This is a genomic window from Alphaproteobacteria bacterium (assembly GCA_017308135.1).
Lineage (GTDB): Bacteria > Pseudomonadota > Alphaproteobacteria > CACIAM-22H2 > CACIAM-22H2 > Tagaea.
Genome location: JAFKFM010000009.1, coordinates 614,561 through 671,106, shown reverse-complemented (window position 1 = coordinate 671,106; position 56,546 = coordinate 614,561). Strand labels below are relative to the sequence as shown.

Sequence of the window (56,546 nt, the reverse complement as noted above, 5' to 3'; positions counted from 1 at the left end):
GATGGCGGGGATCGCGGACGTGCCGCCGCCCGATCTCTCCTGGCTCGACGCCGATGTCGCCAAGTTCAAACTGCCCGATCCTTTCGTGCTGCTCGTCCCCGGCGGGGCGCCGACCCGGCCCAAGAAGCGCTGGCCGATCGCCAAATACGCGGCGCTGGCCCAGGAATTGGCCGCGCATAACGCCAATCCGGTGGTGATCGGCGGCAAGGGCGAGGCCGCGTTGGGCAAGGCGATCCGCACCGCGAGTTCCCGCGTGCGCGACCTGACCGGCCAAACCAGCTTCGCCGAAATCGTCGCCATCGCCCGCAAGGCCGGGGCGGCGATCGGCAACGATACCGGGCCCATGCACCTGATCGCCGGGGCGGGCTGCCCGTCGATCGTGCTGTTCGGGTCGGATTCCGACCCCGCTTTGTGCGCGCCAAGGGGGCGGGAGGTCGCGATTCTGCGCCGGGACAGCCTGGAAGGGCTGGGCGTGGACGAAGTGATGCGCCTTCTGTTCAAGCGCGCGGCTTGACAGGACCGCCTCAAACCTTACATTCGCCCCGATTTCACAGGCCCGGCGGACGCGAGTCCCAAAACGACGTTTTCGCGCCGCCCTAACGAACGAGGATACCCATCGCACGTCCCGCCCAGGATGCCCCGCCTGCCAAAGAGGGCCCGCGCGTCAACGACGAGATCATGTCCCCCGAAATCCGTCTGATCGACGGCGAGGGCGAGATGCTCGGAGTCCTCAACATATTCGACGCGCTGCAAGCCGGGTGGGATGCGGGTCTCGACGTGGTCGAGGTGAGCCCCAACGCCGAACCGCCGGTGTGCAAGCTGCTCGATTTCGGCAAGTTCAAATACGAGCAGCAGAAGAAGGCCAACGAGGCCCGCAAGAAGCAGAAGGTCATCGAGATCAAAGAGATCAAGATGCGCCCGGGCATCGACGATCACGATTACGACGTCAAGAAGCGCGCGATGGTGCGGTTCCTCGAGGAAGGCGACAAGGTCAAGGTCACGCTGCGCTTCCGCGGCCGCGAAATGGTGCACCAGGAACTCGGCTACAAGCTGCTCGAGCGCCTGAAGGCCGATCTGGGCGAACTCGCCAAGGTCGAAGCCCATCCGCGCATGGAAGGCCGCCAGATGACGATGGTCGTGGCACCGAAGTAAGCGGCCAAATACAAGGCCCAAACGAAAACGGGGTCCCGCGAGGGACCCCGTTTCCACGTTTACGGCATAAGCCGGAAACGAAGTCGGATCAGACGACCTTCAGGTTGCCCGCCGCGGTCTTGCCGCGCTCGGTCAACATTTCGAAGGACACCGACTGGCCTTCGTTGAGGCCACGCAGACCGGCCTTCTCGACCGCGGTGACGTGAACGAACACGTCCTTCCCGCCGCCATCCGGCGCGATGAAACCGTAGCCCTTCGTCGCGTTGAACCACTTCACTTTACCCGTAGCCATTCCGGCCTCCATTGGGTTTGACGCGCGGCACACGGGCACCTTGCCCATAGCAAGCGCGTCGACGACCGGATTTCTTGGGGAAGCTAGTAAGGGTAGGGACGGGACCCCTTTTCGGGGGCCGCGCCAGCCGCTTGCGAAGCAGGCCAAAATCTCGGGTTCGTGTATAAAGCAAACCACGCGCCCCCCTCGGGCCGCAAGTGGATTCTGAATACCCCTTGCGGAACAGCGCCTTGCGGCACGCTTGCCAGGGCGGATGCGGCCTTGTATAACCCCCGGCCTTAACAGCGGCCACGGCTGTGGCGCCTCCCGTCGGAGTGCGCCCGGGCATGCCCAACCGCTTCCGATTAGGAGACAAAAATGCCCAAGATGAAGACCAAGTCGGCCGCTAAGAAGCGGTTCAAAGTCACTGGCAGCGGCAAGGTGCTCGCCGCCGTTTCGTTCAAGCGCCACAACTTGCGCAAGCGCCCGCAGAAGATGAAGCGGTCCGCGCGCGGCACGTTCGTGCTGACCCATGGCGAAGAAGTGCGCGTGAAGCGCTTCTTCCTGCCCTACGCTTGATCGACGGATAGAGGAGAGCAACCATGGCTCGCGTCAAACGTGGCGTCACCCAGCGTGCGCGTCACCAAAAAGTTCTGAAGGCCGCGAAGGGTTATGTCGGCCGCAGCTCCACGTCCTTCCGTCCCGCGCTCGAGCGCGTCGAGAAGGGCCTGCAATACGCCTATCGCGATCGCCGCAACAAGAAGCGCGAATTCCGCGCGTTGTGGATCCAGCGCATCAACGCCGGTGCGCGCGAACACGGCCTCACCTATTCGAAGCTCGTCGCCGGCCTGAAGAAGGCGGCGATCGAGGTCGATCGCAAGGTGCTGGCGAATATCGCGATGACGGATCCCGCGGGTTTTGGCGCCTTGGTCGAAAAGGCCAAGGCCGCCCTCTAAGCCGCGTTCAGCGTCTTCAGCGACCCGAAGAGGGGGTCTGGCCTAACCGGCCGGACCCCCTTTTTGCTTGATGGAACCGACATGACCGATCTCGCCGCTCTCGAAACCGAACTTTCCGCGCGCATCGACGCCGCCGCGAATCTCGAAGCCCTGGAAGCCTTGCGCGTCGAAACGCTGGGCAAGAAGGGCCGCGTGACCGAGCTGATGAAAACGCTCGGCACGATCGCGCCGGAGGAGCGCAAAGCCCGCGGCGCGGCCTTCAACGTGTTGAAGGACGCGATCGCCGCGAAGCTCGACGCGCGTAAGGCCGCGCTGGAAGGCTCGGCGCTGGACGCGCGGTTGGCGCAAGAAACGGTCGACGTGACGCTGCCGCCGCGCGCGCGCGAGGAAGGCCGCATCCATCCGATCAGCCAGACGATCGACGAACTCGTCGCGATCTTCGGCGAGATGGGCTTCGCCGTCGCCGAAGGGCCGGATATCGAGAGCGACGACTACAACTTCACGCGCCTCAATATTCCGCCCGAGCATCCCGCACGCCAGGCGCACGACACGTTCTATCTCGCCGGCAAGCCGGGCGAGTCGCATGTCGTGCTGCGCACGCATACGAGCCCCGTGCAGGTGCGCACTATGCTGGGCCAGAAGCCGCCGATCCGTATCATCGCGCCGGGGCGCACGTATCGGTCTGACTCGGACGCCACTCACTCGCCGAATTTCCATCAGATCGAAGGTCTGATCGTCGACAAGTCGACGCATATGGGCCACCTGAAAGGTTGCCTCGTCGATTTCGTGCGCGCCTTCTTCGAGATTCCCGATCTGCGCTATCGTTTCCGCCCGAGCTACTTCCCGTTCACCGAACCGTCGGCGGAAATGGATATCGCCTGCACGCGCGGCAACGGCGAATTGAAGCTCGGCGTCGGCGACGATTGGCTGGAAATCCTGGGCTGCGGCATGGTGAACCCGAAGGTTCTGGCCATGTGCGGCATCGATCCCGAGGAATACCAAGGCTTCGCCTTCGGCATGGGGATCGAGCGCGTGGCGATGCTGAAATACGGCATTCCGGATCTGCGCACCTTCTACGAAGCCGATATGCGCTGGCTGCGCCATTACGGTTTCGCGCCCGCCGATGTGCCCACGCTGGCCGGAGGGTTGGCCCGATGAAATTCACGCTGTCTTGGCTCAAGACCCATCTCGACACGAACCTGACGGCGGCACAGCTCGCCGAGAAGGTGACGGCGATCGGGCTCGAGCTTGAAAGCCTCACCAATCCGGCCGAAACGCTCGCCCCGTTCAAGGTCGTCCACGTGATCGAGGCGAAGCCGCATCCCGACGCCGATCGCTTGCGCGTCTGCCTTGTCGATACCGGCAAAGAAAAGGTGCAAGTCGTGTGCGGCGCCCCCAATGCGCGCACCGGCATGAAGGGCGTGTTCGCGCCCGCCGGCGTCACCGTACCGGGCACGGGCTTGCTGTTGAAAGCGGGCGCCATTCGCGGCCAAGCGTCGAACGGCATGCTCGTCTCGATGCGCGAAATGGGCCTGGGCGACGATCACACCGGCATTATCGACATGCCGGAAGACGCGCCCGTCGGCGTGCCCTTCGCGACGCTGCTCGGCCTCGACGATCCGCTGTTCGACGTGGCGATCACGCCCAACCGTGCCGATTGCCTGGGTATCCGTGGTATTGCGCGCGATCTCGCCGCCGCCGGGGCCGGCACGCTGAAGCCGTGGACCGCCCCCAAGGTCGATGGCAAATACGAATCGCCGATCAAGGTCGATTTGTCGGCGCTGGAAGCGGGCGCTTGCCCGGCTTTCGTCGGCCGTCATTTCAAGGGCGTCAAAAACGGCCCGTCGCCGAAATGGCTGCAGGATCGTTTGACGTCGATCGGCCTGCGCCCGATTTCGATCCTGGTCGACATCACCAATTTCTTCACCTTCGATCTGAACCGGCCGCTGCACGTGTTCGACGCGAAGAAGGTGAAGGGCCAGATCGCGCTGAAGCCCGCCAAGGGCGGCGAGCAATTCGCGGCGCTGGACAACAAGACCTACACGATGGCGGGCGGCGAAACGCTGATCTGCGACGAGAGCGGCGTCATCTCGCTCGCCGGCGTGATGGGCGGCTCGGGCACGGGCTGCGAATTCGACACGACCGAGGTCTATCTCGAAACCGCGTTGTTCGATCCGATCCGCACCGCGATGACCGGGCGCCATCATCAGATCCTGTCCGACGCGCGCTATCGTTTCGAACGCGGTCTCGATCCGGCATTCGTGCTCGACGGCATGGAAGCCGCGACGAAGATGATCCTCGATCTTTGCGGCGGCGAAGCCTCCGCGCCGGTGATCGCAGGCGCGATCCCCGATACGACGCGCAGCTACACGCTGCGCAGCACGCGCGTGGCGACGCTCGGCGGGCTGGAAGTCGCCCCGGCGCGTCAGAAGGAAATCCTTGAAAATCTCGGCTTCAAGGTTGCGGCCAAGGGCAACGATTTCGAGGTGATTCCGCCGCCGTGGCGAGCCGACGTTGTCGGCGAAGCCGATCTGGTCGAGGAAGTGTGCCGCATCGTCGGCTACGACGCGATCCCGGCGGTGACGCTGCCGCGCGACGGCGCCATGCCGCCGCTCGCCTGGACGCCCGCGCAACGTCGCGTGCGCGACGCCAAGCGCATCCTCGCCGGGCTCGGCCTCAACGAAGCGGTGACGTTCTCCTTCATGCGCAAGGATCAGGCGATTCATTTCGCCCCGCGCAAGGCGGAGCTGGAAGTCGCCAATCCGATCTCGGCCGATCTGGATTACATGCGTCCGTCGATCGTGCCGAATCTCGCCAGCGCGTCGGGCCGCAATGCGGCGCGAGGGGTTCCCGACAACGCGTTGTTCGAAGTCGGTCCGATTTTCGACGGCATCGGCGAGAAGGATCAGCGCATCGTCGCCAGCATCGTGCGCACGGGCGACGCCAGCCCGCGCCATTGGGCGGGCGGGGCGCGCAAGGTCGACGCGTTCGACGCGAAGGCCGACGCGCTCGATCTGTTGAAGGGGCTCGGCCTGTCGGTCGAGAACGTGGCGGTGGCGCGCGAAGCGCCCGCTTGGTTCCATCCCGGCCGTTCGGGTGCCCTCAAGCTCGGGCCCAAGACCGTGCTTGGCTGGTTCGGCGAATTGCATCCGAATGTGATCAAGGCGCTCGACCTCGAAGCGCCGGTCGTCGCGGCCGAGATTTTCCTCGACGCGATTCCCGCGCCGAAGGCGAAGGGCGGGCGCCAGCGTCCGCCGCTGAAGCTCTCGGCCTTCCAGCCGGTCGAGCGCGATTTCGCGTTCGTCGTGGACGCGAACGTCGCGGCCGATGCGATCCTGCGCAGCGCCAAATCGGCGGACAAAACGCTGATCCAAGCGGCCAGCGTGTTCGACGTCTATCAAGGCAAGGGCGTGCCCGAGGGCAAGAAATCCGTCGCCATCGCCGTGCGTCTGCAGCCGCAGGAGCGCACGCTGACCGAACAGGATCTCGACGCCGTCGCGCAGAAAATCGTCGCCGCCGTCGCCAAGGCGACGGGCGCCTCGCTCCGGAGCTAAGCCATGCTGTATCTCGTCGCGTTGATCGTGCCGCCGCTCGCACTGTTCCTGGTCGGCAAGCCGTTCCAGGGGATCTTCAATCTGATCCTCTGGATCGCCTCGATCGTGTTCGCGCTGACCATCCTGGGCTTCACCATCGGCTTCGTGCTGTGGCTGATCGCGGCGCTGCACGCGGCCTTCGTGGTCAACGGCGCCAAGGCCGACAAGCGCAACCAAGCCTTGATCGACGCGATCAAGGGGCGGGACGGCCAGGGCGGCTAAACCGCCCCGCCGGGCGGCGAATTTCCCCTGTTTGACCGTGCTTTAGGGGGCGTTGCCACAAGGCGATTCGCCCCCTATGTTGCACGCGCGAATGGCGCCCCGCGCCGTCCTTTTCAGGCATTGCATATCCGGCACATGGCGACCGACCTTTCCCGTATCCGTAATTTCTCGATCGTCGCGCATATCGATCACGGCAAATCGACGCTCGCCGACCGTTTGATCCAATTCTGTGGTGCTGTCGAACTGCGCGACATGCAGGAGCAGATGCTCGACTCGATGGATATCGAGCGCGAGCGCGGCATCACCATTAAGGCGCAGACCGTGCGCCTCGATTACAAGGCAAAGGACGGCACCGATTACGTCCTCAACCTGATGGACACGCCCGGCCATGTGGACTTCGCCTACGAGGTGAGCCGCAGCCTCGCCGCGTGCGAAGGCTCGATCCTGGTCGTCGACGCGAGCCAGGGTGTCGAAGCGCAAACGCTCGCCAACGTCTATCAAGCGCTGGATGCGGGCCACGAGATCGTGCCCGTGCTCAACAAGATCGATCTGCCCGCCGCCGATCCCGAGCGCATCAAGAAGCAGATTGAAGACGTGATCGGCCTCGACGCATCGGAGGCCGTGCCCATCTCGGCCAAGACCGGGCTCAATATCGACCTCGTGCTCGAAGCGTTGGTGCAGCGTCTGCCTGCACCCAAGGGCGAGATCGCGTCGCCCTTGAAGGCGCTGCTGGTCGACGCGTGGTACGATCTTTATCTCGGCGTCGTGCTGCTGGTGCGCATCAAGGACGGGCGCATCGCCAAGGGCATGAAGATCCGCATGATGAATGCGGCCGCCACCTACGACGTCGAGCGCGTGGGCGTGTTCACGCCCAAGCTCAAGGAAGTGGCCGAGCTGGGGCCGGGCGAAGTCGGCTACATCACCGCGGGCATCAAGGCGGTCGCCGATGTCGGCGTGGGCGACACGATCACCGAGGAAAAGCGCCAGGCGGCGGAACCGCTGCCGGGCTTCAAGCCGTCGCTGCCGGTGGTGTGGTGCGGGCTCTTCCCGGTCGATCCGGCCGAGTTCGAACATTTGCGCGAGAGCCTGGGCAAGCTGCGGCTCAACGACGCCTCGTTCCATTACGAGCCGGAAAGCTCGGCGGCGCTGGGCTTCGGCTTCCGCTGCGGATTTTTGGGTTTGCTGCATCTCGAGATCATTCAGGAGCGCTTGTCGCGCGAATTCGATCTCGATCTGATCGCGACGGCGCCGTCGGTCGTCTACCGCATCCATATGAAGGACGGGTCGGTGCAGGAAATGCACAACCCCGCCGACATGCCGGACGCCGTCTATATCGACCATATCGAGGAGCCGCGCATCAAGGCGACGATCCTCGTGCCCGACGAGCATCTCGGCTCGGTGTTGAAGCTGTGCCAGGACCGGCGCGGCATTCAGCAGAACCTGACCTATGTCGGGAACCGCGCGATGATCGTCTACGATCTGCCGCTCAACGAAGTCGTGTTCGATTTCTACGACCGCTTGAAAAGCGTGTCGCGCGGCTACGCGTCGTTCGACTACGTGATGACCGCCTATCGCGAGGACGACCTCGTGCGCTTGTCGATCCTGGTGAACGCGGAGCCGGTGGATGCGCTCTCGGTCATCGTGCATCGCACGCAGGCCGAAAGCCGGGGCCGCGCCTTGTGCGTGAAGCTCAAGGATCTCATTCCGCGCCAGCTGTTCCAGATCCCGATCCAGGCCGCGATCGGCGGCAAGATCGTGGCGCGCGAAACGATTTCGGCCATGCGCAAGGACGTGCTCGCCAAATGCTATGGCGGCGACGTGTCGCGCAAGAAGAAGCTCCTCGAGAAGCAGAAAGAGGGCAAGAAGCGCATGCGGCAATTCGGCCAGGTCGAAATTCCGCAAAGCGCGTTCCTCGCGGCCCTCAAGGCGCGCGACGACTGAGCCTCACGCGCGCGTCAGCGCCACTCGGCCGAGCGCCGGCGGCGTTTGGGCGGCGGTGTGAGCACGGCGATGGCGATGCCTGCGAGTGCGGCGACACCGGCGGCCGAGCTTTGCAGCAGCGGGAACACGATCCACTCCCACAAGGCGGGATGGACGTGGCGCACCAAGGCGGGCTCGACCAGCAGCAGCGAATCGCGATGCAGGCTCGCCCAGACTTGGCCCAGCGGAATCGGGTTCAGCGCGCCGGTCTCGTACCACAATAGACCGTCGCGACCGGCCGCCACGGCGGCCAGGACGAGCAGCAGCCAGCCGAGGGCCCGCAGCGCGATCATGGTTGAAAGATAACCGTTTTTCCGGACGGATGCGACGCTTGGCGGGGGCGGGGTGCCCTGCTATGTTCCCGGCCCCGAAAGCGACCCGACCCCGGCGGAGGGGTGGCCGAGTGGTTTAAGGCGCTCGCTTGGAAAGCGTGTATGGGGGAAACCCCATCGTGAGTTCGAATCTCATCCCCTCCGCCAGCTTTCTGCGACCCGCCGAACGGCGGGTGGCGGAAAGCTGCCGGTGCGGGGTGCAGTGAACGAAGTCTTGTTCGATCGAACGCCGAAGGCGTTCGAGGCGGAGCGCCAGCGAAGTCCGAGCGAAGCCTCGGAAAAATCCGTGCGCCAGCGCGCGGATTTTCAATCTCATCCCCTCCGCCAGCTTTCCGCAACCCGCTGCAGAGCGAGCGGATTTTGACCTCATCCCTTTCGGCGCACTCACGAAAATGGCGCTTAGATACGAGAAACGCAGACATTGCAATGCGTTGTTTAAACGCTAAAGCGATAGCAGTAGAAATCTGCTGGTTGGGTATGGGATTGAACGTATTTGCAAAAAGTTCATTGTCTCACTTAGTGTACTAAAAGCAGCTTATTCACTCCAATGGCAAAGAATAATCTGCATAGCAGCGTGAGTAAGCTACCCGTAGGGTTTAACGCTCGTAACACGAAGAATTACAAATCAGGGGGCGTCAAATGAGGCTCAAGCAATTCCGGGTTACAAACTTTCGATCTGTCGATGATAGCGGCTGGTTAGAAGCTGAGAGTGTGACGGCGCTAATTGGCGTGAATGAATCGGGAAAAACGAATTTACTACTGCCGCTCTGGAAGCTTAAGCCCGCGCTGGATGGTGAAATTCAACCAACTTCGGACTTTCCGAAGACGAAGTTCGGTGAAATTAGAAAAAATCCTGGGGAATATCGCTTTATCCAAGCCGATTTTCTCTCCGACGAACATGCCTCTACGATTTCAACAAAGGCGGGCATCAGCAAGGCAGATGTGGAGATTGTTCGCGTATCGCGATTTTTTGACGGACGTTATGAATTTGAGTTCCCAAATTATAAAGTTGAGAAAAGCATCGGCGGAAATCAGACCGTCGGTTGGATCGCTGCATGCAATAAAAGCATTTTGGCGGCTCCTGCATTGAAGCAAGAAGCTACAATTCAAAAAGAACTGATTTCCAGATTGAGTTCTCTCGAAGCGGAATATTCTAAAGTTGATGCGTTAGAGGCAGCGGCGATCAAGAAATTGAAGGATGCCATTGATGGCTTGATTCCTAAGGATCCTCCAAAATCAAGTGCCATTGTCCCAATCATTAAGCAGCTCTCTGACACAGTTAATGAGTCTTTGGAGCGCATTTCTTCGCCACCTCCTGGATCTAGAGAAGACGTTCAAAAATTAGTCTTAAGTCTCATCCCATCGTTCGTCTATTACTCTAATTATGGAAATCTAGACTCTGAGATCTATCTTCCCCACGTCGTTCACAATATGGAGCGCGACGACTTAGGCGCGAAAGAAGCCGCCAAAGTTCGAACGCTTCGTGTTTTGTTTAGTTTTGTCGATTTGCAGCCTGAAGAGATTCTTGAGCTTGGTCGAGATTTTAAAGAACCTAATGGACAAAATCGCTCGCCAAGAGACGCAGAAATTGCGGAAATTGCTGAGAAAAAACGTACACGCTCTATCCTTCTGCAATCTGCTGGCGCCACCCTAACAACGAAGTTCCGCGAATGGTGGAAGCAGGGTGACTATAGATTTCGGTTTGAGGCGGACGGCAACCACTTTCGCATCTGGGTTGCCGATGATCGTAGGCCAACTGAAGTTGAGCTAGAGAATCGTAGTACTGGCCTCCAATGGTTCTTGAGCTTCTATTTGGTCTTTCTCGTTGAAAGTGAAGGAGAGCACAAACGTTCAATTCTATTGCTGGATGAGCCAGGCATGTCCCTGCATCCTCTGGCGCAACGAGATTTGTCAGCCTTCTTCGAGAACCTGACTAGAACAAATCAGATTATTTACACATCTCATTCTCCATTTCTTGTGGACGCAGATCGACTTGATCGCGCGAGAAAGGTCTATGTCGCGGCAGATGGCACGACAAAAGCGACATCGAACCTACGGCATAGCGACGGAAAGGGTGAGCAATCCGGTGCGGCGTATGCGGTTCATAGTGCATTGAACATGAGTGTCGCTGAGAGCTTGCTAGTCGGATGCCAGCCAATCCTTGTTGAGGGGGCATCCGATCAACACTATCTGACAGCAATAAAATCGCTGCTCCTTTCCCTGGGAAGAATTAAGCCAAAAAGAGAACTTGTATTCCCACCTTGCGGAGGTGGAAAAACTGCGAAAGTTGTGGCTGCGATATTGACCGGTCGTGACGATATGATGCCAAAAATTCTCTTGGATGACGATGTCCCCGGCAAGAAAGTTGCGGCAAGTCTAACCCAAGGTCTTTATGCAAACTGCCCGGAAAGAATTATTTCCGTCTCAAAGTTTGTTGGATTTGAAGGCGCTGAGATTGAGGATCTATTCCCAGTTAAATTTCTCTCGGATGAAATAGACAGAATAGCAAGAGACTCAGAAAGTCGCCTGTCTGATGAGGTAAAAGACGCGGTTCCGTTTGTCCAACAAGTTGAGAGTTGGGCTCTCAGGCAAAAAGTCGACTTAGGGAAACATTGGAAAGTTGAGCTTGCGATTAGGGCAAAGCAACGCGCTCTCGCTCGTGGTGCTGCTGAATTCCCTGAGGATACACTCGCTAAATGGGTGGCAATGTTTGAGGATTTTCAATGATTCCAGCAGAGCGGTTGTAGCCGCGAACCCAAAGTTCTCTGATGATCGTGCCGCCAACATATGTATCGTGTCGGGCCTATGGAGAGCTGTCGGCGGCGGGGCGCCGCCGCGCCATCCACTTACTTCGCGAAGAGCTGCCCCATATCCTTGAACGCCAGTGCATTGCCGCACGGGTCGAGCGGGAACATCGCCGTTTGCGCGTTCGCCCTCTTCCAGAAAACAAGGGCCCCGGCTTTCGCCGGGCCCCTTTTTTACATGCGCGCGGGTCAGAGATTGCTCATCCCGCCGTCGATGACCAGCTCGCTGCCGGTTGTGAAGCGCGATTCGTTCGACGCGAAATGGACGAACGCGCCGGCGATCTCGCGCGGCTCGCCGAAGCGGCCGGCCGGCGGCTGCGCGAGGATCGCCTTCTGTCTGCCCGAAAGCTGCGTTTCGTCGGGCCGAGCTTGCCGTAGAGCGGTGTGGCGACCGGGCCGGGGCTGACGACGTTGGCGCGGATGCCGCGCCCGATCAATTCGCCCGACACGGTGCGCGCGAGCGAGATCGCGGTCGCGTTAACGCTCGACGGCGTCGAACGTGAAACGGCGGCGATTGGGAAAGCGCCGCCGCACATTGATGCATATCGATGTGGCGGAAAAAATTCTCGCTGCGCTGCGGCGCCGTTGAATCGGCTCGCAAGCAGGCAAGGGTGGCGCCGCACTAAATGAACTTAATCAAGCGGATGGGATCGGCGCGAGCCGACGACAAATCGCTCTCATCTTTCCGACAAGCGTTCGAAAATCCATCGAGCGATTAGTCTGAGAGAAGCAATAGAAAATGGACATCCATAATAATTGGGCCTTAGATAATCGAGAAGACATCGCCCGTACTGGCATTCGGTGATCGGCATGAATAGTCCACCCGGGGATCCAAGGGCCATCGATAGCAGTGGCGGGTCATCGCGCGACGGGCCGCTGGCAATGGGCCGGTTGTTGCGCGCGGTCGTCGAGACGGCGGTCGACGGCGTGATTCTGATCGGCTCGCGTGGCGTGATCCAGATGTTCAATCCGGCATGCGAGAAGCTCTTCGGCTACAAGGCCGAAGAGGTGATCGGCTTGAACGTCAAAGTATTGATGCCCGAGCCGTTTCATAGCGAACATGACGGCTATCTGGGAAACTACCATCGGACAAGCGAACGAAAGATCATCGGTATCGGGCGGGAAGTCGTCGGCAAGCGAAAGGACGGCAGCACCTTCCCCATGGATTTGTCGGTTGGGGAATCGAAGAACGACGGCGAGTCGATTTTTGTCGGCATTATTCACGACGCGACCGAGCGCAAGCGAAACGAGCAAGTCGTGCGTGAGACGGCGGCCCGGCTAAGGGCGGTCGTGGACACCGCCGTCGACGGCGTCATCCTGATCAATTCACGCGGAATTATTCAAATGTTCAATCCGGCGTGCGAAAGGCTTTTCGGCTATCAAGCTGAAGAGGCGATCGGATCGAACGTCAAAATGCTGATGCCCGAACCGTTTCACGGCGAGCATGACGGATACCTGAAGAATTTTCACCAAACCGGGGAACGCAAGATCATCGGCATCGGCCGCGAGGTCACGGGGCGCCGCAAGGATGGCAGCACGTTTCCCATGGATCTTTCGGTCGGCGAGGCGAAGCAAGAAGGCGAGTCGATCTTTGTGGGCATCATTCACGATGTCACCGATCGAAAAAATACGGCCGAACAGCTTGTTCAGGCCCAGAAGATGGAGACCGTGGGACAGCTCTCCGGCGGCATCGCGCATGATTTCAACAATCTTCTCACGGTCATCATAGGGAATTCCGAAATACTCAGCGAGGCGCTCAAAGCGCGGCCCGATCTGAAGCAGCTCTCCGATTCCGTGATCGGAGCGGCCGAGCGCGGCGCCGAGTTAACCCAGCGCTTGCTTGCATTCAGCCGGCGACAGACTTTGCTGCCGAAGTCGCTCAACGCCAATTCTCTCGTCGATAGTATGGGAAAACTTCTGCGCCGTACGCTGCGTGAGGATGTCGAAATTCTCGTGAATTTGGCGTCGGAGTCCCCCAACGCATTCGCGGATGCGGGGCAGTTGGAATCCGCAATTCTCAACCTTTCGCTCAACGCGCAGGATGCGATGTCGCGCGGCGGGCGCCTGACCTTGACGACGGCCGATGCGTCGCTTGACGCCGCCTATCAAGGACTCAATCCGGAAGTCCGGCCGGGCCAATACGTGATGATTTCCGTTACCGACGACGGCGAGGGAATGTCGGAAGAGGTTCGAAAGAAGGCTTTCGAACCGTTCTTCACGACCAAGGACGTCGGGAAGGGCAGCGGCTTGGGGCTTAGCATGGTTTACGGCTTCATCAAGCAGTCGGGGGGCCATGTCACGATTTACAGCGAACCGGGTTTGGGGACGACCGTCCGGCTCTATTTGCCGGCCGCCCCCGCCTCGGAAAGCAATGTGCCCGAGCTGCTCACGGGCACGGAGCCACTCGGTGCCGGGGCGGCCGATGTCATATTGATCGCCGAAGACGATGTCTTCGTGCGGTCTTACGCTGTCACGTGCCTGCAAAGCTTGGGTTATCGCGTGATCACGGCGTCGAACGGTCATGAAGCGCTGGAAAAACTGCGGCAAGGACCAAGGCCTGATTTGCTTTTCTCCGATGTCGTTATGCCGGGCGGTATCAGCGGCTGGGAATTGGTGGAGCGCGCGCGCGAGCTTTATCCAAAGCTTCGTGTCCTTCTGACATCGGGCTACGCGTTGGAGACATTGGTCGAGAGAAATCGCATTCACACGGATGCGGCAATTCTCAACAAACCCTACCGAAAGACCGAGCTCGCGCGCCGAATCAAGGATGCGTTGAATAGCGCGCCATAGCGGGACGGGGTCCGCGCGCCGGCGCGCGGATTTTCAATCGCATCGATTACTCGTAATAGCCGCGCCCGTCGCGGTTTAGGCGTTCGGCCACGTCGGGCCACGGGAGCGGCGCTTGCGCGCGCGCCACGCGCACGCGCGCGAAACGCGCGTCGGCAAGGGCGGGCAATCCTTCGACGGCGGCGCGGGCATGAATGCGCCCGGCGACGAACGCGGCAAGGCTTGCGTCGTCGCGCCAGACCGTCATGGTGCGCACGCGGCCTTCCCAGATTTCGAATCGCACCGCGTAGCCGACCAGGCCGGGATGGTCGCGCAGCGAGCGCAAGACCGCCGAACTGCGCGACCAGAACACGCCCTGCGCGCCGATGTCGGACGAAAGCGTCGCCTCGGTCAGCGCCACGACGACCGGGGCGTCGGCCGGCAGATCGGCCGCTTGGCCCTCGCGAAAGCCGGTCGAGAACGCGCAGCCCGACGACAGCAGCGCGCAGAATGCGGCCGCGAACACACGAAAGCGCGACATGGCGGGGTTCTCCGCTGGGGGATCGTGCGTTGTATACGGACGATCCCCGGCGGCGGATCATATGATCCCTGCCGCCGCGCCACAGGCTTACTTCGCGAAGAGCTGGCCCATATCCTTGAATGCCTTGAACTCCAGCGCGTTGCCGCACGGGTCGAGCAGGAACATCGTCGCCTGCTCGCCGACCTGGCCCTTGAAGCGCACATAGGGCTCGATCACGAATTTCACGCCGAAGCCCTTCAGGCGCGCGGCCAGCGTCTCCCACTGGCCCCATTCCAGCACGATGCCGAAATGCGGCACGGGCACGTCGTGGCCGTCGACCGGGTTCGTGTGCGCGCGTTCCTGCGCCGCCGTCTTCGGGTGTTCGTGAATCACGAGCTGATGGCCGTAGAAATCGAAATCGACCCATTGCTCGCTCGACCTTCCTTCCGCCAGGCCGAAGGTCTCGCCGTAGAAACGGCGCGCTTGGGGCAGGTCGTGGACGGGAATCGCGAGATGGAAGGGGGACAAAGCCATGGAAACGCCGCTCCGGGGGATGGGATAGGCGGCGATCCTAAGCACGGCGACAGACAATAAAAATCAATATATATTTGTCGAACGCATAACGGAAATCGATGAATGATCCGCGAATTGAAGACCCTGGTCGCGGTGGCGCGCGAAGGCACCTTCGCCGCCGCCGGCGCCAAACTGGGCCTGACGCAAGCCGCCGTCAGCGCGCAGATGCGCCGCCTCGCCGACGAATTCGGCGTCGCGCTGTTCGATCGCGCGGGGCGGGCGGCCAAGCTCAACGCGCGCGGCGCGCAAATCCTGCTGCGCGCGCAGGAGCTGATCCGGCTTTACGAAAATCTCGGCGCGGCGTCGCCGGGCGAAGCGGCCCCCGTGCCGGTCACGATCGGCGCCATCGCCACCACGCAGCGCGGGCTGCTGCCCGATGCGCTGGCGAAATTCCATCGTACCCGTCCCGGCGTGCGGGTGCGCGTCGTGCCGGGCGTATCGATGGATCTGCTCGATCAGGTCGATCGCGGCGATCTCGATTTCGCGGTGATGATCCGCCCGCCCTTCGCGCTGCAAAGCGATCTGCGCTGGGCGGAAATGCTGCGCGAGCCCTTCCGCCTGATCGTGCCGCGCCATGTGAAGGGCAACGATTGGGCGGCGATCCTGGCGACGCAGAATTTCGTCCGCTACGACCGCAACTCCTTCGGTGGGCGGCAGGCGGATCGCTTCCTGCGCGCCGCACACATTACGCCGCGTGAGTGCTGCGAACTCGACGAAATCGAATCGCTGGTCGAATTGGTGGCGAAAGGCGTGGGCGTGGCGCTGGTGCCGCAAACCGCGTTGCATCGCCGCTGGCCCAAAGGCGTGCGTGCGATCGATCTGGGCCCGCGGACCTTCCATCGCGAAACCGGCATCGTTCATCGCGCAGGGGCCCCGTCGCGCGAACCCGTCGCCAAGCTGATGGAAATACTGCTGCGAGGCTGATGGCATGCGCCTTGCCAGCCTTTAGGATGTCAGCGTATCGCCGGGAGCCGCCAAATGACCGATCTTCTTGTTACCGCCCGTCTGCTCGTCACGATGGATGCCGCGCATCGCACGATCGAGGACGGTGCGCTTGCCGTCGACAACGGCGCCATCGTCGCTTTGGGTCCGCGCGCGGAAATCGAGCGGCACTTCCCCAACCCGAAGCGGCGCATCGGCGGCGGGAATTTCGTGCTGATGCCGGGCTTCGTCGACGGGCATTCGCATGCGGGTCACGGCCTGGTGCGGACGCTGGGCGGCGACGATTTCCCGGTCTGGCGTCAGGCGTGCCGCGACATCTATATGCTCGGCGCCACGCCCGAATTCTGGGCGGCCGAAGCGCGGCTGTCGTCGATCGAACGCTTGAAGGCGGGTGTGACCACGGCCGTCGCGTATCTGGGCGGCGGGGACGAGAACAACCGCTCCGACGGCGTCGATGTGCCGACCGCTTATACGGCGGCGTACGGCGAGGCTGGCGGGCGGTTGATTTTGGGCATCGGGCCCACGCGCCCGCCTTATCCCAAAACCTATGCGCGCTACGTGAACGGCGTGCGCGAAGAATTCCAAGTCGATTTCGAAACGCAGCACGAGACGTGCCGGCGCTTGCTGCGCGAGTTGCCGTCGTCGCGCATCGGCGTGGCGCTGACCACCCCGACGGTCAATCCCGAAATCCATCGCGGCCCTCACTTCGCCGAACTCTGCGATGTCGCGCGGCGGATGAAGCGTCTGGCGAAGGATCACGACGCCGTGCTGATGATGGACGGCCAGCGCGGCGGCACGGTGGAATTCGCCGTGCGCGAACTCGGCATCGTCGATGCGCGCACGCTGCTGTCGCATGCGCTGGACATCACGCCGGCGGAAGTGCGCCTCGTCGCCGAGACGGGCGCGACGGTCGCCAATAATCCGTTGTCGGGCAGTGCCGTTTGGGGCCGCTGCCCGGTGCCCGACATTCTGGAAGCGGGCGGGCGCGTCATCATGTGTTCGGACGGGCTCGCACCCGATTGCGGGGCGGATATGTTCCGCGTGATGCGCATGGGCGGGCAGTATCATCGCGCGATGCGCCGCGATCCGCATGTGCTGCCGCCCGGCCGCCTATTGCATATGACGACCAGCGATCCGGCCGCGTTTTTCGGCCTTGCCGATCGCGGCACGCTGGAAATCGGCAAGCGCGCCGATTTCATTCTGGTCGACATGGACAAGCCGCATTTGGCGCCCGCGACGATGCCGCTATTCCAGCTGCATTACGCGGCGACGGGGCAGGATGTCGATACGGTCGTCGTCGATGGCGAGATCGTGATGGAAGGCCGCAAGCTGACGCGCGTCGACGAGAAGGCAATCGTCGCGGCGGCGAAACGCGAAGCGCAAGCGATGCTCGATCGCACGGGGCTTCGCGCCTTGACCGAAACGCCGGAAAGCTTCTGGGAAGATCGCTACGACCGCGCGGCCTATTTGGGCCCGCATCAGGCGCCGATCGCGGCGGCGGCGAAAGCGTGATTCTCTATTTCGCCTACGGGTCCAACATGGACCCCGCGCGGTTGTTCGAAGCCCGCATGGCGGAGAAGGGCATTCGCTGGGGCAGCCGTATCGCCGCACGGCTCGACGGCTGGCGCTTGGCGTTCGACAAGCCCTGGGCGAAATACGACGGCGCGGGTGTCGCGAATATCCGCCCGGATCGTAAGGGTATCGTACACGGCACGTTGAACGAGCTGGGCGAAGGCGGGCTCGAGGTGCTCGATATCCATGAAGGCGTTGCGGATATGCATTACGCGCGCCGTACCGTTACCGTGATCGCGGCACAAGGTCCGGTCGAAGCAATCACTTACGTGGCGCTCGCCCCGCCTGTCGCGGGACTGAAACCGCATTCCAGCTATCTCGCGCATTTGCTCGCCGGGCGCGACCTATTGCCGCCATCGTATTTCGCCGCCCTCGAATCCATATCCGTCGCCGATGCGCAACGTTAGGATGGCGGCATGGAAAATCTCGAAACGCTGATCAGCGACGAATCGATCAAGACGCTGGTCGAAAATTTTTACGGCAAAGCGCGCCGGGACGAATTGCTCGGCCCCGTGTTCGACGCGGCGGTCGAGGATTGGCCGGCGCATTTCGACAAGCTGGGCGAGTTCTGGCGCGGCGTGATGTTCGGCAACAGCCGCTACAAGGGCGGCATGATGTTCGCGCATTTCCAGCTGCGCGACAAACTCACGCCCGCGCATCTCGAACGCTGGCTGAAATTGTGGTGGGAAGCGACCGAAGCGACGATGGCGCCGCAAGCGGCCGCCGCATTCCGCTTCAAGGCCGCGCGCATCGCGGAAAGCATGAGCCTCGCGTTGTTCCGCGATCCCGTCACCGGCTTGCGCCCCCTGATCCCCGTCTCCACCCCCATAGGAGAAACCCGATGACCGCCGTCGCCTCCGCCATCGATCCCGCGCGCCATCATCCCGTGCGCGGCTTTTCGGATCGCTTCGCGCTTGCCGTCACCAAGTTGCTGCGCTTTTGCGCCGACACGTTCTTCGCCAAGCGCTACGGCCATCGCGCGATCGTGCTGGAAACGGTCGCCGCCGTGCCCGGCATGGTCGGCGCGACGCTTACCCATCTGCGCTGTCTGCGTCGGATGGAGGACGACAAGGGCTGGATCCGCATCCTGATGGAGGAGGCGGAGAACGAGCGTATGCATCTGATGACCTTCATCGCGATTGCCAAGCCGACCTTCTTCGAGCGTCTGGTCGTCATCCTGGTGCAATGGGTGTTCTATCTCGGCTTCTCGGCGCTTTATCTGATCCATCCGAAGACCGCGCATCGCCTGGTCGGCTATTTCGAGGAGGAGGCCGTGACCTCCTACACCCATTATCTGCGCGAGATCGACGAAGGCCGGTCCGCGAACGTGCCGGCTCCCGAGATCGCCAAGCGTTATTGGAAGATGGCCGATGATGCGACCTTGCGCGACGTGGTGCTGATCGTGCGCGCCGACGAAGCGCATCATCGCGACGTCAATCACGGATTCGCGGCGGAGTTGGGCGGGCAAAGCGTCGATCCGAATGACCATTCGCCGTATCCGGAACGTGCCGAACTGCGCTGAGCCTCAGCCGAAATTCCCGATCCGGGGGACGCGCAACACGTCGTGCCCCGGATTCAACGCCAGTGCCGTCGCGCGGGCGTGGATCGCGTCGATATAGGGCCGCAAGATTGCGGCACCTTCGGCCATTTTCGGCAGGGCTTCGACGCGGAAGCGTTCGGCTTCCGCCGCGATTTCGGCGCGGATCGCGGTCTCGTCGATCTTGGTCATGCGCCGGTCGCGCATGACGAATTCGCCGTCGATCAGCACGTCGCGCACCGCTTCGGAATTGACCGAGAAGCACAGCTGCCGGATCGGATCGTGCAGCGGCTGGAAGCCGAGATGATCCGCGTCGAGCAGCGCGATATCGGCGCGCATACCGGGCGCGAGACGCCCGATATCGCCGATGCGGCAGGATTTGGCACCGCTCTCGGTCGACATTTCGAAGGATTCCTTCGCGCCGAGCCAGGTCGACGTATCGAAGCTTTCGATCTTGTGCAGCATGGCGGCGAGGCGCAACGCCTCCACCTGATCGGCGGTGTCGCTGGTCGCCATGCCGTCGGTCGCGACCGCGACATTGACGCCCGCGAGGCGCAAGGCACGCACCGGGCACACACCGCTGCCGAGTTTGAGATTGCTCAGCGGATTATGCGTGACCGAGCAGCCGGCGGCCCCCATGCGCGCGATATCGTCCGCGGTCAGCCAGATCGCATGGTTCATCGTCAGGCGTTCGGTCAGCAAGCCCAGATCGGCCAAATGCCGGACCAGCGTCTTACCGAACAGCACTTGGCCGGTGATCGCCTGGGTCTTGGTTTCCAGCACATGCATATGCATCGCGAGATCGCGTTCGGCCGCGATGCGGTTCAACGTTTGCAGCAATTCGGGGCTGCAACGCTGCGGCGCGCAAGGCCCTAAGGCAAGGCCAAGCCGCCCGTCGTCGTGCCCGTGCCATCTCGCGTAATGCCGTTCGAACAGGGCGAGCAGCGCTTCGTCGCTCGACAGCGGCGATGCGGCAATGCGCGCGCGCAGTTCCGCCGGCACGATTTCGTCGTAGAACGGGATGCCGTATTCCATCGGCGCGTTCCACATGCTGACCGTCACGCGCGCGCGAAGGCCGATATCGCGATAGGCGGCGATCGTGCCGTCCAAGCCTTCGGGCGTGGCCGAGGGATGGATCAGATCGTCCTGCAACGTGGTGACGCCGGAGCGGATCGATTCCAGCGCGCAGAGCATGCCGCGCAAGTAATGCGCGCGCTCGGACAATTCGGGAAAGCCGAAGGGCGGATACGACATGGTCAGCCACGGCTCCAGCGGCAGATTGTCGTAAGCGCCCTGTTCGAAGGCTTCGTTGGAATGCATATGCGCGTTGACGAAGCCGGGGATCGCGATCAGCCGCGTGCCGTCGATGATCTCCGCATCCGCCGATACGGAAAGGTTCTTGCTGATCGCCGCGATCCGGCCCTCGCGCACCAGAATATCGCCGCCGCGCAACGGCGCGGTATGCGCATCGGGAACGACGACGGCGTTGCGGATCAGGATTGGACGGATCATTCGAGCGGCACCTTGTGCGTAGCCAAATACGCCAGGTATTGAGGCAAATTACATGCCGGGCTGAGTTTTGCGCCCTTGAACCCCGAAAGCGTCGCGGGATAGAAACACCGGGCCATGAACCCGATTTTCGCCGGATTGCCGACCACGATTTTCGAGGAGATGTCCGCCCTCGCGCGCGCGCATGACGCGGTCAATCTCGGCCAGGGATTCCCCGACGATCCGGGCCCCGAGGACGTGCGCCGCAAAGCCGCCGAGGCGGTGATCGACGGCTGGAACCAGTATCCGCCGATGCCCGGTATGCCTGAGCTGCGCCAAGCGGTCGCGGCGCATTACAAGGCGCATCAGGGCCTCGACATCGATCCGCTGGCCGAAGTGATGGTGACGTCGGGGGCGACCGAAGCGATCGCAGGCGCCTTGATGGCGTTGATTACGCCGGGCGACGAGGTCGTGCTGTTCGAACCGTATTACGACGCCTACCTGCCGCTAGTGTTGCGCGCGGGCGGGGTGCCGAAATTCGTCAAGCTCGCCCCGCCCGAATGGCGCTTCACCGCCGCCGATCTCGCCGCCGCGATCGGGCCGAAAACGCGTGTCGTGCTGTTCAACAATCCATTGAACCCGTCGGCGACCGTCTACGGCACGGCGGAATTGGAACTGATCGCCAAGGCGATCGAGGGCACCAACGCGATCGTCGTGGCCGACGAGGTGTGGGAGCATGTCGTCTTCGACGGCCGCAAACATACGTCCGTGCTTGCGATCCCGGGCTTGCGTAACCGCAGCGTCAAGATCGGCTCGGCCGGGAAAATCTTCTCGCTGACCGGCTGGAAAGTCGGGTTCAGCGTCGCGGCGCCCGACATTTTGAAGGTGCTGATGAAGGCGCATCAATTCCTGACCTTCACCACGCCGCCCAATCTGCAATCGGCCGTCGCCTATGGCCTGGGGAAGGACGCCGCGCATTTCGACGCGATGCGTGCCGATCTTCAGGCCAGTCGCGACCATCTGGCGAGGGGTTTGGCGGGGGCGGGGTTCAAGACGCTCGCGTGCGAAGGCACCTATTTCATCAATGTCGATTTGGCGCCGCTGGGCCTGACGGACGATCAGGAATTCTGCCGCCGCTTGGTGAAGGAAGCGCGCGTCGCGGCGATTCCGGTCTCGGCCTTCTACGCCGATGGCGGCATGCGTTCGGCGATCCGCTTCTGCTTCGCCAAGAAATACGAAACGCTTGACGCCGCCGTGGAACGCCTCGCGGCCTGGGCGCCCAAACTCGCGGTGTAATCGCTTGCAAGCGCGCGGCGGTTGCGGGACAAATCTTCCGCGAACCAAATAAAGACAAGAGGAAACCTCCATGGCCGTGAAAGTCGCGATCGTCACCGGTGCTTCCAGCGGAATCGGCAAAGCCAGCGCTATCGCGCTCGCCAAAGCGGGCTACAAGGTCGGGTTGCTCGCGCGCCGCGCCGACAAGCTCGAAGCCGCGGTCGCCGAAATCAAGGCGGCGGGCGGCGAGGCCATCGCTTTGGCCGCCGATGTCGGCAATCCCGCCCAGGTCGAAGCCGCGTTCGGTGCGGTGAAAGCGAAATGGGGCCGTCTGGATTTCCTGTTCAACAATGCCGGCACGGGCGCCCCCGCCATTCCGATGGAAGATCTGACGTTCGAACAATGGAAGACCGTGGTCGACGCGAATTTGACCGGCTCGTTCCTGTGCGCCCAATCGGCGATCCGCATCATGAAGGCGCAAGACCCGCGCGGCGGGCGCATCGTCAATAACGGTTCGATCTCCGCCTACGCGCCGCGCCCCCATTCGGCCCCTTATACGGCGACGAAACACGCGATCTCGGGCCTCACGCGGTCGATCGCGCTCGACGGGCGGCGCTACGACATCGCTTGCGGTCAGATCGATATCGGCAACGCGGCGACGGAAATGACCACGCGCATGGTCGAAGGGCCGGGCGTGCCGCAAGCCAACGGCACGATGATGCACGAGCCGCGCATGGACGTAAGCAACGTCGCCAACTCGATCGTGCATATGGCCTCGCTGCCGCTCGACGCGAATATCCTGTTCATGAACGTCATGGCCACGAAGATGCCCTTCGTGGGCCGCGGCTAAGCGCGATGAAACGGGCGGCGCTGCGGATCGTCGTTCCGCTCGCCGCCCTTTTTCTGGCGGCTTGCGCGAACGCGCCGTCCTGCCCGCCGGGCCTTTCGTCGGGCTCGGCGATCGATCTCTATTTCGGGCGCGGCGTTCCGGGCGGGCGCGAAGTAACCGACGCGCAATGGCGCGAGTTCGTCGATCAGGTTCTAATCCGCGAATTCCCGGATGGCTCGACCACCTTCGACGCCAGCGGGACGTGGTTCTCGACGCGCCAGAGCCGTACGATTTCGGAACGCAGCGCTATGGTCAGCGTGATCGTGCCCGATGCGCGCCAAGCCGCCCCGAAAGTCGAGCGCGTCATCGCCGACTATAAGCGGCGCTTCGCGCAAGACTCGGTGTTGCGCGCCGAACGCGCGGTCTGTTTCGCGTTCTAGCTGCCCACGTTTATGGACGCTGCGAAGCGCAGCTTTGCGCTGCATGAGTGAAAATGGATCGTCACAAAAGATTAGAGGGGTGTAATTTCCGGTAAAGCAAGATACGTCATATGCCCGCCCGAATGGACCGGGTGCGCTTCTAAGGGATGGTCGGGGCCTCGAAGGCCTCTCCCCGGCCATGGATCGAAAAATCCAACGTTGAGCACAAATGGTCCCATCGGGGTCTGCGTGTATGTCATGGCCGTCAACACCATTGCATGAGATCTATTGCAAAACAGCAATGGACGTTCACTTCGAAGTGCGCTGATGATTCGGCGATTGTCGAGCGTCGATGCGCCGGAATATGCGTCGAATATTCCTCTGATACGACAGCGAAATGATTTCCCACTTTCGTCGTTCCAGTCCCGCGAGAGAAGACGAGAGATCGTTGTCGTATCGAAAGCGGGCAAGTTAACGAGCTGGCCGTAGACTGTTTGTACGATTGTCGCCTGGCTGACTTCGAACCCATATAAATCGAAGATATTCGAAACCGAAGCCGCCCAGCACCATTGGGATGCAAATTGAGGGTCTTCCGCTTCTGCGAGCTTGCCCAAATCGATTCCGACATCGCAGATAGTTGTCGGTCCAATGCCTTGTACGAACTGCGGATAGCAGTTTTCATAAGCTTTTGCGCTGGTCGCGATCGCAATGCTAGGCAACGAGGCGATCAACGCGCGACGGGACAAAGCCATGTTTGCGCCTCTTATAAATAATTTATTTTATAGATAGTATCCCGTCTTGACCTAGTAGTCTAGGCGGTGCACGAAAATAAGAACTTCTATTTATTGAGTCGACCGACGGCGCAGTTTTGCGCCGCATCGGCGGCATTGCGGGCTTGCGGGAAAATCTCGGTCGGCTTGCCGATCCCGGCGACGAACAACTCGTTTACCCGCGACGTATCGCGTGGAAGCTGGATGCGCTCGATCGTGCCGACGACGCGGTTGCTTGCGTCGACTCGCGCTTCCAAACCCCACCAGCCATTGATCGTGTCGCCCGGCACGCCATAGCGCCGGTCGGTGATCCGCACGATCTTGCCGCCATCCGTTTGCGGTTCGACGCTCGGCCAGAGCATGCCGTCCGAAAACCACGCGAGGATTTTGCCTTCGCGTGTTGCGAGCACCGGCGCGATCGCGGGATCGTCGATCCGCTTGAAGCACGCCCAGGCGATGGCGCCTTTCTGCAAGGGCGAGGCGAATCCCACGCGCGCCCCGTCGGGATCGTCGACCACGATGCGCCGCAGCCAAGGCTGGAAGATCGTGGTGTAGACGCGCAGATCGGCGGCGACGACGTTCTCGGCGCGCAATTGGTTGCGCGCCATCGTTTCGACGGCTTTGTTCTGCGCGAGCCCGTAGAACAGATAGACGGTGCTGAGGGCCAAGCCCGCAAGGATCAGCACGCGCGCCGCGACCGCGCGCGGTGCGATCAACGCCGCGATCATGCCGATCAGCAATGGCACGGTGTAACCGGGATCGATGATGCCGAGACCCGAGACGAAGAACCGCGTGTCGCTGAAGGGGGCGAGCAACTGCGTGCCGTAGATCGTGAACCAGTCGAGCAGGGGATGCGTGCCGATGCCCAGCGTGAACAAGCCGATCCAGGCCCAGATCGCGTCTTCCTCGCCCGCCGGGGTGAAGGGCTTGTTCTGGCGGCACCAGCGCCACGCGGCCCAGCCCAAGGCGGGCCCGGCAAAGGCGGCGAACAGGAAGGAATGGCTGACGCCGCGATGGCGGACCCAGGATTGGAACTCGTCGGCGACGGGAAAGAAACTGTCCAGATCGGGGATCGTGCCGGCCAGGGCGCCGGCGGCGATCGCCACACGGCCCAGGCGCTTGCCCGCGACCGCATAACCGACCGAGGCGCCGAGAACGAGTTGGGAGAGGGAATCCAATGGGGGGACTTTCGTTGCCGTACCGGTCCCGTTAGATAGGGTTTCCCGCACCCGGATCAAGCGGAACCCGACATGACGTTACCCGCCACCGCGACCCTTATCATTATCGACATGCAACAGGCGGTCGATTTGCCCTATTGGGGCAAGCGCTGCAATCCGGGGGCGGAGGCGGTGGTGGCGCAATTGCTGGCGGCGTGGCGTAAACGCGGATTGCCGTTGATCCATGTCCGCCACGATTCCGTCGAACCCGATTCCGGCTATCGCCCCGACCGGCCGAGCCACGCGTTCAAACCCGAGGCGATGCCGCTGGCGGGCGAAACCGTGATCGCCAAATCGACGAATTCGGCGTTCATCGGCACGAAATTGGAGCGCGTCCTGCGCGATGCGAAGGCGGCCCCGGTCGTGTTCGCCGGTGTGTCGACCAGCAATTCGGTCGAGGCGACGTTGCGCATGGCGGGCAATCTCGGCTTCGACGCATGGATCGTCGCCGACGGGTGTTTCACCTTCGATAGGCGGCTGCTCGACGGGCGTGTGATCCCGGCGGCGGATGTTCACGCGTTGTCGCTCGCCAATCTGTCGGGCGAATATGCGCGGGTCGTGAATTCGGCCGAAATCCTGGCGGAACTCTGATTCCGGCCCAGTTGCCAAGCCGGGCCGGCACGGGCAATCTCTGGCCTGCGGGTTGCATCGCCTACCCCCAGTTTTGGGAGAAGTAGGGCATGTTCCTGCCGGGTTTGGGAGATTTCGCGTGAACGCAGCATCCCCTGGCGCGCCGGTTGCCTTCGACGAAATGCGCGCGCCCGATGGCACGGTCCGTGCCGCCTATGCGCGCCTCGCGCAATGGCTCGAAAACACGCCGCCCGAATTGCTGGCCCGCAAGCGCCACGAGGCGGACGTTCTGTTCCGCCGCTTGGGCATTACGTTCGCGGTCTATGGCGAGGGCGGGGACACCGAGCGCTTGATCCCGTTCGATGTGATTCCGCGCGTGCTGACCGCCCCCGAATGGGATGCGCTGTCCGAAGGCCTCGTCCAGCGCGTGAAGGCGTTGAACGCTTTTCTTTACGACGTCTATCACGGGCGCGAGATCGTGCGCGCCGGGAAAATCCCCGCGGAACTGATCGACGGCAACGAGCAATACCGGCCGGAGATGATCGGCGTCGAAGTGCCGGGCCGCATCTATACCCACATCGCCGGGATCGATGTGGTCCGCGTCTCGGCCGACCAGTTCTACGTGCTGGAGGACAATGTGCGCACGCCGTCGGGCGTGTCGTACATGCTCGAAAACCGCGAAGCGATGATGCGCCTGTTCCCGGAGCTGTTCGCGCGCAACCGCGTGCAGCCCGTGGGCCATTATCCGGACGAACTGCTCAAATCGCTGCGCTCCTTGCCGCCGCACAGCGCCGCCGACAAGGACGAGCCGACCGTCGTGATGATGACGCCCGGCGCCTACAACTCCGCCTATTTCGAGCACGTCTTCTTGGCCGAGCAGATGGGCGTCGAGCTTGTCGAAGGCCAGGACATGTTCGTCGAGAACGACTACGTCTATATGCGCACGGTTGCCGGCCCGCGGCGCGTGGACGTGATCTATCGCCGCTTGGACGACGCGTTCCTCGATCCCGCCGCGTTCCGGCCGGATTCGGCGTTGGGCGTGAAGGGGCTGTTCGAAGCCTATCGCAAAGGCAACGTCACGCTGGCGAATGCCGTGGGCACGGGTGTCGCCGACGACAAGGCGGTCTATCCTTACGTGCCCGATATGGTGCGCTTCTATTTGGGCGAGGAGCCCAAGCTCGCCAACGTGCCGACCTATTCGTTGCGCAAGCCCGACGATCTCAAATACACGCTCGAACATCTGCCCGAACTCGTGGTCAAGGAAACCCACGGCTCGGGCGGCTACGGCATGCTGGTCGGACCCAAATCGACGGCGGCGGAAATCGAAGCCTTCCGCCAGCGCATCATCGCCAAGCCCGAGCTTTATATCGCCCAGCCGACTTTGGCGCTGTCGACCTGCCCGACCTTCGTCGAGGAAGGGGTGGCGCCGCGCCATCTCGACCTGCGGCCTTATCTGCTGGTCGGCAAGGACGTGAAGCTGGTGCCCGGCGGGTTGACGCGCGTCGCCTTGCGCAAAGGCTCGCTGGTCGTCAATTCCAGCCAAGGCGGCGGCACCAAAGACACTTGGGTTTTGGAGGGCTGATCATGGCGATGTTGTCCCGCGCCGCCGACCAGCTTTACTGGATGGCCCGTTATATGGAGCGCGCCGAGAATATGGCGCGCATCCTGGACGTGTCGTATCGCATGTCGCTGTCGTCGACCGACGGCGATTCCGAACATATGCAATGGGGCCCGGCCTTGGTCGTGGCGGGCTGCGAAGGCCCGTTCAAGGAAACCGGCCGTCCGACCGACGCGCGCAACGTGGTCGAATATCTCGCCCTCGATCCCGCCAACCCGTCCTCGATCCGCAATTCGCTGGGGGCGGCGCGCGAAAACGCCCGCGCGATGCGCACCCAGATCACGACCGAGATGTGGGAATCGCTGAACGCGACGTGGCTCGAAATCCGCAATCTCGATTACGACAAACTCGAAGCGATGGGGACGCGCGCCTTCTTCGATTGGGTGAAGGAACGCAGCCATCTGTTCCGCGGCGTCACCTACGGCACGATGCCGCGCGATGCGGCCTATCGCTTCGCGCGTATCGGCACGTTCTTGGAGCGCGGGGATTCGACCGCGCGTCTGCTCGACGTGAAGTACCACGTGCTGCTGCCGACGGCGCGCGACGTGGGCGGTGCGGTCGATTACTATCAATGGGGCGCGTTGCTGCGCTCGGTCTCGGCGTTTCAGGCCTATCGGCGCGTCTATCGCGACGTGATCAAGCCGCGCCGCGTGGCCGAATTGCTGATCCTGCGCGCCGACATGCCGCGTTCGGTCGCGGCGTCGCTGGGCGAATTGACCGGCTTGCTCGACGAAGTGCGCGAGCAATTCGGACGCAACTACCGCTCGGCCGGTTTGGCCCACACGATCCACGACCGTATCCGTTTCGCCAAAATCGACGAGGTTTTCGAATTCGGCCTGCACGAGTTCCTGACCGATATCGTCGATTCCAACATGGCGATCGGAAAGGCGATTGCCGAGGACTTCGGTTTGCCGTATTGACCGCGCGAACCGGAGTGCGATGACATGACCTACGGCGTCGGCCTGCTTCTCGAAGACGGACTCGTCCTGTGCGCGGATTCGCGCACCAATGCGGGCGTCGATCACGTCGCCACCTTCCGCAAGATGCATGTCTGGGAAGCGCCGGGCGAGCGCTGCATGGTGCTGCTGACGGCGGGCAATCTCGCCATCGCGCAATCGGTCGTCACGTTGCTGACCGAAGGCATGGGGCCGGACAAGACCGAGACGATCTTGAACGTGCCGTCGATGTTCGAAGCCGCACGCCTCGCCGGCCGCGCGGTGCGCGAGGTCTACGATCTCGACGCCGAGCGGCTGAAGGAGCAGGGGGCCGAGTTCAACATCTCGATGATCCTGGGCGGGCAGATCAAGGGGCGGCGCTTGCGCCTCTTTCACATCTACTCCGCCGGCAATTTCATCGAGGCGACGGTCGAAACGCCCTATTTCCAGATCGGCGAAACCAAATACGGCAAGCCGATCCTCGACCGCGTCGTGTCGGGCCGCACCTCGTTGAACGAAGCGGCAAAATGCGCGTTGATCTCGATGGATTCGACGCTGCGCTCCAACGTGTCCGTCGGGTTGCCGATCGATATCGTCATTCTGCGCCGCGACGAATGCAAGCTCGCGGTCAAGAAGCGCCTCGACGAAACCGATCTCTATTTCTCCGACATCCGCCGGCGCTGGTCGGAAGGCCTTCGCTCGGTCTTCCAGACCGTGCCCGATCCCGACTGGAAAGTTTGAGTTTAAGTGCCGATCTTCGACCCGCTTTTTCTGGCGTTGGCGATCCCGGCCTTTCTTCTGGTCGGCATTTCGAAAGGCGGATTCGGCGGCGGCCTCGGCTCGATGGGCGTGCCGCTGATGGCATTGGCGATTCCCGTACCCCAGGCGGCGGCGATCATGCTGCCGCTGCTGATCGTCATGGATGCGTTCGGGATCTGGCGCTATCGCAACGTTTGGTCGCGCGAACATATGCCGATCCTGCTGACCGGCGGCATTATCGGGATCGTGATCGGCTATCTCGCCTTCCGCCATCTCGACGAACTTTGGGTGCGCCTGCTGATCGGCCTGATCGCGATCGTGTTCTCCGGCAAGGGCGTGCTCGATTCATTGCGCGGGCGCCACGCGGCGACCGCGACCGAACCCAACTGGCCCAAAGGTCTGTTCTGGTCGATGGTCTCGGGCGCCACCAGCTTCATCGCCAATGCGGGCGGGCCGCCGATCCAGGTCTATTTGCAGCCCTATAAGATGGACAAGACCTTGTTCGTCGGCACGCTGCTGGTGCTGTTCGCGATCATCAACTGGCTGAAATTCTTCCCTTACGTCTATCTCGGCCTGTTCACCTTCGAGAATATCGGCACGAGCCTCGCGCTGCTGCCGCTCGCCCCGATCGGCATGTGGGCGGGGTTCTGGCTGCATCATCGCGTCGACCAGAAACGCTTTTATTTCTGGTGCAATCTGTTCCTGTTCGCGACCGGCTGGAAGCTGGTCTACGACGCGGCCAAGGGGCTGTTCCTCGTCTGACCCGCGACGGAATGCCTCGGAAAAGGGGCTTGCCCAAAATTACTTTAAGTCTAAAGTATCTCCCCGAGGCATTTAGGGAACGGGGATCGGGCCATGAAGATCGTCAGCATCGGCGGCGGGCCGGCGGGGTTGTATCTCGCCATTCTGATGAAGAAGGCGGACCCCGCGCACGACATCACGATCGTGGAGCGCAACAAGCCGGGCGACACGTTCGGCTTCGGCGTCGTGTTCTCCGACGAAACGCTCGGCAATTTCGCCGACGCCGATCGCGAAAGCTACGACGCGATCACCGCGGCCTTCGCGCATTGGACCGATATCGACGTCCATTATCGCGGCCAGGTCGTGACCTCCAAGGGCCACGGCTTTTCGGGCATGGCGCGGGTCAAGCTGCTCGATATCCTGTCCAAGCGCGCCGCCGCTCTGGGCGTGAAGATCGTCCACGAGCGCGACGTGAAGGACGTGACCGAGTTCCCCGACGCCGATCTGATCCTGGCGGCGGACGGCGTCAACTCCGCCATCCGCGCCAAATACGAAGCGAAGTTCAAGCCGTCGCTCGATTGGCGGCGCAACAAATTCGTGTGGCTCGGCACCACGCGCCCGCATCCCGCATTCACGTTCCACTTCAAGGAACACGAAAGCGGCCTCTATCGCGTCCATGCGTATCAATACGACAAGTCGCACTCGACCTTCATCGTCGAGACGAGCGAGACGGCGTGGAAGAAGGCCGGTCTCGACAAGGCGACGGAAGAACAGACGATCGATTTTTGCGAGAAGCTGTTCGCCGAAGAACTGGCGGGCCATAAGCTGATCGCCAATCGCTCGATCTGGCGCACCTTCCCGACGATCCGCAACGCGCATTGGTCTTTCGACAACGTGGTGCTGATGGGCGACGCGTGCCATACGGCGCATTTCTCCATCGGCTCGGGCACCAAGCTCGCGATGGAAGATGCGATCGAGCTGGCGGCGGCGCTCAAGTCGACCAAGTCGGTCAAGGAAGCGCTCGCCGCCTACGAGGCCAAGCGCAAGCCCCAGACCGAATCCATCCAGCGTGCCGCGCAAACCTCGCTCGAATGGTTCGAGGAGACGGAGCGCTATATCGGCAAGCTTGACGCGCTGGAATTCGCCTTCGCGATGCTCACACGCTCGATGCGCATCACGCATACGAATTTGAAGCTCCGCGATCCCGCCTTGGTCGCCGAAATCGACCGGGACTTCGCCGCCAAGGCCGGTGTCGCGGGCGCGCCGCCGCCGATGTTCACGCCGTACAAGATCGGCAAGATGGAAGTGCCCAACCGCATCGTCGTGTCGCCGATGTGCCAATATTCGGCCGAAGACGGGTTGCCGAACGATTGGCATCTCGTACACCTGGGCAGCCGCGCGCTCGGCGGGGCGGGTCTGATCCTGACCGAAATGACCGATGTGAGTGCGGAAGGCCGCATCACGCCGGGTTGTGCGGGTCTCTATAAGGACGAACACGTGGCCGCGTGGAAGCGCGTGACCGAGTTCGTCCACGCCAATTCGCCCGCCAAGATCGGCGTACAACTCGCCCATGCCGGGCGCAAAGGCTCGACCAAACGCGCTTGGGAAGGGATCGACCAACCCTTGCCTGACGGCAATTGGGACCTGATCGCCCCGTCGCCGTTGCCCTACAAGAAGGGCAGCCAAACGCCGCGCGCGATGAATCGCGGGGATATGGACAAGGTCAAAGCCGACTTCGTCGCCGCGACGAAGCGCGCCGACGCGGCCGGGTTCGACATCGTCGAAGTGCATATGGCGCATGGCTATCTGCTGGCGAGCTTCGTCTCGCCGCTGACCAACCAGCGCAGCGACGAATATGGCGGCACGCTGGAAAAACGCCTGCGCTTCCCGCTGGAAGTGCTCGACGCCGTGCGCGCGACGTGGCCGAAGGAAAAGCCCATCGCGGTGCGTATCTCCGCGACCGATTGGAAGGAAGGCGGGACGACGCCCGACGAGGCCGTCGCGATCGCCAAAATGCTGAAGGCGCATGGCACGGATATCGTCGACGTCTCGGCGGGCCAAACGGTCGACGACGACCATCCGGTCTATGGCCGCCTGTTCCAAACGCCCTTCGCCGATCGTATCCGCCAGGAAGCGGATGTGCCGGTGATGACGGTAGGGGCGATCTCGACCTGGGCCGACGCGAACACGATCCTGGCCGCGCGCCGCGCCGATCTTTGCGTGCTGGCGCGCGCGCATCTGTTCGATCCGTACTGGACGCGCCATGCCGCGCAGGAACAGGGCTACGATCTGCCCTGGCCGCCGCAATACGGCTCGGCGCGCAGCTTTACGCCGCGTCCCAGCCGGTAGTTTCTTTCGGGAATCCTTCGGCGGCGAGGCGCGCCATGACCGCGTCGCGCGTGGCGTCGTCGTAGCGCGCCCAGAGGCGGATCTCGCGCGAACTGCGCCCGCAGCCCGTGCAGCGCAGATCGGCGTCGAGCCGGCAAATATTAATGCAGGGCGATTTCATCGCGAGGTTCCGGCACGTAGCACTCGTCGCCGTCGCAGCACGGCGCGATGTTGATCTTGCAATGCTCGCATTGCATATGCCCGTGCACCCAAATCGGGCGCGTCGTGCGATGGCACCAGGTGCAGACGGGCAAAGCGGCGCGGTTCATGTGGCGGCAGAGTGGCCGCGATTCGCGCGATCAGTAAACCCCCGCGACGCGCGCGCGTTGGCGGACCAGCGCCAGCACCATTTTGCAGGCCGGCATCTCGTGCCCGGTGAGCGCGCCCATCTCGACCACCGCGCCCAGCAACGCATCGATCTCCATCGGTTTCTTGGCTTCGAGGTCTTGCAGCATCGAGGTTTTATGCGAGCCGACTTCGGCCGCCCCGTCGATGCGTTTTTCGACGTCGATGCCGAATTTGATACCCAATGCCTCGCCGACCGCTTGCGCTTCCAGCATCATCGCGCGGGCGACGCTGCGGGTCCCCGGATCGCCGGTGATGACGTCGAGCGTGGCACCCGTCAGTGCCGATAGCGGGTTGAAGCACAGATTGCCCCACAGCTTCACCCACATATCGTCGCGGATGCGCGGGCGCACCGGCGCCTTCAAGCCGCCCTTGATCATCAATTCCGACAGCGCCGCGATGCGCTCGCTTTTCGAGCCGTCGGGCTCGCCCAGCGTGAAGCGGTTCGAATAGGTGTGCTCGATCACGCCGGGCGCCAGGATATTGGCGGCGGGATAGACGACGCAGCCGATGGCGCGTTCGGGGCCCAGCTTCGACCACAACGCCCCGCCCGGATCGACCGATTCGAGCCGCTTGCCGTCATGCGGGCCGCCATGTTTGTGGAAATACCAATAGGGCACGCCGTTCATCGCCGTGACCAAGGCGGTCTTGGGGCCCAGCAGCGACGCGACCTGATCGACGGCGGCGACCAGGCCGTGGGCCTTCAGGCTGACGATGACGAAATCCTGTTCGCCCGCTTCGCGCGCATCGCCGGCGAAATTCGCGTCTTTGATCACCGTCTCGGCGCCTTCGGAGATCAGCTTGATCCCGTTGGCCTTCATCGCCTCCAAATGCGCGCCGCGCGCGAAGAACGTAACGCGCGCCCCGCCTTGGGCGAGCTTCACGCCCATATAACCGCCGATGGCGCCGGCGCCGAAAATCAGAACACGATTCACTTCGCCGCTCCCAACCCCAATTTGTCGGCGAGGCCGATGCGTTGCAATTTGCCGGTCGCCCCCTTCGGGATCTCGGCGAGGATCACGACCTTGCGCGGCACTTTGAAATCCGCGAGGCGCTTGGCGGCGAAATCGCGGATTTCGCGCTCGGTCGTCGCTTGGCCTTCGCGCAAGACGATCGCGGCGGCGACGTCCTCGCCCAATTTGTCGTGCGGCATCGCGAAGGTCACGACCTGCGCGACCGCCGGGTGATCCATGATCACCTCGTCGACTTCGAGGGGCGAGACCTTCTCGCCGCCGCGATTGATCAGCTCCTTCAACCGCCCGGTGATGCGCAGATAGCCTTCGTCGTCCAGCGTGCCTTGGTCGCCGGTGCGGAACCAGCCGCCCGCGAAGGCTTTGAGATTCGCGTCCGGGTTCGCTTCGTAGCCTTTGGTGACGTTGGGCCCGCGAATCACGATCTCGCCCAAGGCGCCCTTGGGCAGAAGATTGCCTTCCTCGTCCATGATCGCGACTTCCGGGCCTGCGGCGATGCCGACGGAGCCGGGCTTGCGCGCGGCGGGCGGCAAAGGGTTCGACGCCATTTGGTGCGCGGCTTCGGTCATACCGTAGCTTTCGATCACCGGGCAGCCGAACGCGGCTTCGAGTTCAAGCATCACTTGCGGCGGCAGCGACGCCGACGACGAGCGAATGAAGCGCAAGCCGGCGCGCGCCAAGCTGTCCTTGTTGCGGTCGGCGCGCGCGAGAATGGCTTGATGCATCGTCGGCACGGCCGTGTACCAACTCGGCTTCACCTCGTCGAGCCAGCCGAAGAATTTGAGCGCGTTGAAGCCGGGCGTGCACACGGTGCCCCCGCCGGCGGCAAGCGACGACAGCACCGCCGCGATCAGCCCGTGGATGTGGAACAGCGGCATGATGTTGAGGCATTTGTCGCTCGGCGTGAGCGCGAGCGTCTGGCCGATATGCCTTGCGGAGGCGCAGATATTCGCCTGCGCCAGCGGCACGATCTTGGGGCGCGAGGTGGTGCCCGAGGTGTGCAGGATCAGCGCGATGTCGTCTTGTTGCGCGGGGCCCGGCTGCGCGGCCGTGCCTTTCAAAAGCGACGACAGCGTGTAGGAACCCGCACCCGCATCGCGCGTCGGCGTCAATTCGATCAGCGGTACGCCCAGCTTCGCCGCGGCGGCGCGCGCGGGCGTTTCATCGCCCTTCTGGGCGAGCACCGCCTTGGCTTTGAGGTCGGCGATATAGAACTCGAACTCCTCCTGCCGATAGGCGGGGTTCAACGGGGCTGTCGTCGCCGCACCGGCGACGCACAGGAAGGCGGCGGCCATCTCCGGCCCGTTGGGCAGCACGATCGCCACGCGATCGTCGCGGCCGATCCCCATCGCGTTGAGGTCGGCGATCGTCTTGGCCGCGAGTTTGCGCAAACCCGCGAACGAAAGGGGTGGCGTCTCGGGGGACCCAAGCGCCATGTCGCCGTCTTTGCCGATACGCAGAAGTTCCGAAACCGTCGTGAACGCCATTGCCGTCCTCCCGAGGTGGAAGACGATTCCGTATCAGAGAGCGGAACGCCTGCCTAGGCGGCGACGCCCGTTCCGCGCGCGGTGTCGGTAATATTCTGTGCGGCCATATAGGCCATCGTGCCCTGGCGCCAATCCTCGTGATGGGCGGCCATATGCAGCGTTTCCTGGGCATAGCGCTGGGCGGCGAAGCCCAGATCGGCCGGGGCGCGGCCGGTTTCGCCGACCATCTCGTCGGCGAAGCTGCGTTTGCGCTGGGGGCCCTGGCCCCGTCGGGCCAGGGCGTCCACCAGCCCCGCCATCTGTTCGGCGGAGAGCCCGAGCCCCTGCGTGGCTTTATCGGCGGCTTCGGGTTGGACGCGGGCGGCCGACGCATTCCCCTCCGTCCCGACGCGCTTGGCGCCGGGCGGTGGCAGCAGGAAAACATTCGATGCCGCGTTCATGGGATTAATGTAAAATTTTATGAAAATCGAAGTCAACTGGAATCTGGCATTCGATTCAAATTGTAGTTAATATCCACATCGCCGAAGTCGCTCGAAAGCCTCAATGTTTCAAACATTTGTGGTTTCGGGGGGCCGGGCTAAACTGCATTCCGGCCAGCGAGAAGCGAGACCGCCTCCCTATGGATGACACGGGTTCCACCGACCGCGCTTTGCGCGCCCTGGAAGGGGCGGGCGACGCCGCTTACGTCTGGGACCTCGCGACCGATGCGATCGAATGGGCGGGCAAGGCGGAGGACACGTTCGGGCCGCGCGGCGATTTTCCGCCCACGGGCCAGGTGCTGCAAAGCCGGATCTACGCCGAAGATTTGCCCGGCCGCGTGAAAGCGCTGTCGGCGCATTTCGTCGACCGGCTCGCCTATGATCTCGATTATCGCATTCGCGGCGACGGCGGGGCGTTGATCTGGGTGCATGATCGCGGCCGGGCCGAATTCGCGCCCGACGGGCGGCCGATCCGCGTGGCCGGCACGTTGCGTGCGATCACGGCGCGCAAGGAACGCGAAGCGCGTCTCGAATATCTCGCGAATTACGACGCGCTGACCGGCCATTTCAACGCCGTGCGTCTGCGCGAAGCGCTCGACCATCAGCTCGCTTACGCCGCGCGCTACGAAGCGCCCGGCGCCTTTCTGCTGATCGGCATCGACAATCTGGGCGCCATCAACGACGCGTTCGGCTGGGCGACCGCCGACGCGATTCTGGTCGGCGTCGGCCAACGTCTCGAACGCGCGTTACGCGAATCCGACGTGATCGGGCGCGCGGGCGGCGATCGCTTCGGCTTGGTGCTCGCGCATTGCCCGGAAAGCGAAATCGGCCTTGCCGCCGATCGCCTGCTCAGCACGGTGCGTTCGGCGCCGATCGAAACGCCGGATGGGCCGATCCATGTCACGGCCTCGGCCGGTGCGGTGCTGTTCATGGGCCAAGGCCCGTCGGGTGTGGAGATGCAGGCGCGCGCGGAATCCGCGCTGGCGGAAGCCAAGCGCGCGGGCCGCAATCGCTACGCCATTTTCTCGGCGAGCCCCGCCCAACGCGAACTGCATCAGCGCTTGGTCGCGATTTCGTCGGACGTGCAGGCGGCGTTGAAGGACGAACGTCTCGTCTTCGCCTTCCAGCCGGTGGTCGGCGCGCAGGACCACAAAATCCATCACTACGAAGCGCTGCTGCGCTTGCAGCGCATGGACGGCACGATCGCGCCGGCGGGCTCGTTCATTCCCATCGTTGAACAGACCGGCTTGATGCGCTTGCTCGACCGGCGCGTGCTGGAAATGTCGATCGGCGAGCTCAATCGCTGGCCGGATGTTTCGCTCGCGATCAACATTTCCGGCCTGACGGCGGGCGATCCGACATGGCTGCGCGCGTTGTCGGGTTTCGTCAAAGGACGGCCGGAGATCGCGCAGCGTCTGATCGTCGAGATCACCGAAACGGTGGCGATTCAGGATATCGACGAGACGGCGAAATTCGTCGCCGCCGTGCGCGATCTGGGCTGCCGCGTGGCGCTCGACGATTTCGGCGCGGGCTACACCAGCTTCCGCAATTTGAAGGCGCTGGCGGTCGATAGCGTGAAGATCGACGGTTCCTTCGTGCGCGGCCTTGCCGACAACGTCGACAATCAGCTCTTCATCCGCACGCTGCTGGGCCTCGCCGAAGGGTTCGGCCTGGAAACCGTCGCCGAATGCGTCGAGAACAATCTCGAGGCCCAGCATCTCGCCAAGCGCGGCGTCAATCTGCTGCAAGGCAATCTGTTCGGCCTGCCCAGCATCGAAAGGCCGTGGCTCGCGCCGTTGGGGTTGGACGCGCTTTCGGCGAAGCCCGCGCGGCCCAACTTCGCCGTCATCCCCGGCAAGAACTAGGCGCCCGCCGCCTTCGCGATCAGGAAACGCGCGATCGGCCCCGCGAGCGCGTCGCTTTCCGCGCGCCATTGGGCCGTTTGAATCTTCGCCGACGGCATCGCGGCGCGCGAGACGCGTTTTAGCCGTCCGGCGGCGAGCGCGTCCTGCGCCAGCAGCGAGCGCGTTAGTGCGATGCCGCCGCCGTCGATCGCGGCTTGCAGCGCCGCCCCCGGATCGTCGAAGCGCAATGCCGCGCGTTTGGCGGTGCCCCCGAGCCACGCGCGCCAGCGCCATTCGGGCGTCGCGTCGTCCTCGGCCGCCTCGGTTTTGGCGATCAGCGGCAACGCGCGCCAATCGCGGCGGCCGCGCAGCAAGCCGGGAGCGGCGACGGGGAAGATCGTCTCCTCCGGAAACGCCAGCGCCTGCGGGCCGCCCGCGAATTCCGCGCGCTTCACCCACAGCAATTCGAGGTCCGCGCGCACCCGCCCGCGCTGTGACAGATGGGTCAGTGCCGCGATCTCGATCTCCAGATGCGGAAACGCGGCGGCCAAGGCGCCCAGCCGCGCCGAAAGCCACCAGCCGAGCAACGCTTGACCGGTCGCGAGTTTGAAGCGGATCGGGCCCGCGGCGACCTTGCCGTTCAGATCCTCCAGACCCGCCAGGATCGGCGTCAATGCGGCCGCCAGACGCTTGCCCGCCCGCGTGGGCGCAAGGCCGGGATTCAACCGTTCGAACAGTTTCGCGCCGAAATGCCGCTCCAGCGCCGCGACGCGGTGGCTGACGGCGCTCTGAGTCAAATGCAGCGCGTCGCCCGCGCGCGAAAAGCCGCCGTGGCGCAGCACGGCGTCGAACGCGAGAAGCCCCGCGAAGGGCGGTAGGCGGCGTTTGGCGGCCATGGCCTATGAATCCAGTTCATAGGATTATCGTCAAGTCGCGTTGGCGCGCGCGCGGCGTTCGCGGCAAAAGGCGCCATGTCCGAACTTCGTCCTTCGCGCGCGATCGGTCTCGCCGCCGCCTTCGCCGCCGCCGCGATCGGGGCGGCGTGGCAGATCGCCACGCGCGCCGGCGCATCGACGGATCTGGGGCCGCTCGATCTCGCCATGTTGCGTTACGGCGTGCCCGCCTTGGCGCTGTCGCCGGTACTGTGGCGCGCGGGCTTCTGGCCTCGCACGGCGCGGCTTGCGTTGATCGCGCCGATATTTCTGGGCGGCGGCTTGCCGTTCGGCTTGGTCGCGATGGCGGGGGCCGGTTTGGCGCCCGTCGCGCATATGGGCGCGTTGCTGCCGGGCACGATGCCGCTGTTCACCGCCTTGCTCGCCTTCGCCGTGCTGGGCGAACGGATCGGGCGGCAACGCGCGATCGGCTTCGCGATCGTCGCGGCGGGTGTCGCCGCCATCGTCGGCCCGGCTTTGGCGGTGGGCGGCGATGGCGCGTGGCGCGGCGATTTTCTGTTTCTCGCCGCGTCCGCGCTTTGGGCGGTTTTCTCGGTCGCGTATCGGCGCAGCGGACTCGGCGCTTGGCAGGTTTCGGCGCTGCTCGCGGCGTTGTCGTTCGCGTGCGTCCTGCCGCTCTGGCTGATCGCCGGCGGCGGCCTGTTGTCGGCGTCATGGCGCGACGTCGCGTTGCAGGTCGCGGCGCAAGGGATCTGCGCGGGCCTGCTCGGCACCTGGACCTACGCCCTCGCCATCCGGCATCTGGGCGCGGGCCGTGCGGCGCTGTCGGGCGCGCTGGTGCCTGCTTTGTCGGCGTTGGGCGGCTTCGCGATGTTGGGCGAAATGCCCGATCTATCGACGGCAGCGGGCATCGTCTTGACGATGCTGGGGATCGCGCTCGCGCTGCGTTAGGGCCGGCGGGCCGAGATCGCGAAGCGTGTGGGCGCCAGCAATCGCAACTGATCGCCGAGCCCCGCGCCGCGCATCCCCCACAGATAGACCGCGAGCGTGGAATGGCGCGTGACGTCGGCAAAGCCCGTGGCTTCGAGATCGACGCGCAAGCGTTCGGGCGTTAGGCCGTTGGCGTAGGGCACTTGCGACAGGATGCGCTTGTGGCGCTCGGCGTCCGCCCCCGCCTGGCCTTCCTTGCCGTCGATCAGCTTGGCGAGACCGCGCAGGATGCGCGAACGCGGGCCTTCGCTGACCCAATCGCCGTCGATGACGAGGAGTCGCGCACCCGGCTTCAACACGCGCAAGATGGCGGCATAGGCGGCCGGCGGATCGGTCAGCGTCCAAGCGAGATGGCGGGTGATCGCGCCGTCGAACGTCTCCGGCTGCAGCGTGTCGAGCCGCTCCGCATCGCCCAGCATGCCGGTCCAGTCGCGGCCGCGCAGCTTGGCCTTGGCGCGCGCCAGCATCGGTTCGGCGAAATCCACGCCGGTCACGGTCGCGCCCAGATCGAGCAACATACGGCTGATCTCGCCCGTCCCGCAGGCGAGGTCGAGGATCTTCTTGCCCGCGATATCGCCCAGACCTTCGGTCATTACGCGGCGCCACGAATTCGCTTCCGCGCCGTCATGGATGCGATGGCCGCGCGACTGGTCGAACGTCTCGGCGCGGCCCGACCAGTAATCGCGGATCTCTTCCTTCAAACTCCAATTCGCGCCGTTCATGGCAGACTCGCTTCGATCAACAAGGCGCCCGACCCCGACCGCGTCGCGGCGAGTTCCACGCCGTAAGCCGCTCCGCATTCGGGCGCGGCGAAAACGTCGTCGGGCGCGCCGTCGGCGACGATCGCACCCTGAGACAAGAGGATCACCCGATCGGCGTGGCGTGCGGCCAGCGCCAGATCGTGCATGGCGACCGCGACCGCGATCTTGTCGCGTTGCGCCGCGTCGCGCAGCAAGCGCAACGCCTCAAGCTGGTTGCGCAGATCCAGCGCGCTGGTCGGCTCGTCGAGCAGCAGCACGGGGGCGGGGCGCACCAAGCCTTGGGCGAGCGCCACAAGCTGCTGCTGGCCGCCGGAAAGATCGCAGACCATCCGGTCCGCGAGCGGGGCGGTGCCCGTACGCTCCAGCGTCGCCGCGACGGCCAAGCGGATATCGCGCGGTGCTTCGTCCGGCGCCGCGGCGCGCGCGGCGACATGCACCGCGTCGTAGACCGACAGCCGTGCGGACGTCGCATAGGTCTGCGGCACGTAGCGCACGTATTTCGCGCGCGGGCGCAGGCGCAGTTTCTCGATCCGCGTGCCGTCCACGGCGATGGCGCCGCGTTTGATCGGCAGCAAGCCGGCGATGGCGCGCATCAAGGTGGATTTGCCGGCGGCGTTGGGGCCGATCAGCGCCGTGATCGTGCCGGGCAGCAGCGCATCGGCGCCGATGCCGCGCAGCACCGTGCGCGTGCCGTAGCCGACTTCGATATCTTCGAAATGCAAACCCTTCATCGCGCCACACTCCGTCGCCCGGCGACGATCGACAGGAATACCGGCACGCCGACCAGAGCGGTGACGATGCCGATGGGATAGATCACGCCGGGCGAAATCGATTTGGCCGCGATCGACGCGGCGGACAGCAACGCGGCCCCGCATAGGGCGGATAAGGGCGCGAACCAGCGCTGATCCTCGCCCACCGCGAGGCGCGCGATATGCGGGCCGACCAAGCCGATGAAGCCGATCACGCCCGCATAGGAAACGGCGGTGGCCGATAGCAGCGCGATCAGCAGCAGCGTTTCCAGGCGCAGGCGGCGCGGATCGACGCCCAGGCTCGCCGCCCGGTCGTCGCCGAAGCGCATCGCGGTCAGCGCCCAGCGCCGCCGCCACATCAAGCCGCCGACGACGGCGAGGATGGCCACGCCGGCCAGCAGGCGTTCGGGTGTGGCGCGCTGCAACGAGCCCATCATCCAGAACACGATCTGCACGAGCTGCGTTTCCGACGCGCGATATTGCAGAATCGCCAGCAGCGCGTTGAACGCGAACATCAGCGCGATGCCGAACAGGATCATCGTTTCGGACGTGGCGCCGCGCACGACCGAAAAGAAGAACACCAGCAACGCCGCGCCGAAGGCGAAGACGAAGGCGTTGGCGGAGACGAGGAACGGGCCCGCCCCAGGGATCAACGACATCCCGGTGACGATCGCGACCGACGCGCCCACGCCGGCGGCCGAGGACACGCCCAGCGTGAACGGATCGGCGAGCGGGTTGTCGAGGATCGTCTGCATTTGCGCGCCCGCGATGCCGAGCATCGCGCCGAGCAAGGCCGCTTGCAGCGCCACGGGCAGGCGGATGTCCCACACGATCACGCCCAAGCGAATCTCGACGGCGTCGCGGTCGATCAACGCGCGGACCACGTCGGCGAGCGGGATACTGCCCGGCCCCGTGCCCAGATCGACGAGCACCAACGCGACGACCGCAAGGGCGGCACCGGCGAGGACGAGTCCCCGCCGGCGTTCGGCCGCCGCGATGCGCGTCTGGGCGGGCGACGCGAGGGCGGCGTCGCTCACGCGAGCTGCGCCCAGAACACGCCCGATAGCGGGATCGGCGAGAAACGTTCGTGATATTCGCGCCAGACCGCGTCGGGATCGAGGCCCGCGAACTGCTCCGGATAGAGCCATTTCGCGAAGACCTGCATCGCGACCAGATGCGCGGGGCTCGTATAGAACTGGTGATAGATCGAGTAGAAGCGCTTCGACTTCACCGCCTTCAACGCCGACCAGCCCGGCCGTTCGGCCAGCGCCTTCAACGCCGCCTGCACTTGCGCGGGCGTCGTCTCGTAGCCGAACGGCACGCCGCGCGAGCCGGGCGTGCTTTCCGCCCAATCCGCGCCCGTGCCGATGATCACTTCGGGGTCGAGCGTCAGAATCGCTTCGGGGCTGGCAGTACCTCCGATGCCGGGGAAGCGGCCGGCACCCCAATTGATGCCGCCCGCGTCCTGCAAGGTGACGCCCAGATTGGCGTTGCCGAAGGTCATGCAGCAATTATTCGGATCGAACCCCGCCGCGCGTTCCATGAACACGGTCGTGCGCTTGTTCGCGGGCATGTTCCACACGGCGGACGACACGCGCCGCGTTTCGCGCAAGTAGAACCGGTTGAACTCCGCCGCTTCCTTGTCGAGGCCGAGCAGCGAACCCATGATCTCGATGCTCGGCTGCGTGTTCTGCGCGAGCGCTTCGCGCAGATCGACGATCGCGGCGGGGATGCCCGCGCGCTGCAACTTCTCGAACGTGCCGGCCTGGATCTGGCGCTGATAGGCCGACAACGGGAAAAGGACGAGATCGGGATTCGACGCGATCGCCTTCTCGACGCTGAAATCCGAATTCACCGCCGAGCCGAAGCGCGGCACGGCGTCGCCGCTCGGGTGCTTGGCGCGATAATGGCGATAGGTGCCCGGATCGTAGAGCACCATGTCGTCGCCCCAGCCGACCAAACGCTCGAACGGCGCCTTGGGTTGCAGCACGGAGTAGCCGTACATCAACCGCCCTTCGCCCAGGATCACGCGCTTGGCCGGGGCTTTCAGGCTGACATTGCGGCCCGCGATATCGACGATTTCGATCCCGCCGGCGGCGATGGCCGGTGCCGCCAACAGGGCCGCACCCGCCGTCATGCCCCCCAAAAAGCCACGGCGGCCAAGCGCCGCCGTCTTGCGTCCCGTCGTCATTTTACGTCTCCGTTCAAAGGCTTGGATGTGATCGACCCTTTTCGATAATGCGAGTCATTCTCATATTAAGCGCAAATGAAAGTCAATAGCAGTTCGGGATTTAATTCCGGGGCTGGGGCGGGGAAATCAGCGCCGTCCGAACAGTTTTTCGATATCGGCGAGTTTGAGTTCGACGTAAGTCGGGCGGCCGTGATTGCACTGGCCCGAATGCGGTGTGGCTTCCATCTGGCGCAGCAACGCATCCATCTCGGGGCCCGACAGGCGGCGGCCCGCGCGCACCGAGCCGTGGCAGGCCATCGTGCCGCACACATCGCCGAGGCGTTCCTTGAGTGATAGTGCGGCGCCATGCTCGGCGATTTCGTCGGCGAGATCGCGCAGCAAGCCGCGCACATCGACCTCGCCGAGTAGTGCGGGCGTTTCGCGCACGGCGATGGCGCCGGGCCCGAACGCCTCGATGGCGAGGCCCAATTCGCCAAGCTCGTCGGCGCGTGCCAGCAGCGCCGCGCAATCCTTGTCGCCGAGTTCGACGATTTCGGGAATCAGCAGCGCCTGGCGCTTCACGCTACCGGCGGCGAGTGCCGCCTTCATGCGCTCGTAGACAAGGCGTTCATGCGCCGCGTGCTGATCGACGATGACGATGCCGTCGCTGGTTTGCGCGACGATATAAGTCTCGTGCACCTGTGCGCGCGCCACGCCGAGCGGCAGATTGCCGGTCGCAATGGCCGAAGCTTCGGGCATCGGCGCGGCAGGCGGGGCGCTGGGCGCCAACGGTGCATGATATTCGTAGCTGCGCTCCGCCAGATCGGGCGTCGTTCCACGCGGACCCGGGGCCGCGAACGCGTATTGCGGTGGCGGCAGGGTTTGCGGGCGGACCAGATCGATCGCCTCGACCGCGACGGATGTGGCGGCACGGAAACCCGCGCGATCCAACGCCTCGCGCAGACTGCCGACGATCAGCCCGCGAATACGGGCGGGATCGCGGAAGCGCACTTCGGTTTTTGCCGGATGCACATTGGCGTCGACCAGATCGGTGGGCAGCGTCAGGAAAAGCGCGAGCACCGGATGCCGGTCGCGCGCCAGAAAATCGGCATAGGCCCCACGCACGGCGCCCGCCAGCAGCTTGTCGCGCACCGGGCGGCCGTTGACGAACAGATATTGGTGCTGCGACGTCGCGCGATTATAGGTCGGGAGCCCCGCATGACCGTCGAGCTTGATCGGGCCTTCGTCGGCCTCACGCTGGGCCAGCACGTCGACGGCGCTGCCGAGAAACTCCTTGCCCACGACGGCGGCGATACGGTCGAGGCGCGGGGCGGGCGGCAGTTTCAGAATCGTGCGCCCGTCCGATGTCAGTTCGAAGCCGATCTCGGGATGCGCCATGGCGAGGCGCGCGATCGCGTCCTCGCAGGCCTCGCGTTCGGCGCGTTCGCCCTTCAGGAATTTAAGGCGCGCGGGCGTGGCGTAAAAAAGATCGCGCACTTCGACGCGCGTCCCCGGCGGATGCGGCGACGGCACCGGCTTGCCCTTGCGCCCGCCTTCGATCGCGATCGACCATGCATCGGCCGCATCGCGCGCGCGGCTGGCGATGGTCAATCGCGCCACGGCACCGATGGAGGGCAAGGCCTCGCCCCGGAAGCCCAGCGTGCGGATCGCGAGTAGATCGTCGTCCGGCAGTTTCGACGTCGCGTGCCGCTCGACGGCAAGGCCGAGCTCGTCCGGCGACATGCCCTTGCCGTCGTCGGTGACGACGATGGCGGCACGCCCCGCTTCGGAAAGATTGACCGCGATGCGCGTCGCACCCGCGTCGATCGCGTTTTCGACGAGTTCCTTCACGGCCGCCGCCGGCCGTTCGATCACCTCGCCCGCCGCGATGCGGTTGACGAGGGTTTCGGGCAGGCGGCGTATCGTCACGCCATGCCTTTCAGATAAGCGCGCGCCAGACGCTTGCCGTCTTCCACGGCCGGCTGGTCGAAGGGCTCGACGTCGAACAACGCCGCGGCGATGACGGTTTCGAGCATGAAATGCATCATCAACGCGCCCAGCGTCGTTTCGTCGAGCGTGGGCAGCGTGAACAGGCGCACCGGGCGGCCGCGCCGCGCCAGGGTTTCGACCGTCGCGCGCCACGACACGTCGAGCAGATCGCCCATCGTGCGGTTCTCGAGCCAGTCGAGCGACGAATCGCCCAGCGCGTCCTTCGAATAGCGGGGACCCGCCCCCTTGGTTTCGCGCGCGACGACGGTGACGAGCTTGTCGGCCGGGCCGTCGAGCCACAGCTGCAACTGGCTATGCTGATCGACGGTGCCGAGTGCCCGGATCGGCGTCGTGCCGTGGCCGCCTTTGCCCAGGCTTTCGGCCCAGAGCTGCGCGTACCATTGCGCGAAGGGTGCAAGCGCGTCGACATAGGGGCACAGCACACTCGTGCGCACGCCGCGCGCGTTGAACGCGGCGGCCAGGGCGGCCCCTTGCGCGGGTGCCGAGGACAGCGGATCGGCGAGGGCCGCGTCGCGCGCGATCGCCGCACCCTTGCGCAAAGCGCGGATGTCGAGGCCGAGCAGCGCCGCCGGAATCAAGCCCACGGCGGACAGCACGGAGAAGCGCCCGCCCAAAGTCGTCGGATGATCGACGGTCGAAAGCTTGTAGCGCTTGGCCAGCCGTGCGAGCGCGTTATCCGTCGGTTCGGTCAGCGCGATGGCTTGGGCGGCCGGATCGGCGAGCTTGGGCAGAAGCGCATGCGCTTGCGACAATGTCTCCGCCGTACCGCCGGATTTGGAAACGATCAACGCGCCGGTGGTCTTGGGATCGAGATCGGCGACGAGGCGTTCGAAGGCGAAAGGATCGACATTCTCCGCCACGATCAAGCGCGGCTTGCCTTTGACGCCCAGCCCCGTGCCCGCATCGGCCAGCGCCGCCAGCGCGCGCGCGCCCAGGCTCGACCCGCCCGTTCCGAGCAGCACGACGGTCGAAAATTTCGACAGCGTCTTGGCCGCCGCTTCGATGGCGGCGAGATCGTCGGTGCGGTCGGGCTGGTCGAGGAACGCGTAGGTGCCCTTGCCGACCGCTTCGCGCAACGCCGCGACCGTGTCGCGCGTCTGGTCGAGCCAGGTTTCGAGGACTTGGCGGTCGAAACCTTCGACCAGATCGAAGCAATGGCGAAGGTCCTGGCGATAGGGCAGGGAATTTGTCATGTGCGCACCGGAATCGGATATGGGGCTATCGTACGCCCTGAATATAGGGAGGCGTAGTCCCTATTCCGAGGGCTGAATGCCTTGCGGTTCGCCCGCCAGCACGACGATCATTTTGGCGGGGTCGTAGAGCCGGCGCGCCGCGCGGCGCGCTTGTTCCGGCGTCACCGCGTCGATTCGCCGTTTGCGCTCCGCGAACCAATCGCGCCCGCGCCCGTCGAGCCGTGCCGCGACCAAAAGCCGCGCGATGCGGTCGGAGCGGTCGAATTGCAGCGGGAAGGACCCGTTGAGGTAGTCTTTGGCGCCCTGCAATTCGGCGTCGGTCGGGCCTTCCGCCCCCATGCGTGCCCAATCGGCGCGCACGAGTTCGAGCGCGCGGGCGATGCGCCCGTTTTCGCTGGAGAAACTGCCCTGCACGATCGCCGCGCGGTCGTAAACGGCGAGGCCCGTGCCGACGCCGTAGGTCAGGCCTTCGCGTTCGCGCACGCTGAGCATCAGGCGCGAATTGAAACCGCCGCCGCCCAGCACGTAGTTGACGAGGGCCGCCGCGAAGAAATCCGGATCGTCGCGCTCGATGCCTTGCTGGCCGAAAATGGCGAAAGTCTGCGTGGCCGGCCGGCGGATAATCAGCGTGCGCGCGGGGCCGGCGATCTCGATGCGCGAGATCTCGACCGTTTCGGCTTTCGCGGGCAAGGCGCCGAAGGCGCGGTCGAGCAATTGGCCCAGGCGCTCCGGCGTAACGTCGCCCACCGCCGCGACGACCAGATTGTCGCGCGCATAGCGCTTGGCCAGCTGCCCGCGCAGATCGTCGATCGTGATGGCGCGCACCGTATCGGCCGTGCCCCGCGATTGGCGCGCATAGGGATGATCGCCCAGCGCCGCCTTTGCGAAAGCGCGCCGCGCCAGCGTCTGCGGGTTGGCGTCTTCCTGCGCGATGCCTTGCAGGATGCGCGCGCGCACGCGTTCCACGTCGCGCGGGTCGAAGCGCGGCTGGGTCAGCGCCAGCGCCAGCAAATCGGCGCCGCGATCGGCGTCGCGCGACAACAGGCGCAAGCCACCTTGCAGCGTATCGGTGCCGGCCGAAAAGCCGAGCGAGATCGAGCGATCTTCAAGCGCGCGCGCGAAACCTTGCTGGTCGAGATCGCCGGCCCCCGATGTCAGCAAATCGGCGGTCATCGCGGCGAGGCCAAGTCTGTCGGCCGGATCGGCGGCCGTACCGCCGCGCCAGGAAAACTCGAGGGCGAGGACCGGCAAGGCCGGATCGCGGATCAGCCAGGCGACGATGCCGCCCGGGCTGCGCACTTCCTCGATATTCTGCGCGCGCGCGGGGGCGAGGGCGACGACGCACAGAAACGCGATCAGCAGCAGCTTGCGCATCACGACCCCGGCTTGGGCAGCAGCAGCCCGGTCGTATGGCCGTCCTGCGACAGGATCGCGCGCAAAGCGGCGTTGACGCGTTCGGGCGTTACGGCGGCGATGCGCGCGGGCCAAGATTCGACCCAGGCGACGTCCTTGCCGGTCGTGAACGCGATGCCGAAAGCGCGCGGGGCGGCTTGCACGCCGTCGCGCGCGAAGATCGCTTGGTCGAGCGTGCGGGCTTTGGCGCGTTCCACTTCCTCGGCCGGAAGACCGTCGCGCAGAATGTCGCGCAACGTCACTTCGATCGCGGTTTCGAGTTCGGCGGGCGAGGTGCCGTCGCGCGGGCTCGCGAAAATCCAGAACGACGACAGATCGAAGGCCGAGCCGTCAAAGGCCGCGCCGATTCCCGAGGCGAGCGGCTTGTCGTGGACGAGCGCGCGCACCAGCAAGCTGGTCGGCCCGCCGCCCAGAATCTCGGCCGCGATTTCCAGCGCGTCGACCGCGTCGCGGTCCAGCACGTTCGGCAGATCGCGATTATGCGAAGGCGCATGCCATGCGCGCGACCAGGACGGCTGGCGCACGCGTGAATCTTTGAGTTCGACGCGCTTGGCGGCGATGGCCGGCGGTTCCTGCGGACGCACGCGCTCGGGCACGGCCTTGCGCGCGACGGGGCCGTAATAACGCTCGGCGAGCGTTTTCACCTGCTCGGCCTTCACGTCGCCCGCGACGATCAGCATCGCGTTATTTGGCGCGTACCATTTGCCGTACCAGTCGAGCGCGTTTTGGCGCGTCAGCGCCTGCATCTCGTGCTCCCAGCCGATGATCGGGCGGCCATAGGGATGATTGACGAACAGCGCCGCCATCAACTGCTCGCGCAAGCGCGACGACGGGCGCTGATCGACGACTTGGCGACGTTCCTCGACGATCACGTCGCGCTCGGGCAGCACTTGCGCGTCGGCCAGCACGAGATTGGCCATGCGGTCGGCTTCGATGCGCATCATGTCTTCCAGCCGGTCGCTGGCGACGGTCTGGAAATAGGCGGTGTAGTCGTGGCTGGTGAAGGCGTTGTCGCGCCCGCCGAAGCGCGCGACGATGCGGCTGAAATCGCCCGGCGGCACGGATGGCGTGCCCTTGAACATCAGATGTTCGAGGAAATGGGCGATGCCGGAGACGCCCTGGACTTCGTCGGCCGCACCGGTCTTGTACCAGACCATTTGCGTGACGACCGGGGCGCGGCTGTTTTCGATCACCACGACCTTCAGGCCGTTGGGCAGATCGAAGGTCTTGGGCTCGAACACTTGCGCATGCGCAGCGCCGCCCGCGATCAGGCTTGCGACGACGCCGAGTGCGGCGAGGAAACGGTTCAGAAAATCCCCTCGAGCCAGCCGCGCTGGCGCTTGCGCACCGTGGCGACGCTGCCGTCCGACGCCGGGCGGCCGGTCGCGGCGGCTTCGCGCAGGCGCTGGGATTCGCGTGTCGCGTCGAGCTGTTCGCCCTGGCCCGGCGTGTTGGCGCGCCAGAACATCAGCCGGTCGACGAAGCTGCGATCGGCTTCGGCGAGCTGCGAGGTTTCGCGGTCGAGCTGTTCGCGGATATTGGCGTCGACCTTGTCGCCGCCCGTTTTGGTGACCAGCGCGTGTTCGCCGGTCGAGCCCGGGCCTTGCTGGCCGGCGGCCGCGTTGCGCGCGGCGGCGCTGTTGCCGAACACGGCGACGCGCGCTTGTTCGGTGGGCGATTGTTCTTGCGGGCGCGCCGTGCCGGGGGCGGGCGGGCGCAGGCCGAAATCGGGCGGCAGGGTCAAGGGTGCCCGCGTCACGACGTTGAATTCGTCGGGCGACACCTTGTCCCAGCCGATGGCTTTGCGCGTGTCGGCGCAAGCGCCCAACGTCAGCGCCGCGACAAGGCCGGCGGCGGCGAGGACGAAGCGGGACGGGATCGATCGCGTGTTCATCCGCTTATTTTACCCGATTTGTCGCCGGCCGTAAAAGCATCCCAAAACAGGCAGGCCACGCCGATGGTAATCGCCGCGTCGGCCACGTTGAATGCCGGCCAATGCCAGCCAAAGGCATGAAAATCCAAGAAATCGAACACCGCGCCGTAGCGCAAACGATCGACGATGTTGCCGATCGCCCCGCCGATCACCAGCCCCAGCCCGAGTAGAATTACGGGGGTCTCGGCGCGGGCGAGCCACACGCCAAGCCCGATCACGATCGCGGCGGCGAGGCCGACGAAGATGAACGACGCCTCCGACGAGCCCGAATTGAACAGGCCGAAGCTGACGCCGTAATTCCACACCACGACCAGATTGAAGAACGGCGCCACCTCCACCGACGGGCGGAACCCGGCGATGAGGTAGAGATACATGACGTATTTCACCGCCTGATCGAGGACCAGGACCGACGCGGCCAACGCGAGTCCGCGCTTCAGGTTTTCCGTACGGTTGTTCAAACGCGGTCCACCGCGTCGGCGCAGCGCACGCAAATGCGCGGGTGCTTGGCCACGCTGCCGACTTCCGGCAACACGCGCCAGCAGCGCTCGCATTTATGGCCGTCGGCGATGCCGACCGTAGCGGCGACACCCGGCACTTCGTTCAAGCGGAACGCGCCTTCCGGCTCCGCACCCTCCGCGACCTTGTGGTCGGAGACGATCAGCAACTCGTCCCAGATCTCCTTGGGCAGCGAAGCGTAGAGCGCCTTGTCGGCCAGATGGATCGTCGGATCGGCTTGCAGCGAGGCGCCGATCTTCTTGTCGGCGCGCGCCAACTCGATCGCGCCGGTCACGACGCGGCGCAGTTCGCGAATCTTTTCCCACTTCTCCGCCAGCGCCGCATCGGCCCAGGCCGAGGGCGTTTCGGGGAAAAGCTGCAGATGCACGGATTCGTCGTCGCCGGGATGGCGGGCGAGCCACGCTTCCTCGGCCGTGAAGCACAGCACGGGGGCGAGCCACTTCACCAGACAATCGAAGGCGAAAGCCATCACCGTGCGCGTCGCGCGCCGGCGCAAACTGTCCGGCGCGTCGCAATAAAGCGCGTCCTTGCGCACGTCGAAATAGAAGGCCGACAGATCGACCGCGCAGAAATTATGGAGCGCCACGTAGAAGCGCGTGAAATCGTGCGTCGCCAAGCATTCGCGCAGCAGAAGGTCGAGATCGCGCAGCTTGTGCAGCACGTAGCGCTCAAGCTCGGGCAATTGCGCGACCGGCACGTCTTCCTTGGCGTCGTAGCCTTCCAGCGCGCCAAGCAGATAGCGCAGCGTGTTGCGCAGGCGGCGATAATACTCGGCCTGCTGCTTCAGGATTTCCGGCCCGATGCGCAAATCTTCCGAGTAGTCGGACGCGACGACCCACAGGCGCAGAATGTCGGCGCCGTATTGCTCGATCACTTGCTGGGGTGCGGTCACATTGCCCAGCGACTTCGACATTTTGCGGCCCTGCTCGTCGAGCACGAAGCCGTGGGTCAGCACGGCCTCGTAGGGCGCACGGCCGCGCGTGCCGCAAGCTTCGAGCAGCGAGGAATGGAACCAGCCGCGATGCTGGTCGGAGCCTTCGAGATAAAGCGAGGCCGGCCATTGCAGATCCCAGCCGACGGCCTTGCCCGGTTCTTCCAGGGTGAAGGCGTGGGTCGATCCGGAATCGAACCAGACGTCGATCACGTCGACGATCTGTTCGTAATCGTCGGGGTTGCGATCGTTGCCCAGGAACCGTGCGGGCGGCGAGGAATACCAAGCATCGGCCCCCTCGGCCGCGAAAGCCTGGGCGATCCGCTCGAACACCGCTTCGTCGCGCAGCAACTGGCCGGTTTTCTTTTCGACGAACACGGCGATCGGCACGCCCCAGGCGCGCTGGCGCGAGATGCACCAATCGGGGCGCGTTTCGATCATCGAGCGGATGCGGTTTTCGCCCGAAGCCGGGAACCAATCGGTCGCCGAGATCGCGTCGAGCGCTTTCTGCCGCAGATCGTTCGCCGTCATGGAGATGAACCATTGCGGCGTGTTGCGGAAGATCAGCGGCGCTTTCGATCGCCAGGAATGCGGATAGGAATGCTGGATATAGGCGACGGCGAGCAGCTTGCCGCCGGCATCCAGCGCCTGGATCACCGCCTTGTTGGCGTCGCCGGGCTTGCCTTGCGGCGAGTAAACGCGCTTGCCCGCGAACAGCGCGACATGCGGGTAATAGCTGCCGTCCGCCGACACCGTTTGCGGAATTTCGACGTTGTTCTTGAGGCCGAGCTCGTAGTCGTCCGCACCATGGCCCGGCGCGATATGCACGAAGCCGGTACCCGCCTCGGTCGTCACGAAATCGCCGGTGAAGATTGTGACGTCGAAGCCGTAATAGGGATCGGCCTCGCGCAACGGATGTGCGCACACGGTGCCGGCGAGATCCGCACCCGTCGCGCGATCGTCCATCGACACGTCGACTTCGGCGATCTTCGCCGCTTCGACGAATTCGGTCGTCAGCGCCTTCGCCACGATATAGCGCTGGCCCGGCTTCGCTTTCGATTCCGGGTGGACCGATTTGACGGTCAGCAGGTCGTATTCGATCTCCGCCCCCGCCGCGAGCGCGCGGTTGCCGGGGATCGTCCAGGGCGTCGTCGTCCAGATGACGATCGAAGCCCCCGCATGGCGCGGATTCTTCGGCGTGACGATCGGGAAGGCGACATGGATCGTCGTGCTTTTGTGGTCGTGATACTCGATCTCGGCCTCGGCCAAGGCGGTCTTTTCCACGACCGACCACATCACCGGCTTCGAGCCGCGATAGAGCCCGCCATTCATCGCGAATTTCGCGATCTCGCGCGCGATCTGCGATTCGGCGGCGTAGGACATGGTCGAATAGGGATTCGCCCAATCGCCGATCACGCCCAGGCGCTTGAATTCCTCGCGCTGGATGTCGATCCACTTGGCCGCGAAGTCGCGGCATTCGCGGCGGAACTCGACGATATCGACCTTGTCCTTGTCTTTGCCCTTGGCGCGATATTCCTCCTCGATCTTCCATTCGATGGGAAGACCGTGGCAGTCCCAGCCCGGCACGTAATCGGCGTCCTTGCCCAGCATCTGCTGGCCGCGATTGATCGCGTCCTTCAGAATTTTGTTCAGCGCGTGGCCGATATGCAGATGCCCGTTGGCGTAAGGCGGGCCGTCATGCAGCACGAATTTCTCGCGGCCCTTGGCGGCTTCGCGCTGGCGGCGGTAAAGCCCCATCTTCTCCCAGCGCGCCAGCGTGGCGGGCTCGCGCTTGGGCAATTCGCCGCGCATCGGGAAGTCGGTCTTGGGCAGGAAGACGGTGCTCTTGTAGTCGACGGTCATCGTGCGGTCGGGCCCTTCAGGCGGCTTCGCGAAGACGTGCGGCCATCAGCTGAACGTCGCGGATACCGGGAAAATTCGCCAGCACCAGCGCCACGTGTTCGGCGGCGTTGCTCTCCAATCCCCGGCAATCGACGCGAAGATCGAGCTCGCCGCCCGAAACGCGCGCTTCGAAAAGATCGGGAAGAACGTCGCGCTTGGCGAATTCCTCGAGCACGCGAGACGTAAGGCCCATCACGGGCTCGGCGCGGACGACGTAACGGCGGACGGGTTCGGCTTTAGACGAATGCATGATACGCGGACTCCAAACGGGTCTGTCTCGGGACGAACGAAAACTCCCGGTCCTGGCGAAGGACCGGGCGGATAATTCGCCCGTCGAGAGCCCGATGGAGGTCGTGCGTGATCATCGGCGGCGAATATAGCCGCCTGCACCCGCGCGTCAACAGGGCGGGGACTCAGCCCTTTTTGGAAAGCGCTTCGAGCTGCGACTGCATCGCCTCGAGCTGCTGGCGCAGAAGGTCGATCGATTCGCCGGCCTTCGCCGCCGGAGCCGCCGTGGACGATGTATCCGACGCGGGCGCTTCGGCACCCGGCACGGCGGCCAGGCCCCACATCTTCATCGCGTTCTGGAACAACGCGAGGTTCTGCTTGCCCATCTCCTCCATGGCGCCCACGGAGGAGGGGAAGGGGAACATGCCGCCGAACGCCTGCGACATGGCCGTGCGCATCTGTTCCTGATTGCGCGCGAAGGCGGACATTGAATTCTCCAGATAGCGCGGCACCAGCGCTTGGAGATTGTCGCCGTAGAACGAGATCAGCTGCCGCAGGAACGAGACCGGCAGCATGTTCTGCCCGCTCTTGCCTTCTTCCTCGACGATGATCTGGGTCAGCACCGACCGGGTGATGTCCTCGCCCGTCTTGGCGTCATGGACCACGAAATCCGTGCCCTGCTTTACCATCTGGCAAAGATGGTCGAGCGTCACGTAGCTCGACGTCGCCGTATTGTAGAGGCGGCGATTTGCATATTTCTTGATCTTCACCGGGTCCGAAGCGGCGCCGGTATCCGAAGGGGCGGTCGAGCTGGGTTCCGTCATAGGGTCAGCTTGCCCGCATAACTTCCCTGCGGCAAGTGCGATGCAAAAATGCGGGGGAACTGAGTACCTTTCAAGAACTTAGCTTTCCCGCGCGGGTCAAAGCTTGGGCCCGTCTCGCAATCGCACCTATAGTGGCGCCCGCATGACCGCCGATAAAGACGACGAACCGCCAAGCCTGGAAGCGCTCGCGCAGCGTTATCTCGATCTGTGGCAGGATCAGCTCGCGGCCCTTGCCGCCGATCCCGAAACCTCGCGGCTGATGGGCCGCAGTTTGCAGCTTTGGGCGGGGGCGGGCCCGGCGGGTTGGCAAGCGATCTGGCAGGCCGCCGCCGATGGGCTGAAAGGCCAGCAAGGAAGTTCGTTCGACCATGGCGCCTTCGCCGAATTCTTCAAACAGCCCGCCAGCCCCGCCCAAACGCGTGGGACCGCGTCCGCTGGGGCTGCATCTGGGCACGGCGATGGCGACGTGGCTGAGCTGCGCCGCCGTCTTGCCGAACTCGAAACCCGGGTCGCTCAACTGGCACCCGAGCCTCGCGGAACGCGCGAAGGCGCTGGACAGCGAACGCGCAAACCACGCGCCCGAAAAGTTCCGGGCGGCGATCCAGCGTGAAGCGCGCAAGCGGCTCGCGCAATTCCACGACGGGCTGACGCGCTATCGCAACGCCGCCTATCGGCGTGCGAACGATTATCCGCCGCCGGTCTGGGGCGAAGGCACCACGCGGCTTTACGACTACGCGCCCGACGCGAAACAAGATGCGCGCCCCGTGCTGCTGGTGCCGTCGCTGGTCAATCGCGCCTATGTTCTCGACCTCGACGCCGATAATTCGTTGACGCGGAACCTTGCGGCGCGCGGCTTCCGGCCGTTTTTGGTCGATTGGGCCGCCCCCGGCGACAGCGAGCGCGAATTCGGCCTTGCCGCCTATATCGACATTCGCCTGACCAAAGCGCTGGCGGCGGTCGAAGCGCTGACCAGCGCGAAGCCCGCCCTGCTTGGCTATTGCATGGGCGGCAATCTCGCCTTGGGTTTGGCGACGGCGCATCAATCGCGGCTCGCGGGGCTCGCCTTGCTCGCGACACCGTGGGACTTCCATGCCGAACGCGCGGACCTCGCGAAGGGCCTCGCCGACGCGATCCGGCCGTGGTGGCCGATGATCGATGCGCTCGGCGAACTCCCGCTCGATCTGCTGCAAAGCTTGTTCGCGGCGCAAGATCCGCTGCTCGCGGCGAAGAAATTCCGCGCGCTGTCGGGGATCGACGAAGACAATCCCAAATTCCGCGCCTTCGTAGCGCTGGAAGATTGGTTGAACGACGGCGTTCCGCTGACCGCCCCGGTCGCGCACGAAACGATCGAGGGCTGGTATTCGGAAAACCGCCCCGCGATGGGCAAATGGACGTTGTCGGGCCGGACGATCAATCCCCGCGCCATCGAAATCCCGAATTTCGTGGCGATCCCGGCCCAAGACCGCATCGTGCCGCCCGATTCGGCCCGCGCATTGGTGGGGAAATTGCGCGGCGCCTATACGATCGAACCCGCACTCGGCCATATCGGCATGGTCGTGGGCACGCGCGGGCGCAAGGAATTGTGGGACCCGCTCGCCGCCTGGCTTGGCGATTTGCCGCACGACTGAACCTGCGGCCCGCCTTGCTTGGGGTGCTGCCCCACCGCTATCATTGATGGAACGGGTGCCGTCACGGCGCCGCTTATGGGAGAGACCACATGACCGATATCGTCATCGCTTCGGCGGCCCGCACGCCGGTCGGCAGCTTCAACGGCGCGTTCGGCGCCGTGTCGGCGCATTATCTGGGCCAAGTCGCGATCACCGAAGCGATCAAGCGCGCCAAGGTGGCGCCCGGCGATGTCGACGAGGTGATCATGGGCCAGATCCTGACCGCCGGTCAGGGCCAGAATCCGGCGCGCCAAGCGGCGGTCAATGCCGGCATCCCGGTCGAGAAGACCGCTTACGGCATCAACCAATTGTGCGGTTCGGGCTTGCGCGCCGTGGCGCTGGGCCTGCAAGCGATCGCCAACGGCGATTCCAACATCGTCGTCGCCGGCGGCCAGGAAAGCATGAGCCAGGCGCCGCACGCGATCCATATGCGCGGCGGCGTGAAGATGGGTCAGGCCGAAATGCTCGACACCATGATCAAGGATGGGCTGTGGGACGCGTTCCACGGCTATCACATGGGCACGACGGCCGAGAACGTCGCGACCAAGTGGCAGATCACGCGCGAGGAGCAGGACAAGTTCGCGACGGCGTCGCAGAACAAGGCCGAGGCCGCGCAGAAGGCCGGCAAGTTCAAGGACGAGATCGTGCCCGTTACGATCAAGACGCGGAAGGGCGACGTCGTCGTCGCCGACGACGAATACCCCAAGCATGGCACGACGCTCGACAGCCTCGCCAAGCTGCGCCCGGCCTTCAGCAAGGACGGCACGGTGACGGCGGGCAACGCGTCGGGCATCAACGACGGGGCCGCCGCGATCGTGCTGATGACGGCGGCAGAAGCCAAGAAGCGCGGCATCACGCCGCTCGCGCGCATCGTGTCGTGGGCGACGGCGGGCGTGGAGCCGGCGATCATGGGCTCGGGCCCCATTCCGGCCAGCCGCAAGGCGCTGGAAAAGGCGGGCTGGAAGGTCGGCGATCTCGACCTGATCGAAGCGAACGAGGCGTTCGCCGCGC

General features: G+C 64.2%; 54 protein-coding genes, 1 tRNA gene and 2 pseudogenes (2 of these 57 running past the window's edge). 29 read left to right on the top strand and 28 right to left on the bottom strand.

The annotated features are described in order from the left end of the window. Both J0H39_16570 and infC read left to right on the top strand, forming a co-directional pair. Positions 1-514, top strand: partial view of a glycosyltransferase family 9 protein gene (locus tag J0H39_16570; protein ID MBN9498368.1) — the 3' portion only. The gene continues 428 nt to the left of window position 1, outside the view; only the last 514 of its 942 coding nucleotides appear in the window; the start codon falls outside the window, past its left edge; the stop codon is at positions 512-514. 95 nt (positions 515-609) lie between these two features. Continuing rightward, positions 610-1,152 carry a translation initiation factor IF-3 gene (infC, locus tag J0H39_16565; protein MBN9498367.1) on the top strand — a complete coding sequence of 181 codons (543 nt, stop codon included), beginning with the start codon at positions 610-612 and terminating at the stop codon, positions 1,150-1,152. Between the two features lie 88 nt (positions 1,153-1,240). Here the strand turns inward: infC and J0H39_16560 are convergent, their stop codons facing one another. Continuing rightward, complete coding sequence (locus tag J0H39_16560; protein MBN9498366.1) at positions 1,241-1,444, bottom strand: cold-shock protein; 204 nt, start codon at positions 1,442-1,444, stop codon at positions 1,241-1,243. A gap of 357 nt (positions 1,445-1,801) precedes the next feature. On the opposite strand from J0H39_16560, the gene rpmI reads away from it, so the two are divergent. The 6 genes from rpmI (at position 1,802) to lepA (ending at position 8,135) form a co-directional block, all read left to right on the top strand. Then, entirely contained in the window at positions 1,802-2,002 is a 201-nt protein-coding gene (gene rpmI, locus J0H39_16555; GenBank protein ID MBN9498365.1) for a 50S ribosomal protein L35, read from the top strand. A gap of 23 nt (positions 2,003-2,025) precedes the next feature. Continuing rightward, entirely contained in the window at positions 2,026-2,379 is a 354-nt protein-coding gene (gene rplT / locus J0H39_16550; GenBank protein ID MBN9498364.1) for a 50S ribosomal protein L20, read from the top strand. An 81-nt stretch (positions 2,380-2,460) separates the two neighbouring features. Beyond that, positions 2,461-3,537, top strand: coding sequence for a phenylalanine--tRNA ligase subunit alpha (gene pheS / locus J0H39_16545; protein ID MBN9498363.1), 1,077 nt, complete (start codon positions 2,461-2,463; stop codon positions 3,535-3,537). Continuing rightward, positions 3,534-5,933, top strand: a complete 2,400-nt coding sequence (locus J0H39_16540; protein ID MBN9498362.1) for a phenylalanine--tRNA ligase subunit beta — start codon at positions 3,534-3,536, stop codon at positions 5,931-5,933. Before pheS ends, J0H39_16540 begins: the two co-directional genes overlap by 4 nt. A 3-nt stretch (positions 5,934-5,936) precedes the next feature. After that, positions 5,937-6,194 carry a YqaE/Pmp3 family membrane protein gene (locus tag J0H39_16535; protein MBN9498361.1) on the top strand — a complete coding sequence of 86 codons (258 nt, stop codon included), beginning with the start codon at positions 5,937-5,939 and terminating at the stop codon, positions 6,192-6,194. Between the two features lie 135 nt (positions 6,195-6,329). Then, on the top strand, positions 6,330-8,135 hold the full coding sequence (gene lepA, locus J0H39_16530; protein MBN9498360.1) for an elongation factor 4: 1,806 nt from the start codon (positions 6,330-6,332) through the stop codon (positions 8,133-8,135). 14 nt (positions 8,136-8,149) lie between these two features. On the opposite strand, the gene J0H39_16525 is transcribed toward lepA, so the two are convergent. Continuing rightward, positions 8,150-8,467 carry a hypothetical protein gene (locus J0H39_16525; protein MBN9498359.1) on the bottom strand — a complete coding sequence of 106 codons (318 nt, stop codon included), beginning with the start codon at positions 8,465-8,467 and terminating at the stop codon, positions 8,150-8,152. 96 nt (positions 8,468-8,563) lie between these two features. Here J0H39_16525 and J0H39_16520 point away from each other — a divergent pair. Continuing rightward, positions 8,564-8,653, top strand: a tRNA-Ser gene (locus J0H39_16520). Between the two features lie 492 nt (positions 8,654-9,145). Next, entirely contained in the window at positions 9,146-11,233 is a 2,088-nt protein-coding gene (locus J0H39_16515; protein ID MBN9498358.1) for an AAA family ATPase, read from the top strand. 119 nt (positions 11,234-11,352) lie between these two features. On the opposite strand, the pseudogene J0H39_16510 reads toward J0H39_16515, so the two are convergent. Further along, positions 11,353-11,421 (bottom strand): annotated as a pseudogene (locus tag J0H39_16510) (glyoxalase). Between the two features lie 78 nt (positions 11,422-11,499). After that, positions 11,500-11,846: pseudogene (locus tag J0H39_16505) on the bottom strand (SDR family oxidoreductase). A gap of 346 nt (positions 11,847-12,192) precedes the next feature. On the opposite strand from J0H39_16505, the gene J0H39_16500 reads away from it, so the two are divergent. Next, positions 12,193-14,100: a PAS domain S-box protein gene (locus J0H39_16500; GenBank protein ID MBN9498357.1), complete on the top strand. Its 1,908-nt coding sequence runs from the start codon at positions 12,193-12,195 to the stop codon at positions 14,098-14,100. Positions 14,101-14,146: 46 nt separating this feature from the next. Here J0H39_16500 and J0H39_16495 read toward each other — a convergent pair whose 3' ends face one another. Together J0H39_16495 and J0H39_16490 are read right to left on the bottom strand one after the other, a co-directional pair. Next, positions 14,147-14,617, bottom strand: coding sequence for a hypothetical protein (locus tag J0H39_16495; protein MBN9498356.1), 471 nt, complete (start codon positions 14,615-14,617; stop codon positions 14,147-14,149). A gap of 87 nt (positions 14,618-14,704) precedes the next feature. Continuing rightward, complete coding sequence (locus J0H39_16490; protein ID MBN9498355.1) at positions 14,705-15,130, bottom strand: VOC family protein; 426 nt, start codon at positions 15,128-15,130, stop codon at positions 14,705-14,707. A 102-nt stretch (positions 15,131-15,232) separates the two neighbouring features. Here J0H39_16490 and J0H39_16485 point away from each other — a divergent pair, with 102 nt between their 5' ends. The 5 genes from J0H39_16485 to J0H39_16465 are packed head-to-tail and all read left to right on the top strand — an operon-like array spanning position 15,233 to position 19,205. Next, positions 15,233-16,093, top strand: coding sequence for a LysR family transcriptional regulator (locus J0H39_16485; protein MBN9498354.1), 861 nt, complete (start codon positions 15,233-15,235; stop codon positions 16,091-16,093). Between the two features lie 54 nt (positions 16,094-16,147). After that, complete coding sequence (locus J0H39_16480; GenBank protein ID MBN9498353.1) at positions 16,148-17,623, top strand: amidohydrolase family protein; 1,476 nt, start codon at positions 16,148-16,150, stop codon at positions 17,621-17,623. After that, positions 17,620-18,090, top strand: coding sequence for a gamma-glutamylcyclotransferase (locus J0H39_16475; GenBank protein MBN9498352.1), 471 nt, complete (start codon positions 17,620-17,622; stop codon positions 18,088-18,090). The genes J0H39_16480 and J0H39_16475 overlap by 4 nt, the downstream gene beginning before the upstream one ends. Before the next feature lie 9 nt (positions 18,091-18,099). Further along, positions 18,100-18,528 (top strand): group III truncated hemoglobin, encoded by a 429-nt coding sequence (locus J0H39_16470; protein MBN9498351.1) that lies wholly within the window; start codon positions 18,100-18,102, stop codon positions 18,526-18,528. Beyond that, positions 18,525-19,205: an alternative oxidase gene (locus J0H39_16465; protein ID MBN9498350.1), complete on the top strand. Its 681-nt coding sequence runs from the start codon at positions 18,525-18,527 to the stop codon at positions 19,203-19,205. Before J0H39_16470 ends, J0H39_16465 begins: the two co-directional genes overlap by 4 nt. Before the next feature lie 3 nt (positions 19,206-19,208). Here J0H39_16465 and J0H39_16460 read toward each other — a convergent pair whose 3' ends face one another. Further along, on the bottom strand, positions 19,209-20,732 hold the full coding sequence (locus tag J0H39_16460; protein MBN9498349.1) for an amidohydrolase: 1,524 nt from the start codon (positions 20,730-20,732) through the stop codon (positions 19,209-19,211). A gap of 114 nt (positions 20,733-20,846) precedes the next feature. Here J0H39_16460 and J0H39_16455 point away from each other — a divergent pair, with 114 nt between their 5' ends. The 3 genes from J0H39_16455 (at position 20,847) to J0H39_16445 (ending at position 23,252) form a co-directional block, all read left to right on the top strand. Continuing rightward, positions 20,847-22,004: an aminotransferase gene (locus tag J0H39_16455; GenBank protein ID MBN9498348.1), complete on the top strand. Its 1,158-nt coding sequence runs from the start codon at positions 20,847-20,849 to the stop codon at positions 22,002-22,004. A gap of 70 nt (positions 22,005-22,074) precedes the next feature. Beyond that, on the top strand, positions 22,075-22,833 hold the full coding sequence (locus J0H39_16450) for an SDR family oxidoreductase (protein MBN9498347.1): 759 nt from the start codon (positions 22,075-22,077) through the stop codon (positions 22,831-22,833). Between the two features lie 5 nt (positions 22,834-22,838). Continuing rightward, positions 22,839-23,252, top strand: coding sequence for a DUF3574 domain-containing protein (locus J0H39_16445; GenBank protein MBN9498346.1), 414 nt, complete (start codon positions 22,839-22,841; stop codon positions 23,250-23,252). Between the two features lie 71 nt (positions 23,253-23,323). Here the strand turns inward: J0H39_16445 and J0H39_16440 are convergent, their stop codons facing one another. Next, complete coding sequence (locus J0H39_16440; GenBank protein MBN9498345.1) at positions 23,324-23,983, bottom strand: hypothetical protein; 660 nt, start codon at positions 23,981-23,983, stop codon at positions 23,324-23,326. An 86-nt stretch (positions 23,984-24,069) separates the two neighbouring features. Beyond that, positions 24,070-25,179 carry a metal-dependent hydrolase gene (locus J0H39_16435; protein MBN9498344.1) on the bottom strand — a complete coding sequence of 370 codons (1,110 nt, stop codon included), beginning with the start codon at positions 25,177-25,179 and terminating at the stop codon, positions 24,070-24,072. 72 nt (positions 25,180-25,251) lie between these two features. Here J0H39_16435 and J0H39_16430 point away from each other — a divergent pair, with 72 nt between their 5' ends. The 6 genes from J0H39_16430 (at position 25,252) to J0H39_16405 (ending at position 32,190) form a co-directional block, all read left to right on the top strand. After that, positions 25,252-25,809, top strand: coding sequence for a cysteine hydrolase (locus J0H39_16430; GenBank protein ID MBN9498343.1), 558 nt, complete (start codon positions 25,252-25,254; stop codon positions 25,807-25,809). A 160-nt stretch (positions 25,810-25,969) separates the two neighbouring features. Beyond that, positions 25,970-27,370, top strand: a complete 1,401-nt coding sequence (locus tag J0H39_16425; protein ID MBN9498342.1) for a circularly permuted type 2 ATP-grasp protein — start codon at positions 25,970-25,972, stop codon at positions 27,368-27,370. Positions 27,371-27,378: 8 nt separating this feature from the next. Continuing rightward, positions 27,379-28,326 (top strand): alpha-E domain-containing protein, encoded by a 948-nt coding sequence (locus J0H39_16420; GenBank protein ID MBN9498341.1) that lies wholly within the window; start codon positions 27,379-27,381, stop codon positions 28,324-28,326. Between the two features lie 24 nt (positions 28,327-28,350). Further along, positions 28,351-29,082 (top strand): proteasome-type protease, encoded by a 732-nt coding sequence (locus tag J0H39_16415; GenBank protein ID MBN9498340.1) that lies wholly within the window; start codon positions 28,351-28,353, stop codon positions 29,080-29,082. Between the two features lie 6 nt (positions 29,083-29,088). Beyond that, entirely contained in the window at positions 29,089-29,862 is a 774-nt protein-coding gene (locus tag J0H39_16410; GenBank protein ID MBN9498339.1) for a sulfite exporter TauE/SafE family protein, read from the top strand. A 93-nt stretch (positions 29,863-29,955) separates the two neighbouring features. Next, a complete protein-coding gene (locus J0H39_16405; protein ID MBN9498338.1) occupies positions 29,956-32,190 on the top strand; it encodes a bifunctional salicylyl-CoA 5-hydroxylase/oxidoreductase in 2,235 nt (744 codons plus the stop codon). Here J0H39_16405 and J0H39_16400 read toward each other — a convergent pair. From J0H39_16400 to J0H39_16385, 4 genes are all read right to left on the bottom strand, one after another. Next, positions 32,168-32,350 (bottom strand): DUF1289 domain-containing protein, encoded by a 183-nt coding sequence (locus J0H39_16400; GenBank protein MBN9498337.1) that lies wholly within the window; start codon positions 32,348-32,350, stop codon positions 32,168-32,170. The two genes, J0H39_16405 and J0H39_16400, sit on opposite strands and share 23 nt — an antisense overlap. Before the next feature lie 178 nt (positions 32,351-32,528). Next, complete coding sequence (locus J0H39_16395) at positions 32,529-33,464, bottom strand: 2-dehydropantoate 2-reductase (GenBank protein ID MBN9498336.1); 936 nt, start codon at positions 33,462-33,464, stop codon at positions 32,529-32,531. 41 nt (positions 33,465-33,505) lie between these two features. Next, positions 33,506-35,032, bottom strand: coding sequence for an AMP-binding protein (locus tag J0H39_16390; GenBank protein MBN9498335.1), 1,527 nt, complete (start codon positions 35,030-35,032; stop codon positions 33,506-33,508). Positions 35,033-35,085: 53 nt separating this feature from the next. Next, positions 35,086-35,472 (bottom strand): hypothetical protein, encoded by a 387-nt coding sequence (locus J0H39_16385; protein MBN9498334.1) that lies wholly within the window; start codon positions 35,470-35,472, stop codon positions 35,086-35,088. A gap of 179 nt (positions 35,473-35,651) precedes the next feature. On the opposite strand from J0H39_16385, the gene J0H39_16380 reads away from it, so the two are divergent. Next, positions 35,652-37,376, top strand: coding sequence for an EAL domain-containing protein (locus J0H39_16380; GenBank protein ID MBN9498333.1), 1,725 nt, complete (start codon positions 35,652-35,654; stop codon positions 37,374-37,376). On the opposite strand, the gene J0H39_16375 is transcribed toward J0H39_16380, so the two are convergent. Then, positions 37,373-38,251, bottom strand: a complete 879-nt coding sequence (locus J0H39_16375) for a LysR family transcriptional regulator (protein MBN9498332.1) — start codon at positions 38,249-38,251, stop codon at positions 37,373-37,375. The genes J0H39_16380 and J0H39_16375 overlap by 4 nt on opposite strands. A gap of 75 nt (positions 38,252-38,326) precedes the next feature. Between J0H39_16375 and J0H39_16370 the strand changes: the two genes are divergently transcribed. After that, a complete protein-coding gene (locus J0H39_16370) occupies positions 38,327-39,199 on the top strand; it encodes a DMT family transporter (protein ID MBN9498331.1) in 873 nt (290 codons plus the stop codon). Here the strand turns inward: J0H39_16370 and J0H39_16365 are convergent. The 14 genes from J0H39_16365 to J0H39_16300 all read right to left on the bottom strand — a co-directional run bounded on the left by J0H39_16365 (position 39,196) and on the right by J0H39_16300 (position 54,238). Beyond that, positions 39,196-39,960: a methyltransferase domain-containing protein gene (locus J0H39_16365; GenBank protein ID MBN9498330.1), complete on the bottom strand. Its 765-nt coding sequence runs from the start codon at positions 39,958-39,960 to the stop codon at positions 39,196-39,198. The genes J0H39_16370 and J0H39_16365 overlap by 4 nt on opposite strands. After that, positions 39,957-40,730 (bottom strand): ABC transporter ATP-binding protein, encoded by a 774-nt coding sequence (locus J0H39_16360; protein MBN9498329.1) that lies wholly within the window; start codon positions 40,728-40,730, stop codon positions 39,957-39,959. The genes J0H39_16365 and J0H39_16360 overlap by 4 nt, the downstream gene beginning before the upstream one ends. Continuing rightward, entirely contained in the window at positions 40,727-41,896 is a 1,170-nt protein-coding gene (locus J0H39_16355; protein ID MBN9498328.1) for an iron ABC transporter permease, read from the bottom strand. The genes J0H39_16360 and J0H39_16355 overlap by 4 nt, the downstream gene beginning before the upstream one ends. Beyond that, positions 41,782-42,939, bottom strand: a complete 1,158-nt coding sequence (locus J0H39_16350) for an ABC transporter substrate-binding protein (GenBank protein ID MBN9498327.1) — start codon at positions 42,937-42,939, stop codon at positions 41,782-41,784. The genes J0H39_16355 and J0H39_16350 overlap by 115 nt, the downstream gene beginning before the upstream one ends. Before the next feature lie 126 nt (positions 42,940-43,065). Next, positions 43,066-44,847 carry a DNA mismatch repair endonuclease MutL gene (gene mutL / locus J0H39_16345; GenBank protein ID MBN9498326.1) on the bottom strand — a complete coding sequence of 594 codons (1,782 nt, stop codon included), beginning with the start codon at positions 44,845-44,847 and terminating at the stop codon, positions 43,066-43,068. Beyond that, complete coding sequence (locus J0H39_16340) at positions 44,844-46,121, bottom strand: glucose-6-phosphate isomerase (protein ID MBN9498325.1); 1,278 nt, start codon at positions 46,119-46,121, stop codon at positions 44,844-44,846. The genes mutL and J0H39_16340 overlap by 4 nt, the downstream gene beginning before the upstream one ends. 60 nt (positions 46,122-46,181) lie before the next feature. Further along, positions 46,182-47,495 carry an insulinase family protein gene (locus J0H39_16335; GenBank protein ID MBN9498324.1) on the bottom strand — a complete coding sequence of 438 codons (1,314 nt, stop codon included), beginning with the start codon at positions 47,493-47,495 and terminating at the stop codon, positions 46,182-46,184. After that, on the bottom strand, positions 47,495-48,862 hold the full coding sequence (locus tag J0H39_16330) for an insulinase family protein (protein MBN9498323.1): 1,368 nt from the start codon (positions 48,860-48,862) through the stop codon (positions 47,495-47,497). The genes J0H39_16335 and J0H39_16330 overlap by 1 nt, the downstream gene beginning before the upstream one ends. Further along, positions 48,841-49,428, bottom strand: a complete 588-nt coding sequence (locus J0H39_16325; protein ID MBN9498322.1) for a DUF3035 domain-containing protein — start codon at positions 49,426-49,428, stop codon at positions 48,841-48,843. Before J0H39_16325 ends, J0H39_16330 begins: the two co-directional genes overlap by 22 nt. Then, on the bottom strand, positions 49,425-50,018 hold the full coding sequence (gene lspA, locus J0H39_16320) for a signal peptidase II (protein ID MBN9498321.1): 594 nt from the start codon (positions 50,016-50,018) through the stop codon (positions 49,425-49,427). The genes J0H39_16325 and lspA overlap by 4 nt, the downstream gene beginning before the upstream one ends. Beyond that, the gene (locus J0H39_16315; GenBank protein ID MBN9498320.1) at positions 49,922-52,777 is read right to left on the bottom strand and encodes an isoleucine--tRNA ligase; all 2,856 of its coding nucleotides are present in this window, start codon (positions 52,775-52,777) and stop codon (positions 49,922-49,924) included. Before J0H39_16315 ends, lspA begins: the two co-directional genes overlap by 97 nt. A gap of 16 nt (positions 52,778-52,793) precedes the next feature. After that, a complete protein-coding gene (locus J0H39_16310; GenBank protein MBN9498319.1) occupies positions 52,794-53,066 on the bottom strand; it encodes a hypothetical protein in 273 nt (90 codons plus the stop codon). Positions 53,067-53,229: 163 nt separating this feature from the next. After that, positions 53,230-53,868: a polyhydroxyalkanoate synthesis repressor PhaR gene (gene phaR, locus J0H39_16305; protein ID MBN9498318.1), complete on the bottom strand. Its 639-nt coding sequence runs from the start codon at positions 53,866-53,868 to the stop codon at positions 53,230-53,232. 70 nt (positions 53,869-53,938) lie between these two features. Next, positions 53,939-54,238, bottom strand: a complete 300-nt coding sequence (locus tag J0H39_16300; GenBank protein MBN9498317.1) for a hypothetical protein — start codon at positions 54,236-54,238, stop codon at positions 53,939-53,941. On the opposite strand from J0H39_16300, the gene J0H39_16295 reads away from it, so the two are divergent. Then, the gene (locus tag J0H39_16295; protein ID MBN9498316.1) at positions 54,237-55,496 is read left to right on the top strand and encodes an alpha/beta fold hydrolase; all 1,260 of its coding nucleotides are present in this window, start codon (positions 54,237-54,239) and stop codon (positions 55,494-55,496) included. The two genes, J0H39_16300 and J0H39_16295, sit on opposite strands and share 2 nt — an antisense overlap. An 89-nt stretch (positions 55,497-55,585) precedes the next feature. After that, a protein-coding gene (locus J0H39_16290) for an acetyl-CoA C-acetyltransferase (protein ID MBN9498315.1) crosses the window boundary here: on the top strand, positions 55,586-56,546 show its 5' portion. The gene runs 215 nt beyond the window's last position; 961 of the gene's 1,176 nt are visible here — the first part of the coding sequence; the start codon lies at positions 55,586-55,588; the stop codon falls past the right edge of the window.

Excerpts from the sequence above, each read along its gene's own strand:
- J0H39_16560 (MBN9498366.1), bottom strand. The coding sequence starts at position 1,444 with ATGGCTACGGGTAAAGTGAAGTGGTTCAACGCGACGAAGGGCTACGGT.
- rpmI (MBN9498365.1), top strand. The coding sequence starts at position 1,802 with ATGCCCAAGATGAAGACCAAGTCGGCCGCTAAGAAGCGGTTCAAAGTC.
- rplT (MBN9498364.1), top strand. The coding sequence starts at position 2,026 with ATGGCTCGCGTCAAACGTGGCGTCACCCAGCGTGCGCGTCACCAAAAA.
- pheS (MBN9498363.1), top strand. The coding sequence starts at position 2,461 with ATGACCGATCTCGCCGCTCTCGAAACCGAACTTTCCGCGCGCATCGAC.
- J0H39_16540 (MBN9498362.1), top strand. The coding sequence starts at position 3,534 with ATGAAATTCACGCTGTCTTGGCTCAAGACCCATCTCGACACGAACCTG.
- J0H39_16535 (MBN9498361.1), top strand. The coding sequence starts at position 5,937 with ATGCTGTATCTCGTCGCGTTGATCGTGCCGCCGCTCGCACTGTTCCTG.
- lepA (MBN9498360.1), top strand. The coding sequence starts at position 6,330 with ATGGCGACCGACCTTTCCCGTATCCGTAATTTCTCGATCGTCGCGCAT.
- J0H39_16525 (MBN9498359.1), bottom strand. The coding sequence starts at position 8,467 with ATGATCGCGCTGCGGGCCCTCGGCTGGCTGCTGCTCGTCCTGGCCGCC.
- J0H39_16515 (MBN9498358.1), top strand. The coding sequence starts at position 9,146 with ATGAGGCTCAAGCAATTCCGGGTTACAAACTTTCGATCTGTCGATGAT.
- J0H39_16500 (MBN9498357.1), top strand. The coding sequence starts at position 12,193 with ATGGGCCGGTTGTTGCGCGCGGTCGTCGAGACGGCGGTCGACGGCGTG.
- J0H39_16495 (MBN9498356.1), bottom strand. The coding sequence starts at position 14,617 with ATGTCGCGCTTTCGTGTGTTCGCGGCCGCATTCTGCGCGCTGCTGTCG.
- J0H39_16490 (MBN9498355.1), bottom strand. The coding sequence starts at position 15,130 with ATGGCTTTGTCCCCCTTCCATCTCGCGATTCCCGTCCACGACCTGCCC.
- J0H39_16485 (MBN9498354.1), top strand. The coding sequence starts at position 15,233 with ATGATCCGCGAATTGAAGACCCTGGTCGCGGTGGCGCGCGAAGGCACC.
- J0H39_16480 (MBN9498353.1), top strand. The coding sequence starts at position 16,148 with ATGACCGATCTTCTTGTTACCGCCCGTCTGCTCGTCACGATGGATGCC.
- J0H39_16470 (MBN9498351.1), top strand. The coding sequence starts at position 18,100 with ATGGAAAATCTCGAAACGCTGATCAGCGACGAATCGATCAAGACGCTG.
- J0H39_16465 (MBN9498350.1), top strand. The coding sequence starts at position 18,525 with ATGACCGCCGTCGCCTCCGCCATCGATCCCGCGCGCCATCATCCCGTG.
- J0H39_16460 (MBN9498349.1), bottom strand. The coding sequence starts at position 20,732 with ATGATCCGTCCAATCCTGATCCGCAACGCCGTCGTCGTTCCCGATGCG.
- J0H39_16455 (MBN9498348.1), top strand. The coding sequence starts at position 20,847 with ATGAACCCGATTTTCGCCGGATTGCCGACCACGATTTTCGAGGAGATG.
- J0H39_16450 (MBN9498347.1), top strand. The coding sequence starts at position 22,075 with ATGGCCGTGAAAGTCGCGATCGTCACCGGTGCTTCCAGCGGAATCGGC.
- J0H39_16445 (MBN9498346.1), top strand. The coding sequence starts at position 22,839 with ATGAAACGGGCGGCGCTGCGGATCGTCGTTCCGCTCGCCGCCCTTTTT.
- J0H39_16440 (MBN9498345.1), bottom strand. The coding sequence starts at position 23,983 with ATGGCTTTGTCCCGTCGCGCGTTGATCGCCTCGTTGCCTAGCATTGCG.
- J0H39_16430 (MBN9498343.1), top strand. The coding sequence starts at position 25,252 with ATGACGTTACCCGCCACCGCGACCCTTATCATTATCGACATGCAACAG.
- J0H39_16425 (MBN9498342.1), top strand. The coding sequence starts at position 25,970 with ATGCGCGCGCCCGATGGCACGGTCCGTGCCGCCTATGCGCGCCTCGCG.
- J0H39_16420 (MBN9498341.1), top strand. The coding sequence starts at position 27,379 with ATGTTGTCCCGCGCCGCCGACCAGCTTTACTGGATGGCCCGTTATATG.
- J0H39_16415 (MBN9498340.1), top strand. The coding sequence starts at position 28,351 with ATGACCTACGGCGTCGGCCTGCTTCTCGAAGACGGACTCGTCCTGTGC.
- J0H39_16405 (MBN9498338.1), top strand. The coding sequence starts at position 29,956 with ATGAAGATCGTCAGCATCGGCGGCGGGCCGGCGGGGTTGTATCTCGCC.
- J0H39_16400 (MBN9498337.1), bottom strand. The coding sequence starts at position 32,350 with ATGAAATCGCCCTGCATTAATATTTGCCGGCTCGACGCCGATCTGCGC.
- J0H39_16395 (MBN9498336.1), bottom strand. The coding sequence starts at position 33,464 with ATGGGCGTGAAGCTCGCCCAAGGCGGGGCGCGCGTTACGTTCTTCGCG.
- J0H39_16390 (MBN9498335.1), bottom strand. The coding sequence starts at position 35,032 with ATGGCGTTCACGACGGTTTCGGAACTTCTGCGTATCGGCAAAGACGGC.
- J0H39_16385 (MBN9498334.1), bottom strand. The coding sequence starts at position 35,472 with ATGAACGCGGCATCGAATGTTTTCCTGCTGCCACCGCCCGGCGCCAAG.
- J0H39_16380 (MBN9498333.1), top strand. The coding sequence starts at position 35,652 with ATGGATGACACGGGTTCCACCGACCGCGCTTTGCGCGCCCTGGAAGGG.
- J0H39_16375 (MBN9498332.1), bottom strand. The coding sequence starts at position 38,251 with ATGGCCGCCAAACGCCGCCTACCGCCCTTCGCGGGGCTTCTCGCGTTC.
- J0H39_16370 (MBN9498331.1), top strand. The coding sequence starts at position 38,327 with ATGTCCGAACTTCGTCCTTCGCGCGCGATCGGTCTCGCCGCCGCCTTC.
- J0H39_16365 (MBN9498330.1), bottom strand. The coding sequence starts at position 39,960 with ATGAACGGCGCGAATTGGAGTTTGAAGGAAGAGATCCGCGATTACTGG.
- J0H39_16360 (MBN9498329.1), bottom strand. The coding sequence starts at position 40,730 with ATGAAGGGTTTGCATTTCGAAGATATCGAAGTCGGCTACGGCACGCGC.
- J0H39_16355 (MBN9498328.1), bottom strand. The coding sequence starts at position 41,896 with ATGGCTCTATCCGGAGCAGTTCGCGGGCCTCGATCCCGACGCGGTCTG.
- J0H39_16350 (MBN9498327.1), bottom strand. The coding sequence starts at position 42,939 with ATGACGACGGGACGCAAGACGGCGGCGCTTGGCCGCCGTGGCTTTTTG.
- J0H39_16340 (MBN9498325.1), bottom strand. The coding sequence starts at position 46,121 with ATGACAAATTCCCTGCCCTATCGCCAGGACCTTCGCCATTGCTTCGAT.
- J0H39_16335 (MBN9498324.1), bottom strand. The coding sequence starts at position 47,495 with ATGCGCAAGCTGCTGCTGATCGCGTTTCTGTGCGTCGTCGCCCTCGCC.
- J0H39_16325 (MBN9498322.1), bottom strand. The coding sequence starts at position 49,428 with ATGAACACGCGATCGATCCCGTCCCGCTTCGTCCTCGCCGCCGCCGGC.
- lspA (MBN9498321.1), bottom strand. The coding sequence starts at position 50,018 with ATGCGAGCGCTGCTGGCGCGTGTTGCCGGAAGTCGGCAGCGTGGCCAA.
- J0H39_16315 (MBN9498320.1), bottom strand. The coding sequence starts at position 52,777 with ATGACCGTCGACTACAAGAGCACCGTCTTCCTGCCCAAGACCGACTTC.
- J0H39_16310 (MBN9498319.1), bottom strand. The coding sequence starts at position 53,066 with ATGCATTCGTCTAAAGCCGAACCCGTCCGCCGTTACGTCGTCCGCGCC.
- phaR (MBN9498318.1), bottom strand. The coding sequence starts at position 53,868 with ATGACGGAACCCAGCTCGACCGCCCCTTCGGATACCGGCGCCGCTTCG.
- J0H39_16295 (MBN9498316.1), top strand. The coding sequence starts at position 54,237 with ATGGCGCCTTCGCCGAATTCTTCAAACAGCCCGCCAGCCCCGCCCAAA.
- J0H39_16300 (MBN9498317.1), bottom strand. The coding sequence starts at position 54,238 with ATGGTCGAACGAACTTCCTTGCTGGCCTTTCAGCCCATCGGCGGCGGC.